This is a genomic window from Arthrobacter sp. UYEF36, from assembly GCF_040547025.1.
Taxonomy (GTDB): Bacteria; Actinomycetota; Actinomycetes; order Actinomycetales; family Micrococcaceae; genus Arthrobacter.
In genome coordinates this window covers 226150-268745 of the sequence record NZ_JBEPOX010000005.1, presented here as the reverse complement: position 1 = coordinate 268745, position 42596 = coordinate 226150, and the positions used below count along the sequence as shown (strand labels likewise).

Here is a 42596-nt window from a genome sequence, read left to right as displayed (position 1 = left end):
AGGACTAACGACTCGTGAAGCTGACCGGTACTAATAGGCCGATAACTTACACCACACACCCTCTTCCGTGAACGGATTCAAAAGACGTTCACACCAGGGAGAGAGTACAAAGAAAACAAGACTGCTTGCGTCCACTATGTGGTTCCCAAACAACAAACCCGTTGCTTGAGGAACAAAACCACAACCAAATAAACAACACCACAGTTGTAACACCAGATTTCCCACCCCCGGGCCACAACCCAGGGGGACGGGAGCAAGGGTTACGGCGGTCATAGCGTGGGGGAAACGCCCGGTCCCATTCCGAACCCGGAAGCTAAGACCCACAGCGCCGATGGTACTGCACCCGGGAGGGTGTGGGAGAGTAGGTCACCGCCGGAACATCATTAAACGGTCGAGAGCCCCAACCACACGGTCGGGGCTCTCCCGCATTTAAAACCCTCCCTCAGATCCGGTCCCCACACCCCGGACCCTCCCTCAGATCCGGTCCCCACACCCCGGACCCTCCCTCACGTCCGGTCCCACCACCCCGGACCGTCCCTCACCGCCGCTTAGCCCGCCCCGGAACTGTGCGGCCGGGTGAGGGCTCTGTAACGGCGGGATGCCGCCGTCGTCCGCCCCGCCAGAAGGCCCGGCATCATAGCCCGGATCCCGGCCGGATCTGCGGGAGCATCTGGGCGGACCCTGCCGCAACTGAGGGAGCATCAGGGCGGACCCTGCCACAAGTGAGGGAGGGTGTGGGAGAGTAGGTCACCGCCGGAACATCATTAAACGGTCGAGAGCCCCAACCACACGGTCGGGGCTCTCCCGCATTTAACCCCCTCCCTCAGATCAGGTCCCCACACCCCGGACCCTCCCTCAGATCCGGTCCCCACACCCCGGACCCTCCCTCACGTCCGGCCAGAGGAGCCGGGGGGCCCCGGCGCGGTGGGTGCCGCGGTCGGCCGACTTCAGTGGGCCGGGAGCGTCACGGCGGAGCCCGCAGGATCTGAGGGAGCATCAGTCAGGGCCCTGCCCCAACTGAGGGAGCGTCCGGGCCGCGGGTAGAGTTGATGCCCATGGATAACCTCTTCAGCCACGCAGCCTCTGACGCCGCCGAGTCACCGGAGCCGGCAGCGGCAGACGGCCTGGATCCCGTCGTCTGCACCGTTATTGTTCCGGGGGCGGTCGCACGCGCCTTTGTTGGATTCACCGAACACACGCACCTCTGGTGGCCGCTCGGGGAGCACAGCGTTTTCGGCGCCGGCTCCTATGTGGAATTCGAAGAGAACCTGGTCCTGGAGAGCGCGGACGACGGCAGGACCGCCATCTGGGGGTCCATCGATGACTGGCAGCCCCCGCTGTCCTTCCATGCCAGCTGGCACCCCGGTTCCTCCGCCGTGTGGTCCACGGAGCTGCGCGTGGCGTTCCGGGCCGTGGAGGAGGGGACAGAGCTCCGCCTCGTGCACAGCGGGTGGGAAGGCGCCGAGGACCCCGCCGCAACACGGGCGGAGTACGCCGCCGGTTGGGGCGGCGTGCTGGACCGCTTTGTGCGCTTTATGGGTGGTGCCGGCGCCTAAGCCGGCCAGGACTGCGGGGCGGCGCGCATCCGGCGCTCAGTGCAGCGGCACCGTGTCGACGGGCGGAACGGCCGTGCTGGAGCGGATCACGAAGCGCGTCGGATATTCGGTGTCGGCCGCGTCGGCGTCGCCGGCGCCGTCGAGCCCGGCCAGCAGCCGGCGGACAGCCAGCGCCCCCTGGCCCCGGGCATCCTGGTCGATCGTCGTGAGTCCGAAGACCCCACCGAGTTCATGGCCGTCAATGCCGATCACGGACAGGTCGTCCGGTACCCGCAGCCCGAAGTCGCGGGCGGCGAGGATGGTCCCGATCGCCATTTCATCAGACGCGGCGAAGACGGCCGTGGGCCGCTCCACGGAGCCGCCGAGCAGTTGCCGTGCGCTGGCGTAGGCGCCCTGGATGGTGAAGTCGGCGGAGACCTGCCACTCGGGGCGAGTCGCCAGCCCGGCGTCCTTCATGGCCTTCTTGAAACCGGCCTGGCGGGTGCCCGGCAGGCGGAAGTCCTGCTCGTAGGCGGCGTCGCCGGTCATGTGGGCGATTTTGCTGTGGCCGAGCTGGATCAGGTGGCGGGCCGCGGCCTGGGCGATGCCCGAATCATCGATGCGGATGGTCGAGGCGCCGGGCAGCGGGCCGCCGATCCCGACAATGGGCCGGTGGATCGCGAGCAGCTGCTGGATCTCGGCTTCGCTGAGCTCCAGCGACACTGCAATCACCGCATCCACACGCTTGCGCAGCAGGAAGTCGTTCAGCACGCTGTGCCGGCGTTCCTGCCCTTCGCTGACGTTGTAGAGCGTAAGGTCGTAGCCGGCGTCCAGCAGGGTCGCCGAGACACCCTCCACCACCGAGGAAAAGAACCATCGGTGCACGGACGGAACCACAACACCCACATTGTGGTTCCGCCCGGAGGCCAGACTGGACGCGTGGTAGGAGAGGACGAAGCCGAGTTCGGCAGCGGCAGTCTGGGCGCGTTCACGGCTGCGGGCCGAGACATGTCCCTTGCCGCTCAGGGCTCGCGAAACGGTGGCTATGGAGAGGCCAGCGCGCTCAGCGACGTCCTTGATGCCGGGCATTCTTAGCTCTCCGCGTCCTCGATGTAGATTTCCAGCCAAACAGTTTCCCCTGAGCCTAACCGATGCCCGGAGCCGGCCGGTTCGGATGACTCGAAACCGTTCCCGGCAGTATCCGGGGAGCTGCGCAGCAGCACCCGTCCGGCGGGGAGTTCGACAGGATCCTGCCCCGCGTTGAGCAGGATCAGAGTAGTCCCGTTCACGTACGCCAGGCAGCTGTCCGTGCACCATTGCTCGGCCCAGGCGAGGGACCCCTGGCCCAGTCCCAGCTCGCGCCGGGCGGCCAGCATGCGCCGGTAGAGGTTGAGGTGCGACGACGGCGAGGCGGCCTGGGCGTCACGCGCCAGTTCCGTGAAGCTTTCCGGCTGGGGGAGCCAAGGGGCCGCCCCGTTGCCGAATCCGGCATGGAGTTCGGCGGCGCGCCACGGCAGCGGCACGCGGCAGCCGTCGCGGCCCAGGCGTTCGCCTCCGGTGCGGCCGAAGGTGGGGTCCTGCCGCTGGCTGTCCGGAATGTCGATCCCGTCGGGCAGGCCGAGTTCTTCGCCCTGGTAAAGGTAGGCGCCGCCGGGCAGTCCGAGCATGAACATGGACGCGGCCGCGGCCCGGGAGCGGCCGAGGGGCTCGTTCGGCTGGGGATCGAAGGTGCCGATCCCGTCGCCGTCGCGCGGCGCATGGCCGTCGTAGCCGAACCGGGTGGCGTGCCGGACCACGTCGTGGTTGGAGAGTACCCAGGTGCTGGGAGCCCCGACGGAGTCGAGCGCCGTCAGGGATTCGGTGATGACACCGCGCATGCGGTGGACGTCCAGGCCGGCGTGGAGGTACGGGAAGTTGAAGGCCTGGTGCATCTCGTCCGGCCGGACCCAGTCGGCCAGGCGGGGGAGCGGATCCACGTTCGCTTCGGCGCACAGGATGCGGTCCGGGCCGTATTCGGCGAGGATCCGCCGCCATTTGCGGTAGATGTCGTGCAGCGCGGGCTGGCCGAACATGGGAGCGTCATGGCCGGGGTAGCCGTCGCAGCTGTTGCCGTCGGCCCGGCCGCCCCATTCCGGCAGCCCCGGGGCCTTGACCAGGGCATGAGCCACGTCCACCCGGAAGCCTGAGACACCGCGGTCCAGCCAGAAGCGCAGCACCTGCTCGAATTCTTCGTGCACGGCGTCGTTGTCCCAATTGAAATCCGGCTGGGAGGTGTCAAAGAGGTGCAGGTACCACTGGCCCGGGGTGCCGTCCGGTTCGGCGATCCGGGTCCAGGCCGGGCCGCCGAAGTGGGACTCCCAGTTGTTGGGCGGCTCCTCGCCGTAGGGGCCGCGGCCGTCGCGGAAGATGAACATGTCCCGTTCCGGGCTGCCGGCGGGCGCGGCCAACGCTGCCCGGAAAGCGGCATGCTGGTCCGAGCAGTGGTTGGGGACGAGGTCCACGATCATCCGCAGGCGCAGCCGCGTGGCCTCGGCCATCATGGCGTCAAAGTCCGCCAGCGTGCCGAACAGCGGGTCCACATCGCAGTAGTCGCTGACGTCGTAGCCGGCGTCGCGCTGCGGGGAGCGGTAGAACGGGGAGAGCCAGACGGCGTCGATGTCCAGTTCAGCCAGCTTCGGCAGCTCGGCGGTGATTCCGGCGAGGTCACCGACGCCGTCCCCGTTCAGGTCCCTGAATGAGCGCGGGTACACCTGGTAGATGACGGCCGAGCGCCACCATCCGGGGAGATGATCTGCGGGGTGCACCGGCGTCAGTGGGCCGGTCAGGGCCCCGGCAGGCTGGGCGGGGGCGGCGATTGCTGAGTCAACGGACATGCGGGTAATCGTAAGGCCGAACCCAGCAAATTGAAAACGCTTCCAGAAGAAATCCTGATGCACCCTTACTGCTGGCGAGTGGATTCTATCCTCCCGTACGCCGCGCCAGTGCCCTGAAGTGCGGCTACTTCGCCCACCCTCAATTTCTGCCTCCAATTAGACCGTGGCTGTTACCCGCCAGTAGTGTGACTTTTCAAAGTCATCATCACCGTGTACTTTTGGAAGCGCTTGCAGCTGTGAGCCACATCACCGACGATGCCACCGGGCCCCGGATTCTTCACCAGAACCTCACGACAGGGCCCACAGCGTGGATGCAGGATTCATGAAAGGGACACCAATGAAGGTGCACAACACCCTCACAACCGGGACCAGCCGGCGTGTATTCACGGCCGGGGCGCTCTCCGTAGCTGCCGCGCTGGCACTGAGCGCCTGCGGCGGCGCGACCGCCACGGCGCCCGCAACCGCCACGGCCAAGCCGGACCTCAAGTCGGCCGGCGCCGGCACCATCACCATGTGGGTCGATGCCGAGCGCTCACCCGCGCTGAAGGACATCACCGCCAAGTTCCAGGCTGACACGGGCATTGAAGTGAAGCTCGTGGTCAAGGACTTCGCAGCGGTCCGCGACGACTTCATCACCCAGGTCCCCACGGGCAAGGGCCCGGACCTGATCGTCGGCCCGCACGACTGGGTCGGCAAGTTCGTCCAGAACGGTGTCATTGCCCCGGTCGAGCTGGGCGACAAGAAATCCGGCTTCCAGGATTCGTCCGTCAAGGCCATGACCTACAACGGTTCGGTCTACGGCGTCCCGTACGCGATCGAAAACATCGCACTGCTGCGCAACACCGACATGGTGCCGGCGGCAGCCAAGACTTTCGACGAGGTCATCGCCAACGGCAAGAAGGCCGTCGCCGACGGCAAGGCACAGTTCCCGTTCCTGGTCGGCATGGACCCGAAGCAGGGCGACCCTTACCACCTCTACCCGCTGCAGGCCTCCATGGGTTCCCAGGTCTTCGGCCTGACCGCCGACGGCGGCTACGACCCCAAGCAGCTCCTGATCGGCGACGCCGCCGGTGTGGAGTTCGCCAAGAAGCTGCTCGCCTGGGGCGACGCCGGCGAGAAGATCATCAACTCCAATATCACCGGTGACATCGCCAAGGAGAAGTTCCTGGCCGGGGAGTCCCCGTACTTCCTGACGGGCCCGTGGAACGTGCCGGATGTGCAGAAGAAGGGCATCACGTTTGCTGTGGACGCGCTCCCGACCGCCGGTGACAAGCCTGCCCAGCCGTTCGTCGGCGTCAACGGCTTCTTCATCAGCGCCAAGAGCGCCAACGCCCTGGCCACTAACGAGTTTGTGACCAACTACCTCACCTCCGAGGACGCCCAGGACTCGATGTACAAGGCCGGAGGCCGCCCGCCGGCCCTGAAGTCATCCTTCGAGAAAGCCGCCAGCGATCCCGTCGTGGCAGCCTTCGGCAAGATCGGCGCCACCGGCGTCCCGATGCCGGCCATCCCGGAAATGAGCGCCGTCTGGGCTGACTGGGGAGCCACCGAACTGGCCCTCATCCAGGGCCAGGGCGATCCCGCCGCTGACTGGGCCAAGATGGCCGCGAGCATCAAGGCCAAAATCGGGGGTTAGTCCCCGCGCCGGTCCGTGACGAACCGATCCTTCGAAAGGCGTCACGGCCCGGCACGCACCGGGCCGGGCGGCAGCCATGCCGCCTGGCCCGTTCCTGCACCACCACCTGCTTCTCCCAAGGACCGTAGACAGCCATGACAGATACCGAACTCCGCCAGGCCGGCACCCCGGCCTCAGCAACGGACCCGGACGGCTCCGGCTCTGCCGGGCGGCCAGGCCGCCCGGGCGCCGGGCGCCGCCGTTTCGGCCCGGACACCACCAAAGGCACCGTCGCCAAGATCGTGCTGCTGGGCCTCGTGGACGCACTGGCCGTCTACGTCCTGATGATGCTGTTTCTCGCCGAGTCGTGGGGCGCCCTGGCAGTCTCCTCCGCCGTCGTCCTCGCGATCAACTGGATCTACCTGCGCAAGGGTGGACTCCCCGCGAAGTATCTGGCCCCCGGTGTGCTGTTCCTGCTGGTCTTCCAGGTCTTCGTCGTCCTGTTCAGCGGCTACATCGCCTTCACCAACTACGGCGACGGCCACAACAGCACCAAGGATGACGCGATCGCCGCCATCCAGCTCACAGCACAGAAACGCGTCCCCGATTCGCCGGCCTACAAGACGGCGGTCCTCGCCAAAGACAATTCCTTCTACCTGCTCTTCACGGACCCGGCCGGCAAGGTCTCGCTCGGTAGTACGGAGGCGCCGCTTGAGGCCGTTTCCGGCGCCGGCAAGGACTCCACCGGCAAAGCCAACGCCCTGGACGGCTACCGCACCCTGAACTTCCAGGAAATCGTGGCGAACCAGCAACAGATCCTGGACATCACCGTCCCCGTCTCCGCCGACCCGGCCGACGGCACCCTGCGGACCGCCGACGGTAGCAACGCCTACCAGTTCAAGCCGGCGCTGACGTACGACGCCGCGGCCGACACCTTCACCGACACCGAAACCGGCGCGCTCTACCGTGACAACGGCGAGGGCGCCTTCGCGGCCAGCAACGGCGAGACGCTCACCACCGGCTGGAAGATCGACGTCGGCATGGAAAACTTCGCCCGCGCCTTCACCGATCCCAGCCTGCGCGGTCCGCTGCTGGGCGTCATCCTCTGGACGTTCACCTTCGCCGTGACCTCCGTGGCGCTGACCTTCGCGATGGGCCTGTTCCTGGCCATGACCTTCAACCGCGAGGACCTGCGCGGCAAGAAGGTGTACCGGATCCTGATGATCCTGCCCTACGCCTTCCCGGCGTTTCTGTCCGGGCTCGTTTGGTCCGGCATCCTCAACCCGCAGTTCGGCTGGCTTAACCAGACCCTGCTGGGCGGGGCCACGATCGGCTGGCTCACGGACCCGTTCCTGGCCAAGATCAGTGTGCTCGTGGTCAACCTGTGGCTTGGCTTCCCGTACATGTTCCTGGTCTGCACCGGGGCCCTCCAGTCGCTGCCGACGGAGCTGGACGAGGCCGCCCGGATGGACGGCGCCGGCCCGTGGCGGGTGTTCCGCTCCATCAAGCTGCCCTTGCTGCTGGTCTCCATCGCACCGCTGCTGATCTCGTCCTTCGCGTTCAACTTCAATAACTTCAACGTGATCTTCATGCTCACCGGCGGCGGCCCGCGCTTCGCGGACACCGACCGGGACATCGGAGCCACGGACATCCTGATCACGCTCGTCTACAAGGTGGCGTTCGGGCAGGGGACGGGGCGTGACTATGGCCTTGCCAGCGCCCTGGCCATCATCATCTTCATCATCGTGGCCACCGTTTCGGCCATCAGCTTCAAGCAGACCAAGGCACTCGAGGACGTGAACTCATGAACGGGTCAGCACCAAGGACCGTCAGCACGGCGGCGGCGGCTTCGGCCGGCGTCGACGACGCAGCAACAGGGCGCACCACCGACGTCGACCAGCTCCGCTCGCTGCGGCGCCGTCGCCCCTTCGGCGCCTGGTTCAAGGACAAGGGCTGGCGCCACCTGGTCGGCATCGCCGTGACCATCTTCGCGATCTTCCCGCTGCTGTACGTGCTCTCCGCGGCGTTCAACTCCACCGGAACCCTCGTGGGCTCCAACGCCCTGTTCAGCCGGATCGACTTCGGCAATTTCACCGAGCTGTTCAACAACCCTGCGCGGCCCTACGCCCGCTGGTTCATGAACACCATGGTGGTGGGCGTCGTGACGTCCGCGGCCACGGTCTTCCTCGGCGCCATGGCGGCGTACGCGTTCTCCCGGATGCGCTTCAAGGGCCGCCGGATCGGCCTGCTCAGCCTGCTGCTGCTGCAGATGTTCCCGCAGCTGCTCGCCGTCGTCGCGATCTTCCTGCTGCTCAGCGGCATCTCCGAGGTCATCCCGGCACTCGGCCTCGGCAGCCAGCTCGGACTCATCATGGTCTACCTCGGCGGCGCCCTGGGCGTGAACACCTACCTGATGTACGGCTTCTTCAACACCGTCCCGACGTCCCTCGACGAGGCGGCCAAGATCGACGGCGCCAGCCACACGCAGATCTTCTTTGGCATCATCATGCGCCTGGTCACCCCGATCCTGGCCGTGGTGGGCCTGCTGTCCTTCATCGGAATCTCCGGCGAATTCGTGATCGCCAGCGTGGTGCTCACGGACCCGGACAGCCAGACCCTCGCCGTCGGCCTCTATTCCTTCGTGGCGCAGCAGCGGTCTGAGAACTGGGGGGTGTTCGCCGCAGGTGCCGTGCTCGCCGCCGTGCCGGTCATGGCACTGTTCCTCTTCCTGCAGCGCTACATCGTCAGCGGCCTCACCCAAGGCTCGGTGAAGGGCTAGGCATGACCGGGCTGGGCATGACGGGGCTAGGCATGACCGGGCTGGGCACCTTGGGGCTGCTGCCGCACCACGACGGCTCCGGCCTGCACGCCCCGCAGCAGGTGTCGCTCGGCGATACGGCCCGGCTGCGGATCCGGGTTCCCGCCGGCTGGGGACGCGCCGCCCGGGTCTGGCTGCGCTCGATCCAGGACGGTGAGCCCCGCTATGAGCCCTGCACCGACGGTGGCGAGGCGGACGGCTGGGCCTGGTGGGAGGCGCCCATGACGGTCACGAACCCGGTGGCCCGGTACCGCTTCCTGCTGGAGGTCCCGGCTGCGCCGGGAGACCTGAGCTACTGGAGCCTCAACGCGCAGGGCCTCTTCAGCCGGGACGTCTCGGACTACGCGGACTTCCGCCTGAGCACGTTCCCGGCAGCGCCGCGGTGGCTCCGCACGGGCACGATGTACCAGATCTTCCCGGACCGCTTTGCCCGCTCCGCAGCCTCGGCCGGCGGCGTGCCTGCAGGTCATCCCGGCCCGGACCTCCCCGTCAGGGCCCCCGTCCCGGACTGGGCGGTGGAGTGCAGCTGGGACACCACCCCGGTGGAGGGCTCCGGCCCGCAGACCCCCTACCAGTTCTACGGCGGGGACCTCGCGGGCATCACCGAAAAGCTCGACCACATCCAGCGGCTCGGCGCGGACGTCATTTACCTGACGCCGTTCTTCCCGGCGCGCTCCAATCATCGCTACGACGCCGCCACCTTTGCGTCCGTGGATCCGCTCCTCGGCGGGGACCAGGCCCTGGTGGAGCTGGTCCAGGCTGCCCACGCCCGCGGCCTGAAGGTGATGGGCGACCTCACGGCCAACCATTCCGGCGACGCCCATGAATGGTTCCGGCGCGCCCTCGCCGAACCTGCCTCTCCCGAAGCGGGCTACTACTACTTCAACGACGACCACACCGAGTACGAAGCCTGGTACGGCGTCGCCTCGCTGCCCAAACTCAATTGGGCCTCGGAGGGGCTGAAAGAGCGGTTCGTCCTGGCTGACGACTCGCCCGTGGCCCGCTGGCTCAAGCCTCCCTTCAACCTCGACGGCTGGCGGATCGACGTCGGCAACATGACCGGCCGGCTCGGGGCCACGGACCTGAACCAGGACGTGGCCCGGCTGATCGCCGGCAGGGTCCGGGAGATCAACCCGGAGGCCGCGCTGCTGGCCGAAGCCACCAACGACGCCGCCCCGGACTTCAGCGGTGAACACTGGCACGGCGCCATGACGTACTCCAACTTCACCCGTCCGTTGTGGTCCTGGCTCACCGGCGACGCCCGGCACGTCAATTTCTTCGGGACCCCCTTGCCCGGCCCCAACCGGACCGGCGCCGAGGATTTTCTGGCCACCCATCTGGATTTGGCGGCCGCCTTCAGCTGGGACGTCCGGCAGCAGAACATGAACGCGCTGAACAGCCACGACACTGCGCGGGCCGCCACAGTGATGATCGACGGCGGCCAGCGGCTCGGCGCGGTGCTGATGTTCACGCTGCCCGGCGTGCCGGTGGTGTTCGCAGGCGACGAGTTCGGGCTCAAGGGACACAACGGGGAAGCGTCGCGGACGCCGATGCCCTGGAACGACCCGGGCCGGGTCCTTGCGGACCTCCGGGATGACTACGCCGCGCTCGCCGCGCTGCGCCGGGACCAGCCCGCGCTGACCGGCGGCGGAATCCGCTGGCTCTACGCGGAGGGCGACGCCCTGGCGTTTGTGCGGGAAACGGCCGGAAGTTCCATACTCGTCGTCGTGACCCGGGCCGCCGCGGACGTTCACCTGGCGCCGGGAACCCTGACCGGCGCCCAGCACCTGGCCCTCGCGGGGGATCCCGCGTTCGGCACAGCTCAGCTCAGCACAGCTCACCTGGCGGCCGGGCAGACCAGTTCCGATGGGGCCTCCACCGGCACCCTGGTCAGCACCCGGGGCCCCGCGGCTGGGGTCTGGGTGCTGCCCGGCACCCCGCTGTCCCGAGCCACGCCGCAATCGACAGCCCGCTCCGGCGCTCCCGGGTCCGCGCCTTAGACTGAAAGCCGGATTCGACGAACTGGAGACCGCATGAGCATCATCGACGAGCTCACCTCTGCCCTGGGCCCGGCCAAAGTGGCCGTGGATGCCCCCACGCTGACCGTCTACGCGGTAGACCAGGCGCCGGTGCTGGACTACCAGCTGCCGCAGGCCGTGGTCCGGGCCGAATCCGTCGAAGACGTCCAGGCCACTGTCCGCGCCTGCGCCGCCAGCGGGGTTCCGCTGGTGGCCCGGGGCGCCGGGACCGGTGTCTCGGGTGGTGCGCACGCGAGCAAGGACTGCGTCGTGCTGAGCCTGGAACGGATGAACTGCATCCTGGACCTCAACCCCGACGACGAAACTGCCGTCGTCGAACCCGGGGTCATCAACGCGGACCTCAACACAGCCGCAGCGGTCCATGGACTCATGTACGCCCCCGACCCGGCCAGCTACAAGCAGTCCACCATCGGCGGCAACGTGGCCACGAACGCCGGCGGCCTGCGCTGCGCCAAATACGGGGTGACCCGCGACTCGGTGCTGGCGCTCGACGTCGTGCTGGCGGACGGCTCGCTCATCCACACCGGCCACCAGACCTTCAAAGGGGTTGCCGGCTACGACCTCACCGGGCTCTTCGTCGGCTCCGAGGGGACGCTGGGGATCGTCGTCGGAATCACCGTCCGGCTCAAGTACCTCCCCCAGGATGTGCACACAGTCGCCGCCTTCTACCCGGACTTCCGCAGCGCCGCGGCGGGCGTCCTGGCCGTGGGCAAGGCACGCGTGCAGCCAGCCATCATGGAACTGCTCGACAGCGGCACCCTGGCCCAGCTCGACGCGCTCCACGGCTCGGACCTCGCCGCCAGGGGACAGTCCCTGCTGCTGATCCAGACCGACGGCTTCGGCGCTGCGGCGGAGGCAGCGGCGATCCGGCCGGTCCTCGTGGCCGGCGGCGCGGTCGTGACCATGGAGGCCAGCGCGGAGGCGGAGCGCCTGGTGGAGTTGCGGCGCAACAGCCGCGGCGTGGAGGTCGACGACGAATACCGCGTGGGCGAGGACGTCGCCGTCCCGCGCTCCCGGCTGGTCGACTACGTGGAAGCCCTCGAGACCATGGCGGCAACGCACGGGGTCAAGCTCAAGGTGGTGGCGCACGCCGGGGACGGCAACCTGCACCCCACCTTCTGGGTGGACCGGGTCGACAAGACCGTGGCCGCGGACGCCATGACGCGCCTCGGCGCTGCCCTGGACGAATCCATCACCGTGGCGCTGGCCATTGGCGGCACCATCACCGGGGAGCACGGAATCGGCCAGTACAAGCTGCGCTGGCTGGGGCTGGAGCAGAAGGAACCGGTGCGCGAACTGCAGCGCCGGATCAAGGAACTCTTCGACCCGGCCGGCATCCTGAACCCCGGCAAGGCGATCTAGCACGGCTGTGCCACGAACGGAACTCCCGGAGAACGGCGCCGCGGCAGCCTAGTCGTCGGAGTCCGGGTATTCGTCGACGGACTCGTCGGCGCCGTAGCGGGATTCCTCCGTTTCCACCTCCAGGATCTTGAGCAGCCCCGTGTCCGGGTTCAGCATAATGGCCGCCTCGTCCCGGCGGTGGCGCAGCTCGGAGTCAATGTAGGACTGCACGGCTTCGGCCAGCGGGATATGCCGGTTCTCCTTCTCGGACATGTACCAGCGGTGCTCCAGGATCTCGTGCACGGCCTCCGCAGGCTCCAGCTTCCCGGACAGGTCGCGGGGGATGGAACGGACGATCGGTTCGAAAATCTGGCTGACCCACAGGTGGGCGCTGTATTCCTCGTCCATCCCGGGGTTGTTGTCCGCACGGAAGGAGTCCATGTCATTCAGGAGCCGGCGGGCCTGGTTTTCCTGGGCGTCCAGGCCGGTCAGGCGCAGCAGCCGGCGCTGGTGGTGGCCGGCGTCGACCACCTTGGGCTGAAGCTGGATCGTGGAACCGTTCTGCGTCGTCTTGATTGCGTATTCCTCGACGTCGAACCCCAGCTCGTTGAGCTTCCGGATGCGGGCCGCCACCCGCCAGCGTTCACCGATCTCGAACGATTCCTTTTCCGTCAGCTCGGTCCAGAGGCGCCGGTAGCTGTCCATGATGAGTTCACTCGTGGCCACGGGGTCCACTTTTTCCTCGATCAGGCCGCCGTCGAGCAGGTCCATGAGTTCACCGGCGATATTGACCCGGGCGATTTCCAGATCGTATTCGCGCTGCCCCGTGGACAGGTCCGGATACAGCTCGCCGGTCTCTGCGTCCACGAGGTAGGCGGCGAAGGCGCCGGCGTCGCGGCGGAACAGCGTGTTGGAGAGCGAGACGTCGCCCCAGTAGAACCCGATCAGGTGCAGGCGTACCAGGAGCAGCGCCTGCGCGTCGATCAGGCGGGTAAGCGTGTCCTTGCGCAGCATCTGCGAGAAGAGGGCGCGGTACGGCATGGAGAACTTCAGGTGCCGGGTGACCAGCACGGGGTTCAGCGGCCGGCCGTCCGGCGTCGTGCGGCCGGTGATGACGGCGACAGGTTCCACGCAGGGCACATCCAGCCGGGCGAGCTTGCGGAGCATGTGGTACTCGTGGCGGGCCACGTGCTCCGAGGTTTCCTTGATGGCGATGACGGAGCCGCCAAGGTGGGCGAAGCGCACGATGTGGCGGGAGATGCCGCGGGGGAGCGCGGCGAGGTTTTCCGCCGGCCAGTCCTCCAGGGCGATGTGCCAGGGCAGGTCCAGCAGTTCCGGCTCGGTGGCGGCGGCGGTGATGCTCAGCGAGCTCGACGCCACAGACGCCTTGCTGTCGTTGGCGCTGGCGGCTTCGAACCGGGGCAACTTGCCGATCTGACCGTAGTCGGTGGGTTCGTCGTGCCAGCGGGCACTGTTGTCCTCGGTGATGTGGTTGTCCTCGGTCATGAGCCAATTCTTCCGTACTAAGGGCGGCGGCCCTAACGAAAGGGTGCTGCCAGGCAAGTTAAAGCCCGACGGCGGCCCTCCAGAGGGGAGGACCGCCGTCAGTCGTGCAGTGCCGGTGGGTGGGCCCGAGCCGGCGGGTGGGTGGGGACTAGTCGCCCAGGCGCAGGCCCGTCTTGGTGTCGAACAGGTGCACGTGGCCGGACTGCGGGCGGACGTAGATGGACTCGCCCTTCATCGGGGGGCGGCGGCCGTCGACGCGGGCCACGATGTCGTGGCTCTTGCCGTCCAGGGTGGTGTGGCCGTAGACGTAAGCGTCGGCACCGAGTTCTTCGACGACGTCGACCTCGACCTGGAGGCCTTCACCTGCGGCGACCTGCTCAAGGTCCTCCGGACGGGAACCAAGCGTGACAGTCTTGCCGCTGGCCTCCTCGAGGACGTTGTGCGGCACCGGGTAGATGGTGCCACCGAACTGCACGCCGCCGTCGACGACGGGAAGCTCCAGCAGGTTCATCGCGGGGGAGCCGATGAAGCCGGCCACGAAGACGTTCTTGGGCTTGTCGTACAGGTTGCGCGGGGTGTCGACCTGCATCAGCAGGCCGTCCTTCAGCACGGCGACGCGGTCGCCCATGGTCATGGCCTCGACCTGGTCGTGGGTCACGTAAACCGTGGTGACGCCCAGGCGGCGGGTCAGGGACGCGATCTGCGTGCGGGTCTGCACGCGGAGCTTTGCGTCAAGGTTGGACAGCGGCTCATCCATGAGGAAGACCTGCGGGTTACGCACGATCGCGCGGCCCATGGCGACACGCTGGCGCTGGCCGCCGGAGAGTGCCTTCGGCTTGCGGTCCAGGTATGGCTCGAGGTCCAGGAGCTTGGCAGCTTCACGGACTCGCTCGGCGCGCTCTTCCTTGCTGACGCCGGCGATCTTTAGGGCGAAGCCCATGTTGTCCGCGACCGTCATGTGCGGGTACAGGGCGTAGTTCTGGAAAACCATGGCGATGTCGCGGTCCTTCGGGGGGACGTCGGTGACATCGCGGTCGCCAATCAGGATCCGGCCGGCGTTGACGTCCTCAAGACCTGCGAGCATGCGCAGGGAGGTCGACTTGCCACAGCCGGAGGGTCCAACGAGGACCAGGAATTCGCCATCGGCGATTTCAATGTTGAGCTTGTCAACAGCGGGCTTATCCGTGCCCGGGTACAGACGTGTTGCGTTATCAAAAGTAACTGTAGCCACAGTTATCAATCCCTTCACCGGCAGGTACGTGCCGGACGATCCGTAGTGAATGGTCTTATTCTTCAGTTGTTAATTCAGTTATCAGCACCTGGTCGTGCGTATACTCCCCGGCCGAAGCCGAGGTGTATCCAATGACGCCGCACGGTAGTTGTGCGCCACATCACAACTAGAGTATGTCATATTTTTGGTTAATGGGCCAAAGTGTTGCGGATGTCACACGTGATTCGGCTTACTCGGTGTCCGCTATGAGGTACTGTCCGGCAGTCCGAGGGCACGTCTGCGTTCCCGCAGCAGAGCCTCCAGCAGCTCGGAAACGTGCGCCGGCGCTTCGATCCGGAACTGGGCCTGGGTGAAGTCCAACCCGACCTTCACGCCCAGGTCCCCGGGGAGCAGGCGTGCCAGGGCGTCCTCGTCGGTGGTGTCATCGCCTGCGAAGACCGTGGCCGTGGCGCCGGTCGCCTGGCGCAGGAAGGAGACCCCTTCCCCCTTGGAGGCGTGGACCACGGAGGTCTCCAGCACGCGGTTGCCGCTCTTCAGGTACACCCCGGGCCGGTCCTGCAGCGCGGCGCGGGCGGCGGAGACAGCGTCCTCGGCGACATCGTCCGCGGCAAGCCGGGTGTGCAGGACGACGCCGGCCGGCTTGTCCTCCAGCAGGGTTCCCGGCGCCACCTCCACGATGCCCTCCAGCTCGCGCCGGACCTCGGCGAGCAGTTCCCGGCGGGCGTCATCGAGTTCCAGTTTCGAGGACCCGGGTCCCATCCAGACTTCGGCGCCGTGGCTGCCGATCAGCAACGTCTTCTCCGGGGGGAAGGCGACCGCCCGGAGGCTGTCCAGGGCGCGCCCGGAGATGAGCGCCGTCGTCGTCCGCGGCAGTTCGGTGAGCGCGGCGAAGGCCGCGGCCGAGCGGGGGAGGGCGCGGGCATCCCCGGCATGGTCCACCAGGGGCGCCATCGTGCCGTCAAAATCCATGGCGACCAGCAGGTGCTCCGTGGCGGCGATGCGGCGCAGGGCCTCAAGCAGGTCCGGGGCGAGCGAGAGCGGGGTCTGTTCCGGGGAGAGCTCAGGAGTCATCGCGGATTACCTTTTCTTCGAGCGCGCTCAGGAAGTCCGAGGACCAGAGGTCAACGTCGTGGTCCAGGATCTGCTTGCGCATCGAGCGCATGCGGCGCGCGGCTTCCGCAGGCTGCATGTTGACGGCCTTCATGATGGTGTCCTTGAGGCCGTCGATGTCGTGCGGGTTCATCAGCAGGGCCTGCTTGAGCTGGTCCGCGGCGCCGGCGAACTCGCTCAGCACCAGGGCGCCGTCGTTGTTGGTCCGGGCCGTGACGTATTCCTTGGCCACGAGGTTCATCCCGTCCCGCAGGGCGGTGACGAGCATGACGTCAGCCGCCAGGTAGAGCGCGACCATTTCCTCGATCGGGTAGTTGTGGTGCAGGTAGCGGACGGCGGTGTTTTGCAGGGTGTCGTAGGTGCCGTTGATGTGGCCGACCGTGCCCTCGACTTCTTCGCGCAGCAGGCGGTACTGCTCCACCCGTTCGCGGCTGGGGCTGGCGACCTGGATCAGGGCGGCGTCCTCCACCGTCACCTTGCCGTCCGCCAGGAGTTCCTCGTAGGCCTTGAGCCGGTGCCGGATGCCCTTGGTGTAGTCGAGGCGGTCGACGCCGAGCAGGATTGTCTTGGGGTTGCCGAGATCCTGGCGGATCTGGCGGGCGCGCTCGATGATTTCGGGTTTCCGGGCGAGTTCGCTGATCTGCTGGACGTCAATCGAGATCGGAAACGCCTGGGCGCGGGCGATATGGGTGGTCTCGCCGTCGCTGCCCTTGACGTGGACCTGCTGCTGCTTGACGCTGGCGCCGAGGAAGCGGCGGGCGGAACGCATGAAGTTGCCGGCGTCGCTGCTGCGCTGGAAGCCCACCAGGTCGGCGCCGAGCAGCCCATCGATGATGGCGCGGCGCCACGGCAGCTGGGCGAAGATCTCCGGCGGCGGGAAGGGGATGTGGTTGAAGAAACCGATCTTCAGGTCCGGTCGCGCCTCGCGCAGCATCTTCGGGACAAGCTGGAGCTGGTAGTCCTGCACCCAGACGGTGGCCCCGCGGCCGGCGTGGTGGATGACGGCGTCCGCGAACCGGCGGTTGATCTTGCGGTAGGAGTCCCACCAGGTCCGGTGGAATTCCGGCGGGGCAATCACGTCATGGTAGAGCGGCCAGAGCGTGGAGTTGGAGAAGCCCTCATAGAAGAACTCGATGTCATGCGTGCTCAGCTGGACGGGAACGAGATCGATGCCGCCGTGGCTGAAGGGCTGGACATGCTCATCTGGGGCGCCGTGCCAGCCGACCCAGGCGCCGTCGGTCTTGGTCATCATGGGGGCCAGGGCGGTGACCAGGCCGCCGGGGGAACGGCGCCAGCCGTCCTCGCAGCCAGGTTCGTCCGCGGAGCAACGGTCGACCGGCAGACGGTTGGACACGACCATGAAGTCATACTGTGCGTCCGGATCGGTGCCGCTGGCGCCGTGCGCGCCGGTGCCGTGCGCGACCGCGGCTGTGGATTCTGGATCCGATTCGGCGTGTTTGGTTGCCTGCATTGGTGCTCCCTGGGGTTCGCTCGTGGCTCCTATCCACCCTAGCCCGGCGGAATCTTCTGTGCTATTCGTCCGTTGGGAGGCGGGGAGGAAAGTTGAAAGCGCAAGTTCCCAGATTTCTCCCCTAAAATGATGAATTGCCACCCAGTGGATATCACCGGCCGATCGACCCGAGGAACTAATGAGCCCCGCAAACGAACCCCGTCAGTCCAAAACAGAGCGAACTGCCGCGGCCCGCGAGAAAGCCCGTGAAATCCGCGAGGCGCAGGTCAAAAAGGACAAGCGCAACAAGTTGCTCATCGGCTGGGGCATCGTTGCCGCCGTCGTGGCCATCATTGTGGTGGTGGCGCTGGTCGTCACCTCGAACATCCAGAAGAACGCCCCGATTGCGGACGAGGGACCCACCCCGGCCAACGGCAACGTCTACGGCGGCGTCACGCTGCTGGCCAACTCGGAGGTCGCGAAGACCGAGCCTGCGACCGTCCGGGTCGCCGACATCCCCGCTCCGGCGGAAACCCCGCCCGCCGAGGTGACCGCTCCCGGTGCCGAAGCTGAGGCCGGCAAGCCGGTCAAGGTGGTCCTCTACATCGACTTCATCTGCCCCGTGTGCAAGAACTTTGAGACCCAGTACAACGAGACCCTCACGAATCTTCGCAACGAAGGCAAGATCAGCGTGGAATACCGCCCGCTGGGCTTCCTGGACACCCGCTCCACCACGAACTACTCCTCCCGTGCGGCCAACGCCGCAGCCTGCGTTGTGAACGAATCGCCGGAGAAGTACGCGGACTTCGTCAATGCATTGTTCGAGAAGCAGCCTGCTGAAGGCGGCGCCGGCATCTCGGATGCGGATCTGAAGAAGATGGCCACCGACGCCGGGGCCAAGAGCATCGAAACGTGCGTGGACGAGAAGACCTTCCGTCCGTGGGTGAAGTACACCACCCAGCAGGCGGCCTCCATCGGTGTCACCGGCACGCCCACCGTGTTCGTTGACGGCAAGCAGTGGGGCAAGGGCGAGAGCGCCCAGACCCCGTTCGAGGAATTCCTCCAGGCCGCCGTCGACGCCAAGCAGTAGGCGGCAGGACCCAACGGCAAACTGCAGGCCCGGTTCCGGATTCTTCCGGAGCCGGGCCTGTTTTTATCACCGGCCATCCGTGGGCTAACCTTATCTAGCGCCATGGCGCCAGGCCCCTCACGGCGGCCCGGTGCCCGCGGGCGCACAGGAATGCCTCCTTAGCTCAGTTGGCCAGAGCACCGCTCTTGTAAAGCGGGGGTCGTCGGTTCGAATCCGACAGGGGGCCCACTAAGAACCGCGCCGTCACTGGGAAATTGACCCGGTGGCGGCGCGGTTTTGTTTGTCCTTCCAGTGGGGTTTTCTGGCTGCGCCCTCCCCACCTTGCGTCGTCAAGATCTGACCCATTACAGGCCGGACTACCGTGGCACAGAACGGTCCCTTTGTGGACAATGTTCCTACAGCGCGCATCACGTCGGATGGTTTGCCCAAGCCATCCGAGGCATTTTATTGACCGGCCTGCCGGGACAACCGGCAGACCTGAGTTATTTGGGGGACACCATGACCGCTGAACGCCTGCACCTTCGCCGCGGCAAGGCCGCCGGCTTAACCCTGCTCACTCTGGCCGTCCTGTTGTCCGGCTGCACGACCGCGGCCCCCGCCCAGCCCGGTGCAACAACCGGGACCCCCACCCAGACGACCGTCTCGTCCCCGGCTTCCGCCCCCTCCGCACCGGCGGGCCCGGCGTCGAATGCCCTGACGGGCAGCGCGCCGTACCAGGCCCTGACAGCGGAGCAGCAGCAGAAGATCAGCGTGCTGGAAGCCATGGACCAATCCACGTTCGAGCAGCAGAGCCGGGATGACCAGCTGGCCTACGGGGCGTTCCTTCGGGAGGTCTACCGGGAGGACGCAATCGGGGGGGAGGCCGGCAACGCGCCGAAGGCCACGATGGCGGCCGCCAAGAAGGTGTCCCGGACAAGCACGGGTGCCGAGATCATCGACGATGAACTGCTCAAGGAAGCGACCGCCCGACGAAGCGTCGAGCCTGACGGCGCCGACGAGGGCGCCGGCACCACTCCCGCAGCGACCGGCAGCAACTACGCCAAGATGGCGCCGTCGCGGGTTTCGCCCGTCTTTCCCGCGGCCTACGCCGAAGTCTCCGCGCCGTCCGCCCCGATCCAGGAGACTGTGTTTTCGGGCCTCTCGGACCCGCAGCAGATGCTTATTGTGGACGAATCCAACAACTTCATTCCGTATGACGGCTCCTGGGAGCAACTTGAGTTCAAAGTCCTAGAGCTGCAAAACACCGAAACCCAGGCGAGCAACCAGTTCTACTTCGCCTATACGCCCTTCACGGATATCCGCGGGGCCAAGGACGGCGTCTGGATCCTGATGTTCAACGCCCAGGAGGAGCAGGAAAAATGGATCCCCGATCTGTCCGTGATCGACTGATTTGCAACCGGCACCAAGCCTCCGGCGGGGGTGCACGGCGCCGGGTGCGGACGCTTCGCCGGAGGGACGTTAGGCCCTAGACCACGGAATCCGCACGGCGGAGTCTGGGCGTATGACTGAAACGACTCCGGACCAGACTCCGGACATCAAGTCCACCCAGCTTCAGGAACAGTCGACGGCGGTGCTGCGCGAAACCGTGCCCATGAACGGGCTGCGCGAGTTCTTCAGCCGCGCGTACAGTTCGGTAATGAGTGCGGCGGAACAACAGCACGTCCAGCTGGCCGGGCCGCCCTTCGCGATGTACCGCGGAATGCCGACCGACGTCGTCGACGTCGAGGCGGGCTTTCCGGTGGCGGCGCCGTTTCCCGGCGGGGACGACGGCGGTGTGACCGCGGGATCCCTTCCTGCCGGACGGGCCTTCGAAGCGATGCACGTAGGCCCCTACGAGACTCTCCCCGAAACGTACGGGGCGATCATGGCGAAGATGCAGGCCGAGGGCCTGACGCCGAGCAACGCGATGTGGGAGTACTACCTCAGCGACCCCGCGGCGGAGCCGGACCCGGCAACCTGGAAAACGCTCATCATCTGGCCCGTCGCCTGAGCGGACAGCCAGCCGTGCCGGTTGCCCGGAAGCGAGGCGCGCTGGGCCTCTCCGGCGCTCTCCGGCGGGCCCGGTCTGTCCCCTTCGCAGGGCCGCGTGACGCAAAGTGTCTGATTCGCCACACTTTTCTTCAAGTGCGTGCATAATGTCCTAAACTGCTTCACTGAGGTGCCTGAAATGGCGCTGCGCAGCAACGAAAGTGAACCCCTAAATGGCTACCGATTACGACGCACCACGCAAGACAGAAGAAGAGTCTCCCGCTGAATCGCTGGAGGCACTTCAGGCGTCCCGCGGCGGCGGCGCCCAGACTGCTGTCATCGATGTCGATGAGAACGACACCGCCGAAGGCATCGACCTTCCCGGCGCTGATCTTTCCGGCGAAGAACTGACCGTCATTGTTGTTCCCGAGCAGACCGATGAATTCACCTGCTCCTCCTGCTTCCTGGTCCGACACCGGTCCCAGGTGGCCAAGGAAAAAAACGGCCTGAAGTACTGCCGCGACTGCGAAGGCTAGGGGACCTTCCACCGCGCATCACCACTTCACAACTTTCCAGCAAGGCACCGCGAAGCGCCGGATTCCGTAAGGGACCGGCGCTTCGCCGTTGCCCGGAGTTTCCCGGGCCGCCCGGCGACGGCGCGCAACCGTCCTGTGACCCGGCGCAGAGCAGCCTAACGGTTGGACGCACATCAGGCTTACCCCTCGATTCTGGCCGGAAACGCTCCTATTCTGGAGCTATCTCATCTCTCGAGGGGGCGGCCCACATGAAGAAGTTCCGGGTATGGCTGGTGGCTATCCTGATGGCTGTCGGATCGGGGCTCGTGGCGCCCGGTCCCGCTGCAGCGGCTCCCTACTGCGGACTGGTGTGGGGGTCGCTGGTGAAGGCGGATCCGGCGATGAGCCAGGCGCAGGTGACGAATGTCCGTACGGGGCAGCACTACTGCTTCGACCGGCTGGTCATCGACCTCAACGGGCCCGTCGCCGGCTACACCGTCCGCTATGTTCCGCAGGTGGCGCAGGACGGTTCGGGATTCCCTGTCCCGCTGCGGGGCCAGGCGTTCCTCCAGATCACGGCCAACGCCCCGGCCTATGATGACAACGGCAACGCCACCTACAACCCGGCAGACCGGAACGAACTGAGCAACGTCAGCGGTTACCAGACGTTCCGGCAGGTCGCCTGGGCCGGCAGCTTCGAAGGCTATTCAAGCCTTGGCCTTGGGGTCCGGGCACGGCTGCCGTTCCGCGTGTTCACCCTGGAAGGTCCGGACGCGGGCTCACGGCTCGTGATCGACGTCGCGCATTTCTGGTGAGCCCCGCCCGGGCGGCTGGCTGCGCCGTCCAGGGAGCGCCCGCCGTCGTTAGTAAGCCGACTTAGTAAGCTGACCGAGAAATTATCCGGGGACCGTCGCGGTCCTGTTGCGCCCTGCGGTAGCGTCGGAGATATCGGACCTAGCGATGCCGGATGCAACGGTATCGCACCTACTCAGGAGGACGCATGAAAGCTTCACCGACCCTCACGACGAACCTGCAGGCGGTGCTCGTTGACCTGATCGAAATTCACGTTCAGGGCAAGCAGGCCCACTGGAACATCGTCGGAACGAACTTCCGGGACCTTCACCTGCAGCTGGACGAGATTATCGAATCTGCCCGCGCCTTCGCGGATGATCTGGCGGAGCGCATGCGCGCCCTTCACGCTCTTCCGGACGGCCGCAGTTCCACGGTGTCCAAGTCCACCTCGCTCGCCGAGTTCCCCAACGGCCTGATCAACACCAAGGACGCCATTGAGCGGATCGTGGCGGCCTTGGAGGCTGCTGTCGGCACCATGCGCAAAGTCCATGACGAAGTGGACGAAGAGGACCCCACCACGGCGGACCTGCTGCACGAGTTTATTGCCAAGTTTGAGCAGTACGCCTGGCTGGTCAACGCGGAGACGATGCGGGCCAACTCCAGTGTCACCACGGCGGACAGCAAGTAGCGTTCCCCCGCGGTCCCCAGCGCCCGGCCCCGGTTCCCACCGGCGCCGGGCGCTGGGCGTTTAAGCCGCCCTGCCGGCTCGGGGCGTTCCAGTCGCCAGGCTACTTGGCGGTCGGCACCTTCCGGAGCGCGACGGCGGCAAGCACTGATGCCCCTGCCATGAGCACGAGGGCGATAGTGGCCGTGATGTGGACGCCGGAATCGAATGCCGACCGGGCGGCGGTCATCACGGCCTCCGCCAGCGGTCCCGGCAGGGCCTGTGCCAGTTCCACGGCCCCGGCGAGCGTCTCGCCCGCCTGCGCTGATGCCTCAGCCGGTGCCGCGTCCACGGCGCCGGCCGGAAGCCGGAGATTTCCCTGGTAGGAAGCCGTCAGGATGGAGCCGAGGATGGCCGTGCCCAGCAGGGAACCGATTTCGTAGCCGGTCTCGGAAATCGCGGCCGCCGCCCCGGACTTCTCTGCCGGGGCGGCGCCGAGGATCAGGTCGTTGGAGATGGTCTCCGCGGCGCCGACGCCAAGGCACAGCACCAGCAGGGCAGCCAGCAGCAGCGCCGGGCCGTTGCCGTGATCGCCGAAAGCCACGAGGAAGTAGCCGCCGGCGCTCAGGAGCAACCCGCCGGCGACCACGAAACCGGGGCGGACCTTCTTTACCAGCGGCACCACCAGCAGCCCGGCCAGGACGGTGGCGATAAGCGCGGGGACCATGGCGACGCCGGATTCCGAGGGGGACTGTCCCTCGAGCAACTGCAGGTGCTGGGCAAGGAAGAGGATGAAGCCGTTGAAGGAGAACAGCGCCAGCACGTTCGCGATGATGGCGGTGCTGAAGACCCGGTTGCCAAAAAGGCTGAGATCCAGCAGCGGAGCGGTGCGGTTTCGTTCCGCGGGGTTTCGTTCCGCGGGGCTTCCCGCGGCGGGGCTTCCGGCGGCGGGGCTTCCGGCGGCGGGGCCGCCCGGTACCGTGCCGTGTGCCGCGGCGTCCAGCGGCAGGCTCGCCGCCAGGAGCTGCCGCTGCCGCCGGATGAAGACGTAACCCATCAGCAGTCCAAAGGCGACGGCGGCCAGCGGTTCCAGTGCCAGTCCGTGCGTGGCCAGGATTTTGATGCCGTAGACCACCGGCACCATGACCAGCAGGGACAGGAGGATGCTGGGCACGTCCACCCGGCCCGGGTTCGGGTCCCGGGATTCCGGGATCAGGGCCGGACCCAGGACCAGCAGCGGCAGGATGATCGGCACGGCAACCAGCAGCACCGCGCCCCACCAGAAGTGCTCCACCAGCCAGCCGCCGAAGATCGGGCCCAGGGCGGCACCGCCGGAGAAACCGGCGGCCCAAATGGCCACGGCCAGCCGGCGCCGGTTGGGCTCGGGGAAGATGTTGCGGATCAGGGAAAGGGTGGAGGGCATCAGCATGGCGCCGAAGAACCCCAGCCCCGCACGCCCGGCAATGAGCCATTCCGCGCTGGGGGCAAAGGCCGTGACCGCCGAGACGGCAGCGAAGCCCGTGCTGCCGATGAACAGCAGCCGGCGGCGGCCGATCCTGTCACCGAGGCTGCCCATCGCCACGAGGAGACCGGCGAGGACCAGGGGATAGGCGTCAACAATCCACAGCAGCTCCACGCCGGAGGCGTCGAGGCTGCGCGCGATGGCGGGCAACGCGAAGGTCAGGGCCGTGTTGTCGACGGCCACGAGCAGCACGGGGAACATCAGCAGTGCCAGCGCCAGCCAGTCGCGCCACGGCGCACGCGGCGCCGGGGGCTGTGTCGTTCCGGCGGCGGAGTTGCCGGCGGCGCAGTTGCCGACGGTGCTGCTGCGGGAAAGGGAAGTGTTGCTCATAGACATAACTGTACCGTCTGGACGGTATAGTTATGAAACTGAACGCAAGGACTTGGCCCCGCCACGGGGCATGATTGGAACCATGGCCAGAAAACCCGTCGCCCGCGAAGCCGTCCTTGACGCGTTCGAAGCCCTGCTCATCGAAGAGGGCGAACGTGCCGCGACGCTGGATGCCGTGGCCCGGCTGGCCGGCGTCTCCAAGGGCGGGCTGCTCTACCACTTCCCCAACAAGGAGGCGATGATTTCCGTCCTGCTGGAACGGCTGGACCGGCTGCTCGCCGAGGACCTCGCCGCCATGGCCGCCGCCCCGGAAGGCGCCGCGGCGTTCTTCATCAAGTCCTCCGTCTGGGCGGACACGCCGCTGGACCGGGTCTTCGTGGCCGCCACCCGGCTGGCGGAAGTGGCCCACCAGGAAACCTTGCGCCGGATGGCCGCGGTCCAGGCGAGCTGGCTGGAACTGCTGGCGGCCGACGTCGGCCCCGCCATGGCCAAGCCGGTTCTCTACATGGGCGACGGGCTGTATTTCAACGCCATGCTGGCGCGAGGCCCGGGCGGTCCGCTCCCGGAGGTCGGCCCCGACGTCGAAAGCCTGCTCACCGCCCTTGAGCGGCTCCGCCGCTGACCGGACCAGCCGCCCCGGCCCGCCGAAATCGCCGGACGCGTGCCGGGGTCGCGGGAACGTTACGGCGACACCGCAGCTTTCCCGCGACTCCGCGACCGACGGCGGCCCTGGCGCGTCACTGGTTTGCGGACGCGGGCCGGGCGTAGGACAATAGAGGCTGTGACTGTTGTCACGCCAACTTAATATGCCTTTGATCTGCGGCGGGAGAGTTCTGCAAGTAGGTACAAGCAGGCGCCGTAGGAGCAAACCCTCCCCAGGAATCTCTCAGGCCCATGTACCGCCGCGGCAAGGCAACTCTGGAAAGTAGCAGGCTGTCTTTTGACATGCTGTGCTCACCGACGGTGCAAGCGGAGCCATGCGAGAGCACGGCTGCGCGGAAACTCTCAGGTCCAATACAGAGTGGGGAGGAACCCGAATCAATGTGGCGTACCCTGCGCCGCCTTAGTTATGGAGTTCCTTGTGACTGTTACCTCAGCCTCCACGTCCTTCGTTGACCGGCACATCGGCGCCCGCCGCCAGGCCGACGTCGACGCCATGCTGAAGGCTGTCGGCTACGACACCGTCGATGCGCTCGTGGACACGGCCGTCCCGAAGGACATCCGGCAGGACTCCGCGCTGGCCCTCGGCCAGGCGCTCAGCGAAGTCGAGGTCCTCGCCGAGCTGCGCAAGCTCGCCGCGAAGAACAAAACCGCCGTCCAGATGATCGGACAGGGCTATTACGACACCCTCACCCCGGCCGTCATTCGCCGCAACATCCTCGAAGCCCCGGCCTGGTACACGGCCTACACCCCGTACCAGCCGGAAATCTCGCAGGGCCGGCTCGAGGCACTGCTGAACTTCCAGACCATGGTCCAGGACCTCGTTGGCCTGCCCATCGCCAACGCCTCGCTGCTGGACGAAGCCACCGCCGTCGCTGAGGCCGTGCTGATGATGCGCCGGGCCAATAAGAACAAGTCCGCCCACGACGGCAAGACCGTCCTCGACGCCGACTGCCTGCCGCAGACCATCGCGATCGTCAAGGGCCGCGCCGAGGCGCTCGGCTTCGAGGTTGAGGTCGCCGACCTCTCCAAAGGCCTGCCCGACGGCGTCATCAACGGCGTTGTCCTGCAGCAGCCCGGCGCCTCCGGCCGCGTCCTCGACCACACCGCCGTCATCGCCGACGCCAAGGAACGCGGCGCCCTCGTCACCGTTGCCGCGGACCTCCTGTCGCTGACCCTCATCACCCCGCCCGGCGAGCAGGGCGCCGACATCGCCGTCGGCTCCGCCCAGCGTCTCGGCGTCCCGCTGTTCTTCGGCGGCCCGCACGCCGCCTACATGGCGGTCCAGAAGGGCCTCGAGCGGTCCATGCCCGGCCGCCTGGTCGGCGTCTCCAAGGACAACGCCGGCGTCCCGGCCTACCGCCTGGCGCTGCAGACCCGCGAGCAGCACATCCGCCGCGAGAAGGCCACCTCCAACATCTGCACCGCGCAGGCCCTGCTGGCGATCGTCTCCTCCTTCTACGCCGTGTACCACGGCCCGGACGGCCTGAAGGCAATCGCTGAGACCACCCACGGCCACGCCCGGACCATCGCCGCCTCACTGAAGGCCGCCGGTCTGGACGTGCTGCACACCAGCTTCTTCGACACCGTCACCGTCTCGGTCCCCGGCAAGGCCGCCCAGATCCTCGCCGCCGCCGACGCGAAGGGCATCAACCTGCGCGGCATCGACGCGGACACCGTCGGCATCTCCGCCGATGAAGCCACGACGGCGGCCATCGTCGCCGACGTCGTCGCCGCCTTTGGTGCGACGGTGACCGAGCCTGCCGCAGGCTCGGACACCGCCTTCGCGCTGGATGCCGCCGTCGAGCGCACCTCCGAATACCTGCAGCACCCGGTCTTCAACACGCACCGCTCCGAGACGCAGCTGCTGCGCTACATCCGCCGGCTCTCGGACCGCGATCTGGCCCTGGACCGCACCATGATCCCGCTGGGTTCGTGCACCATGAAGCTGAACGCCACGGCCGAGATGGAAGCCATCTCCTGGCCGGAGTTTGCCTCCATCCACCCCTTCGCCCCGGAATCCCAGACCGCCGGCTGGCGCGAACTGATCGAGGACCTCGAAGCCCAGCTGACCGAGATCACCGGGTACGACCAGGTGTCCATCCAGCCCAACGCCGGGTCGCAGGGCGAGCTCGCCGGGCTGCTGGCCATCCGCGGCTACCACCTCTCCCGAGGCGACGCCCAGCGCACCATCTGCCTGATCCCGGCCTCCGCGCACGGCACCAACGCCGCCTCTGCGGTCCTTGCCGGGATGAAGGTCGTCGTCGTGGCCACCGCCGCCGACGGCACGATCGACCACGCGGACCTGCGGGCCAAGATCGAGCTGCACCAGGACGCGCTGTCCGCGATCATGATCACCTACCCGTCCACCCACGGTGTGTACGACGCCGACGTCCGCGAGGTCTGCGACGCCATCCACGCCGCCGGCGGCCAGGTCTACATCGATGGCGCCAACCTCAACGCCCTCGTCGGACTGGCCCAGCCCGGCATGTTCGGCGGCGACGTCTCGCACCTGAACCTGCACAAGACCTTCTGCATCCCGCACGGCGGCGGCGGCCCCGGCGTCGGCCCGGTCGCAGCCAAGGCCCACCTGGCACCGTTCATGCCGGGCAATGCAGCGGATCCCGCCAACGGCGAAAGCGGCACCCCGATCTCCGCCTCCCGCTACGGCTCGGCCGGTGTGCTGCCGATCTCCTGGGCTTACGTGAAGCTCATGGGCGGCCAGGGCCTCACGGAGGCCACCAAGTCCGCGCTGCTCGCAGCCAACTACATCGCGGCCCGCCTGAACGACTTCTTCCCCGTGCTCTACACCGGCGAAGGCGGACTCGTGGCCCACGAATGCATCCTGGACCTGCGCGAACTCACCGCCAGGACCGGCGTGACCGCCGAGGACGTCGCCAAGCGCCTGATCGACTACGGCTTCCACGCCCCCACCCTGGCGTTCCCGGTGGCCGGAACCCTGATGGTCGAACCCACCGAGTCCGAGGACATCGGCGAGATCGATCGCTTCATCACAGCCATGATCTCCATCCGCGCCGAGGTCGACCAGGTGGCACACGGCGCCTTCACCGTCGAGAACAGCCCGCTGCGGAACTCCCCGCACACCGCTGCCGCCGTCATCAGCAGCGACTGGGACCGCGAGTACGCGCGCGAGCAGGCCGTCTTCCCGGTCCACACGCTCAAGCAGGACAAGTACTTCCCGCCGGTCGGCCGGATCGACGGCGCCGCCGGAGACCGCAACCTGATCTGCTCCTGCCCTCCCCTCGAGGCCTTCGAGGACCACTCCGACGACTCCGCGAACTAAGGACAGCCAACGATGACTGAGAACTACACGGCACTCTACGAAGAGCATAAGAAGCTCGGCGCCTCCTTCACGGACTTCGGCGGGTGGCAGATGCCGCTCAAGTACAGCTCCGAACTGGCCGAACACCACGCCGTCCGCAAGTCCGCGGGCCTCTACGACCTCTCCCACATGGGCGAAGTATGGGTCACCGGCCCGGACGCAGCCGCCTTCCTGGACTACGCCCTGGTCGGCAAGATCTCCGCGATGGCGGTCGGCAAGGCCAAGTACTCGCTGATCTGCAACGAGGACGGCGGCATCATCGACGACCTCATCACCTACCGCCGCGGTGACCAGAAGTTCCTGGTGGTCCCGAACGCGGGCAACGCGAAGGTAGTGGCCGCGGCCATGGCCGAGCGGGCCGGTTCCGGCAAAGAGGGAGGATTCGACGTCACTGTTGAGGACGCCTCCGCTGTGACCTCGCTGATCGCGGTCCAGGGTCCCAAAGCCGAGGAGATCCTGCTGCGCCTTGTTCCGGCCGCGCAGCACGAACTCGTCACGGGACTGAAGTACTACGCCGCCGTTGACGTCCCCTTTATGTTCGGCGGCACCAGCCGGGAACTCCTCCTCGCCCGCACCGGCTACACCGGTGAGGACGGCTTTGAGATCTTCGTCGCGAACGACGACGCCGCCGCCCTCTGGCAGGCGCTCGTGGCCATCGCCGAGGACGGCGAACTGACACCCGCCGGACTCGCGTCCCGCGACTCGCTCCGGCTCGAGGCCGGGATGCCGCTCTACGGCAACGAACTCTCCGTCGACGGCGACCCGTTCACCGCCGGACTGGGCCCGGTCGTGGCACTCTCCAAGGAAGGCGACTTTGTCGGCAAGGCTGCCCTCGCCGCCAAGAAGGAAGCCGGCGCAGGCAACAGTACGGGCCGCAAGCTCGTCGGCCTCAAGGGCCTCGGCCGCCGGGCCGGACGCGGCCACTACCCGGTCCTGAAGGACGGCAACACCGTCGGTGAAGTAACCTCCGGCCAGCCCAGCCCGACCCTGGGCTACCCGGTCGCGATGGCCTACGTCGACGTCGAGTTCAGCGAACCCGGCAGGGCCCTGGACATCGACCTCCGCGGCAAGGCCGAACCGTTCGAAGTCGTCGCCCTGCCGTTCTACAAGCGCCAAAAGTAGACCTTAGATTTAGCACCCACGACCACTCCAAGACTGAGGAAAAAAACACATGGCAAGAGTTGCCCCTGAACTGCAGTACTCCGACGAGCACGAGTGGGTTGCGCGGGACTCCGGCAACGCCGGATCCAACATTGTGTCCATCGGCATCTCGGCGATCGCCACGGACGCCCTCGGCGACATTGTCTACGTGGACCTGCCCGAGGTCGGCGCCACGGTGACGGCGGGGGAGACCTGCGGCGAGGTGGAGTCCACCAAGTCCGTCTCGGACCTGTACGCCCCGGTGACCGGAGAGGTCACCGAAACCAACCCGGCCGTCGTCGAGGACCCCGCGCTGATCAACAGCGACCCCTACGGTGCAGGCTGGCTCTTCAAGGTCGCCGCCGAATCGGACGGCCCGCTGCTCTCCGCCCAGGAGTACGCATCCAAGAACGGCGGCGAACTGTGAGCACGGCCGCAGGCACAGCCACAGCCGCCGGCGCCGCCCTTGAGCAGGTAGTTTCCCCGAGCCTGGACGCGGATTTGTCCGCGCTGGATCCGGAGATCGCCGCGAGGATCGATGCCGAGCTGGCCCGCCAGCGGGACGGCCTGGAAATGATCGCCTCGGAGAACCACACCGCCAGGGCCGTGATGCAGGCGCAGGGGTCGGTGCTGACGAACAAGTACGCCGAGGGCTACCCGGGCAAGCGTTACTACGGCGGCTGCGAGCACGTTGACGTGATCGAACAGCTCGCGATCGACCGGGTCAAGGCCCTGTTCGGCGCCGAATACGCGAACGTCCAGCCGCACTCCGGCGCGCAGGCGAACGCCTCCGTCATGCATGCCCTGATCCGTCCGGGTGACACGATCATGGGCCTGAACCTGGCGCACGGCGGGCACCTCACGCACGGGATGAAGATCAACTTCTCCGGCCGGCTCTACAACGTGGTCCCGTACCAGGTCCGGGAGGATGACCACCGGATCGACATGGCCGAGGTGGAACGCCTCGCCGTCGAGCACAAGCCGCAGCTGATCGTCGCCGGCTGGTCGGCGTACGCCCGGCAGCTGGACTTCGCCGAGTTCCGCCGGATCGCCGATTCGGTGGGCGCTTACCTGATGGTGGACATGGCGCACTTCGCCGGGCTCGTCGCCGCGGGCCTGCACCCGTCCCCGGTGCCGCACGCGCACGTCACGACGTCCACCACGCACAAGACCCTTGCCGGTCCGCGCGGCGGCATCATTCTCTCCAACGACGCCGACATCGCCAAGAAGATCAACTCGGCAGTGTTCCCCGGCCAGCAGGGCGGCCCGCTGGAGCACGTGATCGCGGGCAAGGCCGTGGCGTTCAAGATCGCCGCGTCCCCCGAGTTCAAGGAACGCCAGGAGCGTGTGCTGGCCGGCGCCCGGATCCTCGCCGAGCGCCTGGTCCAGCCGGACGTCACCGCCAAGGGCATCAACGTGATCTCCGGCGGCACCGACGTGCACCTGGTCCTGGTGGACCTGCGCAGCTGCGAGCTCAACGGCCAGGAAGCCGAGGACCGCCTCGCCGCGATCGACATCACCGTCAACCGCAACGCGGTCCCCTTTGACCCGCGCCCGCCGATGGTCACTTCCGGGCTGCGCATCGGCACCCCCGCGCTGGCCACCCGCGGGTTCGGCGAGGCGGCGTTCACCGAAGTCGCGGACATCATCGCGGAGGCACTGATCGCCGATGCCGGCGCCGACCTGTCGGGTCTGCGCTCCCGGGTGGAGGCCCTCGCCGCCGCCCACCCGCTCTACCCCTCGGTTGCCAACCTCAGCTGACCTCTGTCCGGGCCCGTTGGGGCCGGCATCCTCCGCGTGCTCGGTCGCGAAGACGCCCGCTGGGCGGACGTGACGCTCCCTTGGACGCACGCTTCCGGATGCCGGTCCCAAAGGGCCCCGGCTCACCTGCCGCCCCCACGATTATCAAGTTAGGAACCCGGCTATGGCTGTTGGTGTCTTTGATCTTTTTTCCATCGGCATAGGGCCCTCCAGTTCACACACCGTGGGCCCGATGCGGGCTGCCGCCGTGTTCGCAGAGGAGCTCAAATCCCTTGGCAAGCTGGTGGATGCGGCGGCGCTGCGGGTGGACCTCTACGGTTCCCTCGCCGCCACCGGCCACGGCCACGGCACCATGACCGCCATCCTCCTGGGCCTGGAGGGCTTCCACCCCGAGCTGATCCTCCCCGAGGAAGTGGAGGAACGGCTCGCCACGATTGCCGAAACAGGTACGCTGCAGCTGGCCGGCGCCGGCGAAGGGGCGGGTATCCCGCTGCCCTACGGCGTGGAGGATATGGTCCTGCGTCCCCTGACCATCCTCCCGCGGCACACCAACGGCATGACCTTCACGGTGTCCGGTGCCGACGGCGAAGTGCTGCACAGCGCAACGTTCTTCTCCGTGGGAGGCGGCTTCATCGTCCGCGAGGGCGAGGAGGACGCGGCGCTCAAGGAACTCGCCGAGTCCAAGAAGGAACTGCCCCTGCCCTTCCGCACCGCCGCGGAACTGCTGGGCCGCTGCCAGTCCAAGGGCCTCTCGATCGGCGAGATCATGTTCGTCAACGAGCGGGCCTCCCGGACCGAGGCCGAGATCCGCGAAGGCCTCCTGCACATCTACTCCGTGATGGAAAGCTGCGTCGAGGTCAGCCTCAGGCGCGAGGGACTGCTGCCCGGCGGGCTCAAGGTCCGCCGCCGCGCGCCGGACTGGCACGAACGGCTCATGAAGGAAACCCGCGGGCAGGACCCCGACTACCGGGACCCGAAATACTGGCAGGAATGGGTCAACCTGATCGCCCTGGCCGTGAACGAGGAAAACGCCTCGGGCGGCCGCGTGGTCACCGCCCCGACGAACGGCGCCGCCGGCATCATCCCCGCCGTCCTCTACTACGCCCTGCACTTCGCGCCGGGCATGGACAAAGCCACCCAGGCCGACCGGGACGACGTGGTGGTCAAGTTCCTGCTGACCGCCGCCGCGATCGGGGTGCTCTACAAGGAACAGGCCTCGATCTCCGGCGCCGAGGTCGGCTGCCAGGGCGAGGTGGGCTCGGCGTCGTCGATGGCCGCCGCCGGCCTGGCCGAAGTCATGGGCGGCACGCCGCAGCAGGTGGAAAACGCCGCGGAAATCGCGATGGAGCACAACCTCGGCCTGACCTGCGACCCGATCGGCGGGCTCGTGCAGATCCCCTGCATCGAACGGAACGCCATCGCGGCAGCGAAAGCCATCAACGCCGCCAAGATGGCGCTCTGGGGCGACGGCTCGCACCGGGTGTCCCTCGACGAGGTCATCGTGACCATGCGGGAGACCGGCAAGGACATGAGCTCCAAATACAAGGAAACCGCGATGGGCGGCCTCGCCGTGAATGTGGTGGAGTGCTGAGTCAGTTGTACAGCGCAACCCAGAGGTTCAGCGACGAAGCGAACACGATCCAAGCGAGGTAGGGCAGCAACAGAAGTCCGGCCGTCCGGCTGATCGGTCCGAAGCGGAGCGCTGTGACGGCCACGGCCACCGCCAGGGCCACAATGACGCCAAAGGCGATCCACAGGGCCGGTGTGCCGAGCGCCGGGTACAGCCCGAAGAAAACCGGCGTCCACAGCAGGTTCAGCACCAACTGCACGGCGTAGGCGGTGAGGGCGGGCCTGGTCCCCTCCGCCTGCCGGCGCCAGACCAGCCAGGCCGCCACGGCCATCGCGATGTAGAGTGCCGTCCAGACCGGCCCGAACAACCAGTTCGGCGGCGACCACGGTGCCTTGTCCGCGGTGGCATACCAGCCGTTGACGTTGTTGGCGGTGGCCAGTCCGCCCAGTCCCGCGACCAGGGCCGAGGCCGCGAGAAAGGCCAACAATCCCAGCATTTGGGCGCCCAGCGCGAGCTTTCCGGGCGTGCGACCCTGGCTTCCGGATCCTGCGGCCAATGATTGCTGATCAGCGGGCATGCTTCCAGCGTAGCGCGTCCGCTCCGGCCGGGAACATGGGGCCGGGCGGATAGACTTGAAACTGCATGTCCGCATGCCCGCCGACGCTCGTACCGCAATGATTGGATGCCGCACCCTTGCGTGAATTCACCGCCCGCTTCGCCTCTGCCGAAGAGATCGCCAACTGGGACACCCACGTCACCGCGAACCCCAATGGCGGCAATCTCCTGCAATCGGAAGCCTTCGCCGAGGTCAAGCAGCACTTTGGCTGGAAACCCCTTCACCTCGTGTACGAGACGGCCGATTACACGAGCTACAACCTCATTCTGGAGAAGTCCTTCCCGCTCCTGGGCAAGCTCTGGTACCTGATCAAGGGCCCCGATGTGGCATCGGTCGAGGACATCCCCGGCATCGCCGCGGCCAACGCCGAATTCGTCAAGCGCGCCCGGCTGGGCGTCTTCGCCATCAAGGTCGAGCCGGACATTGTCCTCTCCCCGGAAGCCAAGGGAGTGATCGAAGCCGCCGGGCTGGTCAAGACCCACAACCTGCAGCCCAACGACTCCACGGCCCTGCTCGACATCTCCCCGGAACAAAACCAGCTGCTGCGCAATCTGCACTCCCGCGGCCGCAACGCCGTCCGCCGCGCCATCCGCGAGGACGTGGTGGTCCACAACATGGAACCCACCGAGGATAATTTCCGCGCCATGTACGCGCTGATGACCAACACCGTGGAAGCCAAGTCCCAGGTCCGGGTCCGGGAATACGAGTACTACCGGCAGTTCTGGACCAACTTCATCAGCCGCGGCCAGGGCAGGCTGCTCTTCGTCTACGAGGACGGTGTGCCCTCCGTGGGCGCCTTCGTCATCAACTACGGCCGCAAGGGCACCTACAAGGACGGCGGCTCGCTGCAGAAACGCGGCCAGTACGGCGACTCCCACCTGGTGCAGTGGACGGCCATCACCCAGCTCAAGGACCTCGGCTGCACCGAATACGACTTCTGCGGCACACCCCCCAGCGACCAGCTCAAGGACACGTCCAACCCGTTCCATGGGCTGGGCCTGTTCAAGACCAGCTTCAGCAAGACCGTGACCGACTTCGTCGGCTGCTACGACCAGGTGCTGAGCCCGTTGAAGTACAAGGCCTGGATGGCCGCGGGGGAGCGGATCGCCCGCCAGCTTTACACCCGCCGCACGGGCCAACAGTTCTACTAAACCGGCTGCCACGGATATTAAGGACGCCGGAATGACCAAGGAACCCGACGGCCGCCGCAGGCCGCACACCGACGGACTGCCCAGAACCGAGCCGATGTCGGCCACGCAGGTGCGCCAGAACGCCGCGGCCAAACGGATGCTGCGCCGCCTGGTCCAGGGCGAGAACCCGCCGACCGCCCCGATGAGCATCGTGGACCGTCTCGCCGGAAGCCCCTACGCCAACCCGATGATCCAGGTGGGCGGGGTGGATACCTCTGCCCGCAAGACCATCGACTTCGCGCTGCACCTGGCTGAATCCATGTTCCGGTACGGTGCCGGCGCCCTCGAAGTGGAAACCAGCATCATTGCCATCACGGCCGCGCTGGGGCTCAAACATATCGAAGTGGACATCACCAACCAGTCCGTGGCCATCAACTACGCGCCCAAGGACCAGACCCCGATTTCGCTGTTGCGTGTGGTCCGGTCCTGGACCAACAACTACGCCGGGCTCTCCCAGGTTCACCAGCTGGTCACTGAGATTGTGGCCGGCGGGGTGGGCCGCGAAGAGGCAGTGCGCCGGCTGGAGGAGATCACGCGCAGAGCCAAGCCCTTCCCGCGCTGGATGGTCACCGTCGCATTCGGGGTATTCTCCGCCGTCTTCGTCGGTGTGCTCGGCGGCGGCCCCGGCGCCTCCGCGGTGGCGTTCGTCTCCAACCTGCTGGTCAGCCTGCTGGCCCGGCAGCTGGGCCGCTGGCGCACCCCGGACTTCTTCATCACCGCCTCGTGTTCCTTCGTCGTCACTTTCATCGCTCTGCTGCTGTGGCGGTTCGGCGGCCTGGTAGGGATCCAGATCGCCCCCGAGATCGTGGTGGTCGGCGGGATCCTGCTGCTCCTGCCGACCGGGCGCCTGGTGTCCTCGGTCCAGGATGCGATCAACGGCTTCCCGGTCACGGCGGCCGGCCGGTTCCTGTCCACAATGCTGACCTTCGGCGCGCTCGTCGCCGGCATCGCCGTGGGATTTGTGGTGGGGGACATGATCGGGATGGAGACGATCGACGTCACCAAAACATTCCCGCCGGCGTATCCCCTGTGGGTAGTGGTCATCCTGATCGCCATCGCGGTGCTGATGATTGGCATCACCGAACAAACCAGCTGGCCCCTGCTGGTGCCGACCGCGGCCGTGGGCGTGGTGGGGTATCTGGTCCTGATCGGGGGAGACGCCGCAGGGATCGGGCCGCGCTTTTCACCCGCCCTGGCCGCTGTCGTGATCGGGCTCCTGGCCCGGGTGGTGGCGCTTCGGATGGGTGCCCCACAGCTGGTGGTGGCGGTTCCGGCCGCGCTGATCCTGCTGCCCGGACTCACTATATTCCGGTCCATGTATGTATTGACCATTGAGGAATCGGAGATCCTGCTGGGAGCCGGGGGCATGCTCAACGCCGGCGCCATCGTGATGGGGGTCGCGGCCGGCATCGTGCTCGGTGACACGCTCGCCCGGCCCCTGACGCGCGGCCTGGCGAGCAACGAGCGACGACGGGCACGCCGCCGCTAGGTCTCTTTTGCACTCTGCGCCGCCGGGTTTCCCTACCTTCGCCGGGTCTCAACGGCGTGGCGGGCCGCCGGGCCGGCGAGCCCCGGCGTCGTGATGGCAAAGCTGGGGAAACTCCGCAGTACCCCGCTGGATTTTGCTGTCAGACCTTCCCGATGGGCAGCTTTTTCTCGGCCTGGAAGTCGTCCTCCACCCGGCCCATTGCCCAGTAGCCGGAGAGCGAAACCTGGGTGCGCTCCAGCCCGCGCTGCGCGTAGAGCACCTCCCGCAGGCTCTTCATGTAACCTCGCTCACCGTGCGCAAACACCTGCACCCGGCCTTCCGGCCACGTGGCGTCGCGCACCGCGCTGACCAGCAGTCCACTGGCCCCGGCCGCCACGCCCCCGCGCAGGAGCCAGCGCAGCTCCACACCGGCCGGCGCGGCGATGGCCTGGATGTCGGCGTCGCCCTCCACCTCAAGGAAAGCGAGGCCGCGGGCATCCTCCGGCAGCGATTCGATCGCGGCACCGATGGCCGGCAGGGCGGACTCGTCGCCCGCGAACAGGTACCAGTCCGCGGTCGGGTCCGGGTTGTAGCCGCCGCCCGGGCCGGTGAAGGTCAGTGCGTCGCCGGGGCGGGCGGACGCGGCCCAGGGCCCCGCGAGGCCTTCATCGCCGTGGATCACGAAGTCGATAGCCAGTTCACCGGCCGCCTCGTCGACCCAGCGGACGGTGTAGGTCCGGGTGTGCGGCCACTGATCGCGCGGCATGGACTCCCGGATTTCCCAGAGGTCCAGCGGTTCCGGGTAGTCGATCCCGGGCTGCGGGAAGACGAGCTTGACGTAGCGGTCCACGAAGGAGTTGTTCACGTACCCGGCGAAGCCCGGCCCGCCGGCAATGATCCGGACCATGTGCGGCGAGAGCTGCTCGCGGCGCAGGACCGTGAGGTTGGTCTGCGGACGGGATTTCCGGGTGGCCGAAGTGGCTGCGGGGACTGAGGTCATGAAGCCAAGCCTAGCCAACAACCGCCAACAACCCTGGGCGGAACCCTGACTGTGAAGCCTGCTAGGGCAGGGGCGGGAGTTCCCAGTCCACCGTGCCGCCGCCTTGCTCCCGGAGCAAAGTATTGGCGTGGCTGAACGGCCGGGAGCCGAAAAATCCCCGCGAGGCCGAGAGCGGACTCGGGTGGGCGCTGGAGATCACCGGTGTGGAACCCAGCAATGGAAGGACGGTCCCGGCGTCGCGGCCCCAGAGGATCGCCACAAGCGGCGCGGGGGAGCCGTCGGCGGTGACGCGGTCCGCCACGGCGCTGATCGCTGCCGCCGTGATGGCTTCCCACCCTTTGTTCCGGTGCGATCCGGCCTCCCCGGCCCGGACGCTGAGAACCCTGTTCAGCAGCAGCACACCCTGCTCCGCCCAGCCGCGGAGATCGCCGTGGACCCGCGGCGGCAGCCCCAGATCCGCCTCGAGTTCCTTATAGATATTGGCCAGGCTGCGCGGGATGGGCCGGGTGGCGCCGTCCACGGCAAAGGACAGCCCGACGGCATGGCCGGGCGTCGGATACGGGTCCTGGCCCACGATCAGTACCCGGACGTCCGCCAACGGCTGCCCGAACGCCCGCAGTACGTTCGACGGCGGCGGGAGGACCTCGTGGCCCTCGGCGACTTCCCGGCCCAGGAAAGCCAGGACATCGCGCAGTTTCCCCTCCACCGGCGCCAGCGCCTCGGCCCAGTCGGCGGCCACAAGCTCCCTCAACGGCCGGCGGGCGAGCTCAGCGAAGCCGGCGGACTGGGTCACTGCGGGCTCCAGCTCGAACAGGGCGTCGGAATCAAGGGAGTCGGAGGTAGGCACGGGGCCTATTCTCGCAGGGAGGCAAATGACAACACTGTTATTCGCCCGTAACATGGGTGAAGACTTTCACCGGATCCAGTCAGGGAGTGTGTCGTGGCCGAACAAGCGCAAGAGCACCTTGCCACGGCGGCATCTGTTGCCGCCGGGATCAGCCCCGAGTCGCCGCTGAGCAGCCGGGACCAGCAGATGCTGGCGCTGGAACGGCAGTGGTGGAAATACGCCGGCGCCAAGGAACAAGCCATCCGGGAGCTCTTCGACCTCTCCGCCACGCACTACTACCAAATCCTGAATGCCCTCATCGACACCGAGGATGCGCTGGCCCACGATCCCATGCTGGTGAAGAGATTGCGTAGACTACGTACGTCACGCCAACGTGCGCGCACTGCTCGCCGCTTGGGCTCAGACGCGTAAAGCACAGCCGGAGGCGCGGATTCCTGCGCGGACGCCGGCGTGGGCACATCGTCAGAAATCAGCAAGGACGTCGTTTTTACCATGACCAAATACGCTCGGGATGAATTTGATCGGGTCCCGGAGACCTCCACACGCCAGGGTGTCCACCGGGCAGTCGCCGAATCCCGCCGTGGCCGCCGACTGGGGTCCATCCTGGCCGTCGGAGCCGCCGCACTGGCCGTGGGCCTCGTGGCCTTCCTGCTTCTGCCGAAGCTTGGATTCTCATCCGCCGGAGAAACGATGGCTGTTTCGGCCGAGCAGGGCGGCGGCAGCGCCGCCGCGTCGCCCGCCCCCACGGCCTCCACCCAGGCCCCGTCCAGCCCCGAGCCCTCCACCCCGCCGCCGTCGAGCGCGGCGCCCGTCAGCCCGCAGGCCGCCGCGACGCCCTCCGCGTCCGCCACCCCCTCCGCGGCCGCCGTCGTCGACAAGACCCAGCCGGTAGCGGTGTTCAACGGCACCACCACCGCTGGGCTGGCGAACCGCGTAGGCGGAACCGTCTCCACCGCTGGCTGGACCATCGGCACGCTGGGGAACTGGGGCGGTGTGCCCCAGCAGCGCTCGGTCATCTTCTACAGCGGAGCCGCGCAGAAGGTCAACGCCGAAGCCCTTGGCAAACTCCTCGGCATCCCGACCGTTGTGGACTCGGCCGAATTCCAGCTCCCGCTCGTGGTGGTCCTGGCGCCCGGTTTCCAGTAGCCCGATCCGGTTACGCCTGAATAACTATTGGCCTCCTGAACCGCCGCCGCCCTGCGCTCCGGCCTGAGGCTGTGGGTACAGTATTTGCGGACTGCGTTTGCAGTCTGGTTTTGCATTCTGCGTGTGCATTCTGCTTACTGCAATCCGCGGACCACATTGTGGTGGGCCGCCCGCCAGCCGACTGAAAGTGTGGACACCATGGCATTGGGAACCGTCAAATGGTTCAACGCCGAGAAGGGCTACGGATTCATCACCGTGGACAGCTCCGGGGCCGATGTCTTCGTGCACTGGTCTGCCATTGCGGGGGAGGGCTACCGTGCCCTGGACGAGGGGCAGCGCGTGGAACTCGAAGTCGGCGAGGGCGAAAAAGGCCCGCAGGCCGAAAGCGTCCGGCCCGTCCAGTGACCTTCGACGCCGCAGCGCACGCGCCGCACGCGCCGCAGGACCCAGCCGACCGGGCCGTTCTCCGCCGGGCCACCGGCAGGACTCTCCGGCGCCGGGCTGCGGCACTGCGGACCGGCCGCGCCGTGGTCCTGGCCGCGACGGCCGCCCTGACCCTGACAGCATGCCTGGGTCCGACCGGCGGCGCCCGCGTGGCGCAGGCGGACGCGAGCGGCGACGGCACCCTGCGGATCGGGCTGATCCTCGACAACACCGGACCGCAGAGTTTCCTCAACGCCCCCCAGCTGGCTGCCGCAAAGCTTGCCGTCAAGGAAATCAACGCCGCGGGCGGCCACAAGGGCAAACCGGTGGAACTGCTCCCGGAAACCATCAGCGCGGACACCGCCGCGCAGGCCAAGGCGCTGGTTGCGGCCAAAGCCGACGTCGTCATCGGTCCGACGGACTCAAGCCGGGCGCCTGCCGCCATCGATGTCCTCTCCAACGCCAAGACCGCCATCATTTCCCCCGCCAATGCCGCCAGAGGGCTCACCAGCTATCAGAGCAACGGCTACTATTTCCGGACCTCTGCAGCCGACGTCGCGCAGGCACCCTTGCTGGTCAAACTGGCCAAGGACAGCGGTGCCGCCACCCTCGCCGTGGTGTACGAGGAGGGCAGCTACGGCAAGTACGTGTCCACCGCCGTCGCCGCCGCCGCCCGGCAGTCCGGCCTCGGGTCCGTCGCCGTAGCCGGGTTCGCCCCCGGCCAGGCGCAGCAGGCGGCGGCTGCCGTGAAGGCGGCGGCTCCCGACGCCGTCGTGCTGGTCTCGCGGGCAGGGGCGCAGGGCGCTATCGCCGAACTGAACAACGCCGGCGTTGCCGGCAAGAAACTCATCCTCAGCGACGGGGCGGTCAACCAGTACGGTCCAGGCCTTGGATCCAGTGCCCTCGACGGTGCCCGGGGGATCCTGCCTGGGACCTTTGCCTCCGCGCACTTCCAAGCCGAACTGGTTTCCGTGGATCCGGGGCTCTCGGACATGACGTTTGCCGCCGAGACCTACGACGCCGTGAACCTCGCAGCCATTGCGGCCGCTGTTGAGCAGGACGACGCCGGAGCCTCCATCGCGGCCGGCCTGATCGGCGTCTCGGGCGGCAGGGTCCAGGCGCCGGGCGGCGCCGGGCCGTCCGGTGAAGCCACGGTCTGCAAGAGCTACCAGGAGTGCCTCGACGTTCTCCGGGACGGCAAAAAACCCGATTATGACGGTGAATCCGGTCGGATCGGTTTCGATGCCAACGGCGACGTCAGCTCGGCGAACTACGTCCTCTACACCTACGGTGCGGACAACACGGCAACCATGAGCGGCAGCGAGACAGCCAGCAGCAACGGGAGTTAATCGCCCGTAGCGTATTGCGTCGCGCCGCAGTGCCGCCAGCGGGCCGATGCAGGGCATTCCGGTGCACCCACTGCTTGCACTCTCCCCGGGGGAGTGCTAATTATTGAGTTAGCACTCCCGCGTATTGACTGCTAAAACAACGCCCGGTTCGCCCGGCCGCGAAGTTGAAGCAGGCGAGCCAGGAGCGAAAGAAACACCTGGCTGGGGTGAGATCCCTGGCCCGGCGGCATACAGAGGCCGCGGGGCAAGGATCGTCCGTCGCGGGCACCGCAGCAAAGGTTCATTCTTAACGACTGTCCCGAAAGGACTACTGCCGTTATGGCCAAGATCATTGCATTTGATGAAGAGGCACGCCGCGGTCTTGAGCGGGGCCTGAATATCCTCGCCGACGCCGTCAAGGTCACCCTCGGCCCGCGTGGACGCAACGTCGTCCTCGAAAAGAAGTGGGGCGCCCCCACGATCACCAACGATGGTGTTTCCATCGCCAAGGAGATCGAGCTGGACGACCCTTACGAGAAGATCGGCGCCGAGCTGGTCAAGGAAGTTGCCAAGAAGACGGATGACGTCGCTGGCGACGGAACCACCACGGCCACCGTGCTGGCTCAGGCCCTGGTCAAGGAAGGCCTGCGCAACGTCGCGGCCGGCGCTGATCCCCTGTCCCTCAAGCGCGGCATCGAAAAGGCTGTCGAAGCCGTCACCCGCGAGCTCCTGGCCTCTGCCAAGGAAATCGAAACCAAGGAAGAGATTGCCGCCACCGCGTCCATCTCTGCCGGTGACAACGAGATTGGCGCCCTGATTGCCGAAGCCCTGGATAAGGTCGGCAAGGAAGGCGTCATCACCGTCGAGGAGTCGAACACGTTCGGCCTCGAGCTGGAGCTCACCGAAGGCATGCGCTTCGACAAGGGCTACATCTCCGCTTACTTCGTGACCGACGCTGAGCGCCAGGAAACGGTCCTCGAGGATCCGTACATCCTGATCGTCAACTCGAAGATCTCCAACGTCAAGGAACTGGTTGCTGTCCTCGAAAAGGTCATGCAGTCCTCCAAGCCGCTGCTGATCATTGCCGAAGACATCGAGGGCGAGGCCCTGGCCACCCTGATCGTCAACAAGATCCGTGGCACCTTCAAGTCCGTCGCCGTCAAGGCTCCGGGCTTCGGCGACCGCCGCAAGGCGCAGCTCGCCGATATCGCCATCCTCACCGGTGGCCAGGTCATCTCCGAGGAAGTCGGCCTCAAGCTTGAGACCGCCGGACTCGAACTCCTCGGCCGCGCCCGCAAGGTCGTTGTGACCAAGGACGAGACCACCATCGTCGAGGGTGCAGGCGACGCTGACCAGATCGCCGGCCGCGTTTCCCAGATCCGCGCCGAGATCGAGAACTCCGATTCGGATTACGACCGCGAGAAGCTGCAGGAACGCCTGGCCAAGCTGGCCGGCGGCGTTGCAGTCATCAAGGCCGGTGCCGCAACCGAGGTCGAGCTCAAGGAACGCAAGCACCGCATTGAGGACGCTGTCCGCAACGCGAAGGCTGCTGTCGAAGAGGGCATCGTCGCCGGCGGTGGCGTTGCCCTGATCCAGGCAGGCGCCAAGGCATTCGCCAACCTGCAGCTCGAAGGCGACGAGGCAACCGGTGCGAACATCGTCCGCGTTGCCATCGACGCACCGCTGAAGCAGATCGCCTTCAACG

At 67.1% G+C, this 42596-nt stretch carries 35 protein-coding genes, 1 tRNA gene, 1 rRNA gene and 2 riboswitches (1 of these 39 running past the window's edge); of the genes, 27 read left to right on the top strand and 10 right to left on the bottom strand.

The genetic code is table 11. The features are described from left to right. The first annotated feature begins 261 nt into the window (after nucleotides 1–261). Nucleotides 262–378, top strand: a 5S ribosomal RNA gene (gene rrf, locus ABIB29_RS10325). A gap of 677 nt (nucleotides 379–1055) precedes the next feature. After that, nucleotides 1056–1556, top strand: coding sequence for an SRPBCC domain-containing protein (locus tag ABIB29_RS10320; RefSeq protein ID WP_354172441.1), 501 nt, complete (start codon nucleotides 1056–1058; stop codon nucleotides 1554–1556). 36 nt (nucleotides 1557–1592) lie between these two features. On the opposite strand, the gene ABIB29_RS10315 is transcribed toward ABIB29_RS10320, so the two are convergent. Both ABIB29_RS10315 and ABIB29_RS10310 read right to left on the bottom strand, forming a co-directional pair. Then, nucleotides 1593–2624 (bottom strand): LacI family DNA-binding transcriptional regulator, encoded by a 1032-nt coding sequence (locus ABIB29_RS10315; RefSeq protein WP_354172439.1) that lies wholly within the window; start codon nucleotides 2622–2624, stop codon nucleotides 1593–1595. A 2-nt stretch (nucleotides 2625–2626) separates the two neighbouring features. Further along, nucleotides 2627–4408, bottom strand: coding sequence for a glycoside hydrolase family 13 protein (locus tag ABIB29_RS10310; protein ID WP_354172437.1), 1782 nt, complete (start codon nucleotides 4406–4408; stop codon nucleotides 2627–2629). A 337-nt stretch (nucleotides 4409–4745) separates the two neighbouring features. Between ABIB29_RS10310 and ABIB29_RS10305 the strand changes: the two genes are divergently transcribed. The 5 genes from ABIB29_RS10305 (at nucleotide 4746) to ABIB29_RS10285 (ending at nucleotide 12242) form a co-directional block, all read left to right on the top strand. Then, on the top strand, nucleotides 4746–6044 hold the full coding sequence (locus ABIB29_RS10305) for a sugar ABC transporter substrate-binding protein (protein ID WP_354172464.1): 1299 nt from the start codon (nucleotides 4746–4748) through the stop codon (nucleotides 6042–6044). Nucleotides 6045–6178: 134 nt separating this feature from the next. Next, a complete protein-coding gene (locus ABIB29_RS10300; RefSeq protein WP_354172435.1) occupies nucleotides 6179–7831 on the top strand; it encodes an ABC transporter permease subunit in 1653 nt (550 codons plus the stop codon). Further along, complete coding sequence (locus tag ABIB29_RS10295) at nucleotides 7828–8802, top strand: sugar ABC transporter permease (RefSeq protein ID WP_354172433.1); 975 nt, start codon at nucleotides 7828–7830, stop codon at nucleotides 8800–8802. Before ABIB29_RS10300 ends, ABIB29_RS10295 begins: the two co-directional genes overlap by 4 nt. Before the next feature lie 2 nt (nucleotides 8803–8804). Next, a complete protein-coding gene (locus tag ABIB29_RS10290; RefSeq protein WP_354172431.1) occupies nucleotides 8805–10841 on the top strand; it encodes a glycoside hydrolase family 13 protein in 2037 nt (678 codons plus the stop codon). A gap of 33 nt (nucleotides 10842–10874) precedes the next feature. Then, the gene (locus tag ABIB29_RS10285; RefSeq protein WP_354172429.1) at nucleotides 10875–12242 is read left to right on the top strand and encodes an FAD-binding oxidoreductase; all 1368 of its coding nucleotides are present in this window, start codon (nucleotides 10875–10877) and stop codon (nucleotides 12240–12242) included. Between the two features lie 48 nt (nucleotides 12243–12290). On the opposite strand, the gene ABIB29_RS10280 is transcribed toward ABIB29_RS10285, so the two are convergent. The 4 genes from ABIB29_RS10280 to ABIB29_RS10265 form a co-directional block, all read right to left on the bottom strand. Next, entirely contained in the window at nucleotides 12291–13709 is a 1419-nt protein-coding gene (locus ABIB29_RS10280) for a DUF4032 domain-containing protein (RefSeq protein ID WP_354172462.1), read from the bottom strand. Nucleotides 13710–13875: 166 nt separating this feature from the next. Beyond that, nucleotides 13876–14958, bottom strand: coding sequence for an ABC transporter ATP-binding protein (locus tag ABIB29_RS10275; protein ID WP_354172427.1), 1083 nt, complete (start codon nucleotides 14956–14958; stop codon nucleotides 13876–13878). A gap of 243 nt (nucleotides 14959–15201) precedes the next feature. Continuing rightward, complete coding sequence (otsB, locus tag ABIB29_RS10270) at nucleotides 15202–16029, bottom strand: trehalose-phosphatase (protein WP_354172425.1); 828 nt, start codon at nucleotides 16027–16029, stop codon at nucleotides 15202–15204. Next, nucleotides 16019–17428, bottom strand: a complete 1410-nt coding sequence (locus ABIB29_RS10265; protein ID WP_354172461.1) for an alpha,alpha-trehalose-phosphate synthase (UDP-forming) — start codon at nucleotides 17426–17428, stop codon at nucleotides 16019–16021. Before ABIB29_RS10265 ends, otsB begins: the two co-directional genes overlap by 11 nt. Before the next feature lie 289 nt (nucleotides 17429–17717). On the opposite strand from ABIB29_RS10265, the gene ABIB29_RS10260 reads away from it, so the two are divergent. From ABIB29_RS10260 to ABIB29_RS10230, 7 genes are all read left to right on the top strand, one after another. Further along, entirely contained in the window at nucleotides 17718–18608 is an 891-nt protein-coding gene (locus ABIB29_RS10260; protein ID WP_354172423.1) for a DsbA family protein, read from the top strand. Nucleotides 18609–18760: 152 nt separating this feature from the next. After that, nucleotides 18761–18834: transfer RNA gene (locus ABIB29_RS10255), tRNA-Thr, on the top strand. Between the two features lie 272 nt (nucleotides 18835–19106). Beyond that, nucleotides 19107–19997, top strand: a complete 891-nt coding sequence (locus ABIB29_RS10250) for a hypothetical protein (protein WP_354172421.1) — start codon at nucleotides 19107–19109, stop codon at nucleotides 19995–19997. Between the two features lie 112 nt (nucleotides 19998–20109). After that, entirely contained in the window at nucleotides 20110–20598 is a 489-nt protein-coding gene (locus ABIB29_RS10245) for a GyrI-like domain-containing protein (protein WP_354172419.1), read from the top strand. Between the two features lie 211 nt (nucleotides 20599–20809). After that, a complete protein-coding gene (locus ABIB29_RS10240; protein WP_354172418.1) occupies nucleotides 20810–21112 on the top strand; it encodes a DUF4193 domain-containing protein in 303 nt (100 codons plus the stop codon). Between the two features lie 248 nt (nucleotides 21113–21360). Continuing rightward, on the top strand, nucleotides 21361–21906 hold the full coding sequence (locus tag ABIB29_RS10235; RefSeq protein ID WP_354172416.1) for an AMIN-like domain-containing (lipo)protein: 546 nt from the start codon (nucleotides 21361–21363) through the stop codon (nucleotides 21904–21906). A 185-nt stretch (nucleotides 21907–22091) separates the two neighbouring features. Beyond that, complete coding sequence (locus ABIB29_RS10230; protein ID WP_354172414.1) at nucleotides 22092–22571, top strand: Dps family protein; 480 nt, start codon at nucleotides 22092–22094, stop codon at nucleotides 22569–22571. 100 nt (nucleotides 22572–22671) lie between these two features. Here the strand turns inward: ABIB29_RS10230 and ABIB29_RS10225 are convergent, their stop codons facing one another. Next, on the bottom strand, nucleotides 22672–24399 hold the full coding sequence (locus ABIB29_RS10225) for an MFS transporter (protein WP_354172412.1): 1728 nt from the start codon (nucleotides 24397–24399) through the stop codon (nucleotides 22672–22674). An 82-nt stretch (nucleotides 24400–24481) separates the two neighbouring features. Between ABIB29_RS10225 and ABIB29_RS10220 the strand changes: the two genes are divergently transcribed. From ABIB29_RS10220 to ABIB29_RS10195, 6 genes are all read left to right on the top strand, one after another. After that, a complete protein-coding gene (locus ABIB29_RS10220) occupies nucleotides 24482–25021 on the top strand; it encodes a TetR/AcrR family transcriptional regulator (RefSeq protein ID WP_354172410.1) in 540 nt (179 codons plus the stop codon). Nucleotides 25022–25212: 191 nt separating this feature from the next. Next, nucleotides 25213–25311: riboswitch (glycine riboswitch) on the top strand. Between the two features lies 1 nt (nucleotide 25312). Continuing rightward, a riboswitch (glycine riboswitch) is annotated at nucleotides 25313–25429 on the top strand. Nucleotides 25430–25468: 39 nt separating this feature from the next. Then, complete coding sequence (gcvP, locus tag ABIB29_RS10215; protein ID WP_502915589.1) at nucleotides 25469–28363, top strand: aminomethyl-transferring glycine dehydrogenase; 2895 nt, start codon at nucleotides 25469–25471, stop codon at nucleotides 28361–28363. A gap of 12 nt (nucleotides 28364–28375) precedes the next feature. Then, the gene (gene gcvT / locus ABIB29_RS10210) at nucleotides 28376–29524 is read left to right on the top strand and encodes a glycine cleavage system aminomethyltransferase GcvT (RefSeq protein WP_354172406.1); all 1149 of its coding nucleotides are present in this window, start codon (nucleotides 28376–28378) and stop codon (nucleotides 29522–29524) included. 49 nt (nucleotides 29525–29573) lie between these two features. Next, nucleotides 29574–29969 carry a glycine cleavage system protein GcvH gene (gene gcvH / locus ABIB29_RS10205; RefSeq protein WP_354172404.1) on the top strand — a complete coding sequence of 132 codons (396 nt, stop codon included), beginning with the start codon at nucleotides 29574–29576 and terminating at the stop codon, nucleotides 29967–29969. Then, complete coding sequence (gene glyA, locus ABIB29_RS10200) at nucleotides 29966–31303, top strand: serine hydroxymethyltransferase (RefSeq protein ID WP_354172402.1); 1338 nt, start codon at nucleotides 29966–29968, stop codon at nucleotides 31301–31303. Before gcvH ends, glyA begins: the two co-directional genes overlap by 4 nt. Nucleotides 31304–31466: 163 nt before the next feature. Then, complete coding sequence (locus ABIB29_RS10195; protein WP_354172400.1) at nucleotides 31467–32894, top strand: L-serine ammonia-lyase; 1428 nt, start codon at nucleotides 31467–31469, stop codon at nucleotides 32892–32894. A 1-nt stretch (nucleotide 32895) separates the two neighbouring features. Here the strand turns inward: ABIB29_RS10195 and ABIB29_RS10190 are convergent, their stop codons facing one another. Then, the gene (locus ABIB29_RS10190; RefSeq protein WP_354172398.1) at nucleotides 32896–33450 is read right to left on the bottom strand and encodes a TspO/MBR family protein; all 555 of its coding nucleotides are present in this window, start codon (nucleotides 33448–33450) and stop codon (nucleotides 32896–32898) included. A 116-nt stretch (nucleotides 33451–33566) separates the two neighbouring features. On the opposite strand from ABIB29_RS10190, the gene ABIB29_RS10185 reads away from it, so the two are divergent. Together ABIB29_RS10185 and ABIB29_RS10180 are read left to right on the top strand one after the other, a co-directional pair. Then, nucleotides 33567–34640: a lipid II:glycine glycyltransferase FemX gene (locus ABIB29_RS10185; RefSeq protein WP_354172396.1), complete on the top strand. Its 1074-nt coding sequence runs from the start codon at nucleotides 33567–33569 to the stop codon at nucleotides 34638–34640. A gap of 31 nt (nucleotides 34641–34671) precedes the next feature. Beyond that, nucleotides 34672–36168, top strand: coding sequence for a threonine/serine exporter family protein (locus ABIB29_RS10180; protein WP_354172394.1), 1497 nt, complete (start codon nucleotides 34672–34674; stop codon nucleotides 36166–36168). A 139-nt stretch (nucleotides 36169–36307) separates the two neighbouring features. Here the strand turns inward: ABIB29_RS10180 and ABIB29_RS10175 are convergent, their stop codons facing one another. Beyond that, on the bottom strand, nucleotides 36308–37147 hold the full coding sequence (locus ABIB29_RS10175) for a siderophore-interacting protein (protein ID WP_354172393.1): 840 nt from the start codon (nucleotides 37145–37147) through the stop codon (nucleotides 36308–36310). Between the two features lie 61 nt (nucleotides 37148–37208). After that, nucleotides 37209–37994: a uracil-DNA glycosylase gene (locus ABIB29_RS10170; protein WP_354172391.1), complete on the bottom strand. Its 786-nt coding sequence runs from the start codon at nucleotides 37992–37994 to the stop codon at nucleotides 37209–37211. 93 nt (nucleotides 37995–38087) lie between these two features. Between ABIB29_RS10170 and ABIB29_RS10165 the strand changes: the two genes are divergently transcribed. From ABIB29_RS10165 to groL, 5 genes are all read left to right on the top strand, one after another. After that, a complete protein-coding gene (locus ABIB29_RS10165; protein WP_502915588.1) occupies nucleotides 38088–38405 on the top strand; it encodes a DUF3263 domain-containing protein in 318 nt (105 codons plus the stop codon). A gap of 81 nt (nucleotides 38406–38486) precedes the next feature. Next, the gene (locus ABIB29_RS10160) at nucleotides 38487–39140 is read left to right on the top strand and encodes a LytR C-terminal domain-containing protein (protein WP_354172389.1); all 654 of its coding nucleotides are present in this window, start codon (nucleotides 38487–38489) and stop codon (nucleotides 39138–39140) included. Between the two features lie 198 nt (nucleotides 39141–39338). Beyond that, nucleotides 39339–39545: a cold-shock protein gene (locus ABIB29_RS10155; RefSeq protein ID WP_282382031.1), complete on the top strand. Its 207-nt coding sequence runs from the start codon at nucleotides 39339–39341 to the stop codon at nucleotides 39543–39545. Nucleotides 39546–39649: 104 nt separating this feature from the next. Beyond that, nucleotides 39650–40912 (top strand): ABC transporter substrate-binding protein, encoded by a 1263-nt coding sequence (locus tag ABIB29_RS10150; RefSeq protein WP_354172458.1) that lies wholly within the window; start codon nucleotides 39650–39652, stop codon nucleotides 40910–40912. A 318-nt stretch (nucleotides 40913–41230) separates the two neighbouring features. Then, nucleotides 41231–42596 carry the 5' portion of a chaperonin GroEL gene (groL, locus tag ABIB29_RS10145; protein WP_160667642.1) on the top strand. 272 nt of this gene lie beyond the right edge of the window, so the window shows 1366 of its 1638 coding nt (coding positions 1–1366); the start codon lies at nucleotides 41231–41233; its stop codon lies off the right edge, out of view.

Excerpts from the sequence above, each read along its gene's own strand:
- ABIB29_RS10195 (WP_354172400.1), top strand. The coding sequence starts at position 31,467 with ATGGCTGTTGGTGTCTTTGATCTTTTTTCCATCGGCATAGGGCCCTCC.
- ABIB29_RS10235 (WP_354172416.1), top strand. The coding sequence starts at position 21,361 with ATGAAGAAGTTCCGGGTATGGCTGGTGGCTATCCTGATGGCTGTCGGA.
- ABIB29_RS10190 (WP_354172398.1), bottom strand. The coding sequence starts at position 33,450 with ATGCCCGCTGATCAGCAATCATTGGCCGCAGGATCCGGAAGCCAGGGT.
- ABIB29_RS10230 (WP_354172414.1), top strand. The coding sequence starts at position 22,092 with ATGAAAGCTTCACCGACCCTCACGACGAACCTGCAGGCGGTGCTCGTT.
- ABIB29_RS10180 (WP_354172394.1), top strand. The coding sequence starts at position 34,672 with ATGACCAAGGAACCCGACGGCCGCCGCAGGCCGCACACCGACGGACTG.
- ABIB29_RS10290 (WP_354172431.1), top strand. The coding sequence starts at position 8,805 with ATGACCGGGCTGGGCATGACGGGGCTAGGCATGACCGGGCTGGGCACC.
- ABIB29_RS10220 (WP_354172410.1), top strand. The coding sequence starts at position 24,482 with ATGGCCAGAAAACCCGTCGCCCGCGAAGCCGTCCTTGACGCGTTCGAA.
- ABIB29_RS10245 (WP_354172419.1), top strand. The coding sequence starts at position 20,110 with ATGACTGAAACGACTCCGGACCAGACTCCGGACATCAAGTCCACCCAG.
- ABIB29_RS10310 (WP_354172437.1), bottom strand. The coding sequence starts at position 4,408 with ATGTCCGTTGACTCAGCAATCGCCGCCCCCGCCCAGCCTGCCGGGGCC.
- ABIB29_RS10315 (WP_354172439.1), bottom strand. The coding sequence starts at position 2,624 with ATGCCCGGCATCAAGGACGTCGCTGAGCGCGCTGGCCTCTCCATAGCC.
- ABIB29_RS10175 (WP_354172393.1), bottom strand. The coding sequence starts at position 37,147 with ATGACCTCAGTCCCCGCAGCCACTTCGGCCACCCGGAAATCCCGTCCG.
- ABIB29_RS10260 (WP_354172423.1), top strand. The coding sequence starts at position 17,718 with ATGAGCCCCGCAAACGAACCCCGTCAGTCCAAAACAGAGCGAACTGCC.
- ABIB29_RS10265 (WP_354172461.1), bottom strand. The coding sequence starts at position 17,428 with ATGGTCGTGTCCAACCGTCTGCCGGTCGACCGTTGCTCCGCGGACGAA.
- gcvP (WP_502915589.1), top strand. The coding sequence starts at position 25,469 with ATGGAGTTCCTTGTGACTGTTACCTCAGCCTCCACGTCCTTCGTTGAC.
- ABIB29_RS10240 (WP_354172418.1), top strand. The coding sequence starts at position 20,810 with ATGGCTACCGATTACGACGCACCACGCAAGACAGAAGAAGAGTCTCCC.
- ABIB29_RS10250 (WP_354172421.1), top strand. The coding sequence starts at position 19,107 with ATGACCGCTGAACGCCTGCACCTTCGCCGCGGCAAGGCCGCCGGCTTA.
- gcvH (WP_354172404.1), top strand. The coding sequence starts at position 29,574 with ATGGCAAGAGTTGCCCCTGAACTGCAGTACTCCGACGAGCACGAGTGG.
- gcvT (WP_354172406.1), top strand. The coding sequence starts at position 28,376 with ATGACTGAGAACTACACGGCACTCTACGAAGAGCATAAGAAGCTCGGC.
- ABIB29_RS10285 (WP_354172429.1), top strand. The coding sequence starts at position 10,875 with ATGAGCATCATCGACGAGCTCACCTCTGCCCTGGGCCCGGCCAAAGTG.
- ABIB29_RS10225 (WP_354172412.1), bottom strand. The coding sequence starts at position 24,399 with ATGAGCAACACTTCCCTTTCCCGCAGCAGCACCGTCGGCAACTGCGCC.
- ABIB29_RS10155 (WP_282382031.1), top strand. The coding sequence starts at position 39,339 with ATGGCATTGGGAACCGTCAAATGGTTCAACGCCGAGAAGGGCTACGGA.
- ABIB29_RS10305 (WP_354172464.1), top strand. The coding sequence starts at position 4,746 with ATGAAGGTGCACAACACCCTCACAACCGGGACCAGCCGGCGTGTATTC.
- ABIB29_RS10300 (WP_354172435.1), top strand. The coding sequence starts at position 6,179 with ATGACAGATACCGAACTCCGCCAGGCCGGCACCCCGGCCTCAGCAACG.
- ABIB29_RS10320 (WP_354172441.1), top strand. The coding sequence starts at position 1,056 with ATGGATAACCTCTTCAGCCACGCAGCCTCTGACGCCGCCGAGTCACCG.
- ABIB29_RS10160 (WP_354172389.1), top strand. The coding sequence starts at position 38,487 with ATGACCAAATACGCTCGGGATGAATTTGATCGGGTCCCGGAGACCTCC.
- ABIB29_RS10295 (WP_354172433.1), top strand. The coding sequence starts at position 7,828 with ATGAACGGGTCAGCACCAAGGACCGTCAGCACGGCGGCGGCGGCTTCG.
- otsB (WP_354172425.1), bottom strand. The coding sequence starts at position 16,029 with ATGACTCCTGAGCTCTCCCCGGAACAGACCCCGCTCTCGCTCGCCCCG.